This window comes from Paenibacillus sp. FSL R7-0302, assembly GCF_038006885.1.
Lineage (GTDB): Bacteria > Bacillota > Bacilli > Paenibacillales > Paenibacillaceae > Paenibacillus_AQ.
The window spans coordinates 1-56,908 of the sequence record NZ_JBBOWB010000001.1 but is presented as its reverse complement, the minus strand read 5'-3'; the positions used below and the strand labels follow the sequence as shown (position 1 = coordinate 56,908).

The following is a 56,908-nucleotide window of genomic DNA, read 5'->3' as shown; positions in this document are numbered from 1 at the left end:
CGAAGTTCCACCATATCTTTGTCCTGCTCGTTAGAGTGAAGAATTTTATTTGAGATTTCCTGAGCTATATTAGAATCCACTCCAAAATCAATAGCTGTTTTAACGAGTTCAAGATATTTGTCCTCTTCACGCTCTACATTCTCATCACGCAACATTTTACTTCTAACTTCACCTTGAACATTTACCTTCTCAGCAGAATTTCGTAGATATAGATCTAACTCGTCCCATTTAGGATATAAATCATCTATTAAATTCCAGGCATTAGGATCATTTCGTTTTAGTATTTTCAGCAAAGGCTGAACAAGCTGCATATGCTGCTTAGCAACTGTATCCAATAGAGCAACTGTAATTTTCTCCTTGTCCTCTCCATCCTCAATAGCCTGCCACTGAGCTAACATATATAATTTAACTGCTATATCTATTATCCCCTGTGAAAGTTCATACATCTTGTTCTTAAGGTTCTGCTTAAGTGGTGTTTCTGTTGCGGTCCATTGATAGTTCCAAAGGCTTTCTAAAAAAAAGTCCCACTCTTCTCCCTCTTCCAGTCGGTCCATTATCATGTCCCCTTGTCCAGTACTTCTTCGAGCTTGACTAAAGGAGCTTGATAGGAGTTTCATCGCTTTAAATGTTCCCACTAGTACGACCGGTACTCCTATTGTATTAATTAGCTGCGTAAAGTAATTAAGCATCTTAGCTGCTCCACCGCTTTTCATAAAGCTCAAGTTTTGGATCTCATCAATTACTAATACTCCTAAACCATGTAGTGAGGCGAGGTGGGCCATAATTGGAATCAGCATGTCTACTGAAGCCCCACGAGATGCAAACTTTCGAAAGTAGTTTGTACCCAATATTGAATCGACGGATTGCAAAAAGTTGAAGCATAAACCTTTTAATGAACCATCAAAAGGGCAATTTAATTTAAGCCAAACAATTTGCTTACGAATAAAAGGCTTTCCGTTGTATGTCGAATGATGAATTACCTGGGGATACATTAGCAAAGAGCTCTCTATTGTCGTCGTCTTTCCTTGCCCACTTACACCCAATATAGAAAAGGCTGCAGCGGTAGATCTTATGCCAGCAATATTTTTTCCTGTCTGGTCAATTCCACTATCAAGAATTTCCTTGAAGCCGATATTAAACTGTCTAATATATTCTGGAAGGAATGGATTTCGGGCTTTATAAGCATGGCGCATTTGCCTTGAAAGCCTCTGAGCTGCAAGAAAATGTGAAGGCAATGGCTCAACATAGTCTGAAATCTGTTGAATAAGGTGTAACCTCGTCTCTTTTCCAAGCTTACGTTGGTTAACATCATAATCAGGATATTTCCTGATATGTAATGCTACATCCTCCTCCTCAAAAATGGGTGGTAATGCTTCAATAAAAGGATTTCCTTTATAGCCTGAGATGTACTGTTCTGAGTATTTCGCTTCTTCTTGTCTACCAATAAGGCTGGGAGAATACTGATAAGTAGTAAAACTTTTCGTATTTCTCTTATCCATGATTTTGAGCTCCCTCGGCTTTTAATTTTGCAAGAAGGCTTAATTTGGACTTAGGCTTATATATTTCAATTGGAGTTACTTTATCAACTGTACCTTCTTCATCATCTGTCTTTCCCAATTCATAAGCTTGATTCTTGCGCAGTTTATCTCTTTCATTCATTTTATTTTCCCGAAGATTAGCTTTCCGCTCAGTTTTAGTTAAACTACTGTCCTCATTCGCTTCGCTTCGATCAATTGCTTTTTGTGCTATTGTCTCAAGTTTTGTATTCAAAGCTACTTCTTCCTTGAGTTCTGGTGACTTGTACAAATCTCTATTGAGCTTTTCCTCGTACTTTATAGACTTGACTTCTTCAAGACTTAGGTTCATAAAGCGCGATGATTTAGGCAATAAATTACACTTAATCATTCCTTTTCCTTTATCCGTTTTCACATAAATATGATTCATACATCTTCTATCATAAGCAATTACAACCTTAGGCGATTTCCCCTTTATAAACCCACCTTCCAACAGTAATTTCTCAGACCCATAATACATTCCCTCAAAATATATCCCCTCTCGACTTGCCGTTACGGTTGCTTCAGGCAAAACATTTAAACGGACAATGTCCGGATCAAGAATCTTTAAATAATGATTATGGGCTACTCCCCAATTCCACAAATCTCTAGCAACGGGACGAACTTTATCCTGCGCTTGGTCTTTATCTAACGGGTAATACTCCATGTATAGATGGTTATTTCTGTGAAGGATCATTTCAATCATCATTTCTATAAAATCATTTAGCGTGAGCTTTGCGTCCAGTACATATTCAGGACCGCCACGCTTCTTATATTCGTGTTTAACTGCACCCGGCATCCATGGCTGAAGAGTGAGATTTAAAGTGCGAAATTGTTGTTCTACTATTCCCTTTAAATCCGCTCTATATGGCGGTGTATTCTTTAACTTAATTCCTAACGCATTGCCAAGGGAGTCTGCCTTTTTACTTTCCATTTCTCCTCGGTCCGCGTAAAAGTGTTGCGGCATATGATGACAAGGCCATTCGTCTTCAGTGATTGTAATACCAAACTGCTCACAAAATTCGACCTTATTCTCAACAGTATTCTCAATAGCCATCATTAACCCGAGCCATGAGGGGCCTTCAAAACCGACATAGAATCCAACAATCATATGACTGTATACATCAACAACAATATAAACAACCGGTCTGCCAACAATTAGGTTTGAATCCTCGGAACTGACTAAATATACATCAGCAACTGTCGCATCAACTTCAAAGATCTGTCCCGGTCCGGTAGCCTTTCTTGTTTCCGATCCTAACAAAGGCCTAAAGTCACGATTAAAAGTAACTTCTCCTTCTCTTTCTATTAATTGCTTACGCTTGTTAAAATTTTTTCGAATATGGTACCGCAACTGGGCCATACTTGGTAGTTCGTGTTCAGGCGGTATAATCGGTATTTCATATTTCCCCTTTTTTTCAGTACCGATCTGATAATACTTCTTTAGCATTTCAATATATGTAAACCTTACAGAGTCTCTTCTATTCACTTTTAAATAAACATCTCTGATAATTGCATCAAAAATCTTCCGTGTGCCCGTGGTTACTATTACGCCGTTGTAGTTAGCATCAACAGATTTACTGGTTTCCCTTGGTCTTCCCATCTTTTCTCTTGGATTTTTCTTTATACCAACTCCTCCACATTTCCTAAACCTCGGAAGTAAGGCATTTACTATTTTCCCACCGGCCCAATAAAAGCGTAAATACTTGTAATATAGCCTTTTGCTTTTCTTTGTCTTCTCTATTTCCTTTTTGATCATTTGATAACGCTCTTTTGGATCAAATATATTGGGCTCCAGTTCAACAAGCTCTCTTATTAACTTCCACGCCTCATCTCTAATTGAAATTTCTTTTTCATTAAGCTTTTCATCTGGAATCATAAATCTCACGTATGGGTCAACTTCACGCTTGATCAGAGTTCCGTCGACGACTTCTTGCTCAATAGAGGAAATTAGCTTGTACTCCGGGAATGCATTTTCATTAATGATTGAGAAGGTGACGATGCAATCCTTGGAATGGTCTATATATAACACTCTTACGCAATCTATCAGCTTCGACTCCGCATCTCTCATATCAAACAGAGTATTTATAAAGATGTTCATTTGACTTTCTCCTTAATTGCAAGAAAGTTTACCTGGAGTCTTACAATTCCTTTAGACTCATCAAGAACTATTACATCAATAAGCATGCTGTCAAGTTCCACTTCAAACGGTAGTGCTTGATTTGTTTGAATTTCCTTATTCCAATCTTCTGATGCAAGAATAGAGCCTAACGTCTCTTCAACAGACCCATTAATAAAATTCATCATGATTTGACCTCCAATTTTTAAAATGATTTGTTTGAATGATTAATCGCTTTTGTGTAGGAAGGATACGTTGGCTCATATTAACTTCCCACAAACGATTCGCAATTAGATATCGAACAGCATTCATGCTTGTCCCCATTGGTAAGTCTTTTTTCTGGTCAATGTCTAAAGTGATTTTTGCTAACGGTTTGTTTTGATTATTAATACATTCGTAGAGTACAGGCTCCAACTCATACACCAGCTCATTACTTAGATAGGTTGTCTCTTCCAAGGTTTTAGAGGAATGCAACCACTCTACATTTTTCACTAAATCGTAGTTAATTTGCTTCTCCGTGATTAATCTCCATTGAATGCCCAAATCTTTAAAGAAGCTTTTTTCGATCTGAAGTTTTTCTAATACTCTACGACTTAATTTGTTGGAGGGCTTAATGGAATGAGCCATAAATCGAACGTCATCTGCTGACTTTATCGTCAGCATCATGTCAGTAGTCATAACAATTGGATACTTCGTTTTAGGATCAATAGGATATCTTATGCCTAGTTTCTCTGCAATAAAAAGCGTTCTTTCTAACGGGAGCAGCGGGTATTGTTCCCTGATGTCGATAACATCTAACGCCCATTCCATCTGATAATGATGTGCTAGCTCATAATGTTCAGAAAGATAATGATGCAAACGCCCGCTCTTCCAACCTGGAACCCTTGTTACAACTCCTAGCGAAGGAACATCGTGGATGGTTAACCACGGTTTATACTCCTTAAAGTGTCCTTGGCCTCTCCCTTCTTTGATCCGTCTAGCAATGGTTGCTGCTGTGGTTTGATAGCTTCTTTTGGCCATACATATTCCTCCCAATTTTAAGTTGAATATAAATCAATAAAACAAAACAATAATTCAATTTATGTTTGAATAAAATAATAAATGATGGCTGTATTTTTTGTCAACAAATAAATTCAATTATTTTGCAATTTTAATCCGTGTATGTTATATTAATATCAACAAAGAAGCATGTTTTGACTTGCAAAATATTTTTCGACAAATATCTATAGGAGGAATTTTCTTGTTAATATTAGGTGACCGAATTAAGCAAACAAGGATATCAAGAGATTGGACTCAAGAAGATTTAGCCAATAAGATACCTACATCTAAATTTGTAATCTCAAATTGGGAACGTGGAAAAGCAAATCCTGACCCAACACAAATTGTTGCTTTATCCAACGCACTAGAAGTTTCGTCAGACTACTTACTTGGCTTATCCAATTTCCCAGAGCCACACTTTCGAGATCCATTTGGCCAATTATCAATTTTCCCACAAATTGATTATGCTTTTGTCAAAGGAACCTCATGGGAATTATCGAAATTAATCAATTCTGGCATTTCACTTGTTGTAGAAGATAAGGAAGTAAGTTATAAAGATAAGCAAATGCTCACTACAGTTATTGAAACTATTATGAGAAGAGTGAAAGAAGTTGAGGATGAAATCAAAGATGAACTGCTTAATGTTATTCCTATCTTGGATGAGGATTCTTCGGTTCTCTAGAAGCTTTGAGTTAGATCAAAAAATCTTCTGTCAGGTCTAATGTTCGTTTACATATATCGCACTTCACCTGGATAACCAATCCCAGCCCAGTAGGAATGAAAGTGTAGGAAAAATTAGCTCCTGTAACATCAACAGGCTTACATGAATCCCACTTTTTGATCTTCTGCTGCATATCTTCTGTGATCTCAAATATCATGTTAACTCTCCTTGGGATATGGACTCGTTATTTAAAGGTATTATTGTTCTTTATACCTCTTAATTACAGCTGTTTATATTTATATCCGAAATTAGATAATTTATACTAAAATCAATAATCAAATATTATAGAACAAAAAAAACCACAGATGATAGGCTAATTACTAGCCTCACTCTGTGAGTCTTTTTGGTTTTCTATTCATTATTTCGAACACCACTTAATCATGTTCTCCCGCTCTTTCTCATGAATCTTTACTAATAAATTTAAATCAAATTTTTTTGCACTGTAGAGTTTCCTTTAACTGTCTACTCCTGAATTTTAGCGATACTCATTGAAAAGAAAATAGAAGTATCCTGATTTATTGCTGTAAAGATAAACTTTATAGTCTCCTCTTCCCCTGCATAAACATCTGCTTGGCTATGCATCTCATTTAGAGGTTTATCTTAGTATATTGTGCTCACAAAAGTCGTTCTATGGATCTATTTGAGCTTCCTGATTGTGATTATGTAACTGTATTTGATTGTGAAGGCTACGTATGTCCCCGATAAGCTCAGAATCTCCCAGTTCGCACAAGCGATCGATAGCTTGGGAAAACTTATGCTCAGGAGTTCCGCTGCTAGTATATATTTGGGTCAATGCCTGAAGAACGAAATTGTACATCGTATTATGCATATAACTGAGGATAATAAGATAACGGTTACTGCTCTTCGTGAATTCCTGATTCATATCCTTGTTTGAAGTAATATGCTCCAGGCCCGATAGTCCTTTATTGATCACAGATATAGGAACGTACTCCAGAACATTCACATAAGCATCAAGAAGTTTAATATCCTCTATTACTAAATCAGTCATTAAAAATCTTATTATAGCATCTAGTCCGTATTGAGTAGATATAGCCCTTAGTTGCTTACATTTCTCGTCTTCTTGAGCCGTCTCCGACCAAGCCCTGAATATTCTACGGATATCCTCCTCATGATGTTCCCTTAAAAGCGGGTAAGTAAAATGCACGGATAAATAGCTTTGGATATCTTGCTTCAGGCCTTCTATGCTATTGTGTTGTTCATACACCCTGCCCAGTAGAGCAAGATTTGTTGGTTTTTTATAAAATAAAACATTAAAATTCGATTGATTTCCGGTATTTATGTATAAAAATTTGAATAAAGAGATTAATGTCTGACCTTCAGAATAGTTTGAGTAAGACCCTTTGTCGTACCTGCTGTTGAATTTCTCTGTAAAAAAAATGTACAACAGCTGATTCCTGCTTACCTTAGAAGCGGCAATCTTCTCTTGCAGCTTTTTATGTAGAATATGTGATGAGGTCTTGTTGATTAAGTGGGCTTCCTGTAATTCAGCCTCTGAGCCCCCCTCTTCCAATGCTGCATAAAATGTGTCCAAATCAGATTCAGATAACTTATTGGATGGTGTGGAGTACATGAAATATGTCCAGAAGTGCTCGGGCGTCCCGATCCTCTTCTGCAGCTCCCATTCCTTTTTGAGCTCATTGTTATCCATTAGAGGGAACATCTTATCTAAGATTTTGTAATATGATGCATATAATGATCTGACCTTTTTCCTGAAATCCGCTTGACTTTCCATATTCCTTACTTTACCTAGAAAATAATCGCTGTGCTTTAATATAAATTCGAACAAGCCCGGTTTGGCGACTTTAATCGCTAACAAACTGATCAGATCCATCGCGTATATTTCCTTCTTCAACAAAGGCAGATAGACCTGTAATAGATTGCTTAGACGCTGCAAATTGCGGGGCGAAATCTCCATCTGCATTAGAATATCCCTGACATGTATCTGGTTAAGCGCAATTTTCTCCGCCACCAGAATAGGCTCTATCAGTTCCCAACCAAGGACGCTGAGCAGCTCCATATCGCAAGCAGGTATGTATAACGGAACTTGGATGAATTTTTCGAGATAATCCTTGCCTACATCTTTTGCAAATTCTTTGGAGTACATCTGCGCCAATGAATTGACGATGATCTCCTCATCCATTGCAATAATGTAAGTGGTGTTCGGGAAATCCGCGACCATGCGCACCAGCTTAAACACCATCTGGATTTCTTTATTATCTAACCGGTCCAGATCATCAATAAAAACTAGAAGCTTAATCTTCGCAAACTTGAGTCGCTCCACAATTTGCACCCTCATGGCATCCGCATCTGTATAATCTTTGCTGAATTCAGCATCTTGAGGCAAGTCCTTGAGGCTAATGATCATCCCTGGAGGACGCAGGCTGAGTGGAGTTAGCAGCTTCCGATAAGATTTCAAGTCACGGATTAGTCCCGGATCATAACCTTTGGAATGAACTTTCACCGAATCTATTAGCTTGTTCAAAAACTCGGGAATCAGATTCATGTAATCCTTGCCGAAAAACCATGGCTGAAAGCGGACAATTACTGTGCTGCTTCTACTTTCTTCCTCCAACTTTTTCTCCATCAAATCAAATATGGATGTTTTTCCTGAGCCCCACGGGCCAAACAAACCAATGGTCAAAGCCCCTTCGTTGGCTGAACTTGCGTGCTTTTCAATAGTCCGGGCTATGTGTTCTGCAAATCCTTCTCTGTTCAGCTTATCCTTTCCCTGTTTTCCGAGGGAGGGTTCTGTGCTAAAACGGACTGCTTTTGGTTGCTCGCTCACGGGAGAAGTCTTTCCGCTCCAATATTTAACGATCAGAGAGATCAGAATCGCCGCGGCAAAAAATAATAACAATACTACACTCAGTCCGAAAGTTATATCATATAAAACTGAGAAAAGTGGTCTGCCCCAGCCAGAGTACTGATCGTTTAATAGGTGATCAGCCACAATTGCTGCAGCCCCCCCGTTGTAGAACAGAAATTTTCGCATTAACAACGGATTTCTGCTCCACGATACCCAACCGGTAAGCACCTGCTGATAACCCCATGCGGCTAACAGCATAGCCAGAACATAGGCAAGTATGACGATTTGCTGAGCAGGGCCTACATAGGTTCTAGCGAACAGCGCTGTCCCATAAACCCTGAGTATAAGCAATCCAAGATATATCATGCTTCCAAACAGAAGCGGCGGCCCCAGCTTACCAGCCAACCATCTGCCTGTATTAAATTGTTCCTTACTAATTTTCACCATTAACTCACCTTCACAATAATAAATTTCTCATCAAATGAAAAAAACAGTTCTCCTATTATAGGGTGATCTTTAAAAAATGGCTATGTATTTTCCCTTTAGCCTAATAACTCGTATATTTTTAGTCCCGGCTTTAATTCTCGTCCTAATAAGACCTGTATAAAAGTCCTTGTCTTCCAACACCTAACTAAAATAAAAACTCAATATTACTTGTCATACCCGCTTACATGCACAATATTATTTGAATTTACAATCGTTATCAGTTGTATTCATTATTATGCTCTCAATATTTTTAATTCTGTTGCCTATCTCATATAATTTATAATGATGGGGGTAGTTTTTATAAAACCGTGAACGATCCCAAGTTTCTAAAACTTCTTCCGATAGTTCCTGTAAGTATTCCAACTCTTTATAATAATCCTCATCAAACTTTTCAGGATATTTTACAGTTGCACCTACAGTAATTTCAAATAGATTAGTTATATAATCATTTAATCTAGAACTTGAACTAGCACTTTTATCCTTTTCATATGCAGATTTTATAGATAGCCAACTATAAGGATTATCATTTGATAAGCCAAATAGTTGGTCTTTATATGCTACATTTATGATTAAATCATAATACGGGTTACTCGTTTTTAGTTGTATTGTGCCATTAACACTATCATAATATATATTAGCATGATCTTTTAAAGAAGACCTAAATTGCCAACTAAAAAAATTACTTATTGGGATTGCTATGTCAATGTTTTCATTACCATATTCATCAAAAATAAATGAATCATTCACAAATTTAACTTCAGGTAATAAATGTGAATTTGTATTGGTATCATAATGACCTAATCGTTCTCCAAGTACAGTTATTAAAGAATAAAAAAATAACTCAATCATTAATCGTATCCTTTCATTATTTGAAAGTGCATTTATTTTATTTGGATCTAAAAGTAAATATACTGAAGTTATTTTGTTAGAAATATTCGGAGCTAATTGAAGTTCTTCAGGAATACCTATAAGGTTCGTATATGTTGGATTAAAATGTATATCAGTAATTATCTCTGATATACATTTAACATTAAATTTCGGCAATGTCGTGTTATGGAATAGCCAAGTAAGATGTTCATCATCCACCAATTCATTACCGTGGTTTGTTCTTATATAATAAACCCTTCCTTTTATCCTCCCACTATCCCTACCACTAACCACTGCATGAGGAATACTTCTTCTCCTAGGTACTTCAATAAGAAAAAGTTCATTTTCTTCAATTTTAAAATAATTTGCAGTAATATTAATAGAAGGACTAATTTTGTCCTTCACAGTCTGTTGAAAATATTGACCAAGCATATCATTTCCTTTTTTACCATTCGATTCAAACTTCTCGAATATTCCGTTACCTTCATAAGTACCATCATCATTAATTCCAATGACTATATTTCCTCCCTCCCTATTTGAAAATGCAACTATAAGTTTGGCAAAGTCATCACCATTAAATTTATCATTATCATTCAAACATTTTCTTGAATTTTTAAATTCCCAGTGTATGTCCTCAAAACTTCCACTATCTAATTGTTTCAGAAGTTCTTTCTTAATCCCCATATGTATGATCCCCCTTAATTTTAAGCTATTCAATTATCCTAAACAGGACGCTTTTATATACCTCCGTTAAACATAATTTTGTCTTGAAAGTTCTTCAGCATCGGTATGGAGTAATAGTTTGATTCGTCTTGGAAATAATATCTATTCGCCTCGTCCCCCATGTATAGATACATATTCTATTTACAATTTCAATTTATTCAATATGATAACTACTCTTAGTTTAACAACGTACAATCATTTTAGACCGTCACTAATTTAAGCTAAAATAACTTGTGCTAAAGTTCTCTACGGAGCAGAGCATATATCTGTATCTGTACGTTTGATGCCTTCCCATAACACAATATATATAATGAATGAAAATTAAGGGTACAGCGTTATCTAGTGTCTAATAAGCATGTTTATCAAGAATTCATTCTTAATTTTTTCTTCAGTTCTAATATTCCAATAATTTCATTCCTATCGTGGTCATTGAGTTCCCTATAAATATTCACCAATTTTTTCTCATCCTGATCTTCGTATATAACTCCATTTTCTATCTCCAAACCAGTTAACAACCAATTTAGATTAACAATATAATTGAGCCTAATAGCTATTAGTGTTTCAGCTGAAGGATTGCTATTCCCCATTTCGATTTCACTCAGATTTCCTTGAGATATCCCAATGCTTTTCGCAAATTGCGATTGGTTTAACTTCATTTCTTTTCGGATGCATTTAATTCTATATCCAATATCATTCATCATTCTCACCGCCATTGTTTATAGTTCATGAAAAAATAAAATTCCTCTTATAAAAAGAGAGCAGCCTGAAAAATTTCTTTCAGACTGCTCTCTAGGTGTACTAACATTTATATAGTGGTTCACGACTTTTGATATTGGTTCACGACTTTTGACATTGGTTCACGACATTTATTACTGGTTCACGACTTTTATTTCATTGGACAAAAATGTATCCAATTCCCCTAACCCTACTCCACAGTAACACTTTTCGCAAGATTTCTTGGCTTATCAACATCATGACCCAGAGCCAGAGATGCATAGTACGCCAGCAACTGCAGCGTAACTACAGACAGTGCAGCGGTTAGCAGCGGCAGGGTCTGCGGGATCACGAAGACCTGGTCAACGGAGCGGAGCAGGTCTTGTTTGTGCTCTTCGTGGGTGATGGCCATGACATGGGCGCCACGGGCCTTCACTTCTTTGATGTTGCTGACGGTCTTCTCCAGCACGGATTCCTGAGTCGCCAGAGCAATGACAGGAACGCCTTCTTCGATCAATGCCAGAGTACCATGCTTCAGTTCACCCGCAGCATAGGCTTCAGAGTGAATGTAGGAGATTTCTTTGAGCTTCAACGAACCTTCCTGAGCTACAGCGTAATCTACGCCGCGGCCGATGAAGAACAGGTGCTTGTGCTCAGCGATCTGCTCAGCGTAGGCTTTGATCGCGTCTTTTTGACCCAGAATGACTTCTACTTGCTCCGGCAGAGACTGCATAGCGGCCAGAATCTTGGTAACCTCAGCCTCAGTCTGTGTGCCGCGAACTTCAGCCAGATACAGACCCAGCAAAGTGAATGCAATCAGTTGGGAAGTATAAGCTTTGGTCGAGGCTACAGCGATCTCTGGGCCAGCCAGCGTAACCAATACACTGTCGGCTTCCCGGGCAATAGAGCTGCCTACTACGTTAGTGATTGCCAGCACATGAGCTCCGTTCGCTTGACCTTCACGAAGAGCAGCCAGTGTATCTGCAGTTTCACCCGATTGGCTCACTACGATCACCAGTGTCTCCGGAGTTACGATTGGCGAACGGTAACGGTATTCAGAAGCGATATCGTTCTCTACAGGAATACGTACCAAGGACTCAATCAGGTTACGTCCAACCAGACCGGCATTATATGCAGTACCGCAAGCTACCACTTGGATATTGCGGATGTTCTTGATTTGTTCTTCTGTCAGGTTAAGCTCAGGCAGAATAACCTTGTTGCCTTCAGCGTTCATGCGGCCGCGCATCGTATCACGGTAAGCCTTAGGCTGCTCATGGATTTCTTTAAGCATGAAGTGCTCATAACCGCCCTTTTCTGCGGTAACGGCATCCCAATCGACAGTAATCATTTCCCGAGAAATAAAGTTGCCTTCAATCGTCATCAGTTCGACAGCATCCCGTGTCAATACAGCCATTTCGCCGTCGTTCAGAATATATACGTTGCGGGTGTATTCCAGCAGTGCAGGAATATCGGACCCGATAAAGTTCTCGCCATCACCCAGACCAATAATTAGCGGGCTTGCTTGACGTACTGCTACCAATTTATCCGGTTCATATTCAGTCAGAACCCCCAGTGCGAAAGCTCCGCGCATGTAAGAGATCGCCTGTTGTACAGCCTTAACGATATCTCCCTTGTATTCACGGGCAATCAGGTGGGAGATGACTTCTGTATCTGTCTCCGAGGTGAAGTGGCATCCTCCGGCAATCAGCTCTTCCTTGAGATCCAGGTAATTCTCGACAATCCCGTTGTGTACTACCGAGAATTTGTGACTGTTGTCCGTGTGAGGATGAGAGTTCTCATCGGACGGCTTGCCGTGTGTTGCCCAGCGGGTGTGGCCGATGCCGGCACTTCCTGTCAGTGGAGTCGCATCCAGACGGGATTCCAGGTTCGCCATACGTCCCTGTGCTTTTACAACCTGCAGACCATCCTTCGTGAATACCGCAATCCCTGCGGAATCGTACCCGCGATATTCCAGCTTCTTCAGACCCTCTACCAAGATTCCCTGCGAATTCTGACTACCAATATATCCCACAATACCACACATTATATTTTCCTCCGTCCAATTTATCGTAATTAGGCGCGCATGAGGAAAGAAACGTGCCGTGCGGCATGTTTTGAAGAAAAGCAAATATGATGTTGTCCATTACACCCAACATGATAACCTGTCAATTACATCGTTAGTCACGATTATGCACAGTCTTCTCCTCTGCCGTGGCAGAACCGTCTGCGTTCCTGCAAATGCGCATACCCATGATTTGTACATCTTTAAGTTAGCACCCACAAAAGCGTTGTGTGCAAGGTCGCCCTCGCATTTTCCGCTTCCATTTACGGCTCTGGTGCATCACCGGGAGGTCCCCGCCGAACATTTCGAACACCTCCACCTCGTCAGCTTACATCTGCCGTGATCCGTTCAGACCGTCCTGCACTGCTTACACAGCCACCGGTCCTCCCTTCTCTCCCGCGCAAGATCAAGCTCTGGCGCTTGTGTTGCAATAACCTTACGATCCCCGCTTTCCTTCTGGAATGACACTTAGTCTATTATATGCACCTCAACCCGTTTTTGCAACGATGTGGCGAAGAAAACCTTTTTCATCCATTTCACACTTTTTCCAAACAGCCATGACCCCATTAATCATTCAGCCGGTGAACGAATCGGATTGATCCATCCACCGGCTACCCGTTCCTGCTACTTCAGTGAGTGATTACACCAGCTCGCGCTGAACCACTTCAACAATCTGCCCTACAAAAAGATCCAGCTCCGCCTTATCCGGCCCTTCGGCCATTACACGGATCAGCGGCTCGGTTCCCGAAGGACGCACCAGGACACGCCCGTTGTCGCCCAGCTTGCTTTCCACTTCTATGATCGCGGCCTCAATGGCCGGATTGTTCGGATAATTGGTTTTGTCCTGAACACGCACATTGACCAGCACCTGCGGATACTTAGTCATCATGGACTTCAGTGTGCTTAGTTTTTTGCCGGAAGACTTCATGGTATTCACCAGTTGAATCGCAGTCAGAATGCCGTCACCTGTAGTATTATAGTCCAGGAAAATCACATGGCCGGATTGTTCCCCGCCCAGATTATAGCCGCCGCGGCGCATCTCTTCCATCACATAACGGTCACCGACCGCAGTCTTTGCCGTATTCAGCGACAGCTTCTCCGTTGCCTTGTAGAAACCGATGTTGCTCATTACTGTAGATACAATGGTGCCATCCTTCAGCTTCCCTGCACGGTTCATCGCATCCCCGCAAATACAGAGAATGAAGTCGCCGTCCACCTCGTCGCCGTTCTCATCGATAGCGATCAGGCGGTCCGCATCCCCGTCAAAAGCAAGTCCCAGATCCGCACCATGGCGCAGCACCTCTGCACGCAGAGTCTCCGGGTGTGTGGAGCCGAAGCCGTCATTGATATTAAGCCCGTCCGGCTCTGCCCCAATGGCAATCACTTCCGCGCCCAGTTCCTTGAACAATCGTGGTGCCAGCTCATAAGCTGAGCCGTGTGCACAGTCGAGCACCACCTTCGTGCCCTTGAAGCTCTGGTCGATGGTAGTCTTCAGATACTCCAGGTAAAGGTATTTCGCTTGATCATCGACCCGCAGCGTGCCCAGACCCGATCCTACCGGACGCGGCAGCTCATCGTGCTCGGCATCCATCAGCTCCTCGATGCGCAGCTCCGTTTCGTCTGTCAGCTTGAAGCCGTCTCCGCCGAAGAACTTAATTCCGTTATCCTCCACCGGATTATGCGAAGCAGAGATCATCACTCCCGCATCCGCCTTCAGCAATCTGGTGATATAAGCTACAGCAGGTGTAGAAACTACACCCAGACGGATCACATCTGCCCCAATGGACAACAAACCCGCTATGAGTGACGATTCCAGCATCGGACCCGAGATCCGCGTATCCATCCCGATGACCACTTTAGGCTTTTCCACATTTCCTGCCAGCACATATCCCCCGCAGCGTCCAATACTGTAGGCCATTTCTGCTGTTAATTCACGGTTAGCCACCCCGCGTACGCCATCTGTTCCGAAATACTTACCCATCTTTTTTTCTCCTTTTGAATACGCTGCTTCAGCTTAATAAATTATAGTATGAATGATTCGATAATTCGTGTATGTCAGGTACATACAAATAGACTCTTTCGTGACCGGAAAGTTATGTTCCGCCCGTACTCTCGGCATTATTGCCGCTTGCGGGCGGCGTTGGTTCAGCAGTCTCCGGCGGAACATGTGTCGGCGTCGGGGTCTCCTCTATAATCTCACCGGTATGCTCCGGGGTTGGCTCTACGAGCGTCTCGTTCCCGGATGCAGGCTCAGCACTGGGCTCCGGCGTAGGCGTCGTCGGGACAGGGCTACTGTCCGGCGCGGCAGTCGCGGCCGGAGCAGCAGGCGCTACCAGCTCCACCTTCGCAACAAGCTGCGAGGCGGTATTCTGCAGGGTAATGAACCGGGGGAGCGACACCTGCAGCGTAACATCATAAACACCGGCCGTAAGCCCCCCGGCATCTGCAACCACACTGATGCTATCCTGGTCGAGCTGGTCCAGCAGTGTTGGCGCACCTGATAAGGTCAGATCCATAGTGGCGCTTCCAGGGTCTAGGATACGGGCTGTCAGCCCGCTGCTGACGCCCTCCAGCTTAATGGGGATAGCAGAGAGGGTCCGCTGGGTAATCTCCGCCGCAGAGACCGCTACGGTCATGGCGGCAGGCTCAATCTTGCCGGTGCCCTCCGGCGGCTTAAGCTCCAGCTTCATCTGCTCTGTGCCCGCATTCTTGATAGCGCTCAAATCCAGGACAGCCTCATACGAGGATAAGGTCTTAAGGGTCTCTGCACTGCCATATACCGTTACCATATCCTGTTCCGGCGTTACCCTGGACAGCACCAGTGAACCGGGCAGACTGCCGGTGAAGCTGATGTCCAGCGGCAAGGTTTTGGACGGGAGGGTAACAGGCACTTCTACCGCTACTGTAGAGGGTTCAATGACCGCATCCTCCAGCTCGTTCCCCTTACTGTCCAGAGCGAAGAGCTTCAGCCGCTTCTCGCTAAAAGTCTCATTCTGCCCCTCCAGCTCCACCTTCCCCTGCACCTTCGCTACCCGTCCAAGATCACTTGCCGGAAGGGTAACCTCTACGGATACAGGGTCAATCACAGGGCTGCCTACTTCATAGCCTGCTGCCGGCTCTCCCGTAATATTCAGCGAGACGGGAAAAGACTTCGTCGTCCGCGCCTCGATATGCACATTCACCTGATTCGGGACCATAGCTTCCAGGGTTACACCACTCGGAGTCGAATACATCAGCGGAAGCGTGTTATCACCGGGCTTCACATCCTTCAGATCCAGCCATACCCGATAAGCATCGGAGAATTTATAGGTCAGATCGGACTTTTTGCCCATTACCTCCATCCTGACGCTGTCCACATCCTTGGTCAGTACATAATTCTCACTGTCAAAGCCTTCAATCTCCACTTTGACATTCTCAATCGTCTTCGATTCGTTATTAACCGTAGTCTGGTACGTTGGCGCTGTATCCACATGCACAATAGTCCACAGAATAATCCCCAGAGCCAGGGCAAGGATCTTGTTGAAGTTGTTGTTCTTCATCCATTTATCCATTGTCTTTATTCCCCCTCCGTTTCCAGAAAGCGGAGCTCTTCTCCATCAGGGGCGAGCTGCTTGCGCTCAGCTCTTGGTGCAGCTTCGAGATCAGGGACTCTTCCTTGATATCCCGGACAATTTGTCCATTGATGGCCAGCGAGATCAGGCCGGTCTCCTCAGAGACGACCACAGACACTGAGTCTGCCACCTCACTGATACCGATTGCGGCCCGGTGCCGGGTTCCCAGCTCCTTGCTGATGAACGGATTCTCCGAGAGCGGCAGGTAACAGGCTGCCGCAGCGATCTGGCCTCCCTGCATAATCAGCGCTCCGTCATGCAGCGGCGTATTGGGGATGAAGATATTAATCAGCAGCTCGGAGCTGACCTCAGAGCGCATGGCGATCCCGGATTCCGTATATTCATTAAGCCCAGTGGCCCGTTCGAATACGATCAATGCCCCGATTTTGCGGACAGCCAGATAATTCACGGCTTTAATCACTTCACCGATTAATTTACTGATCTCCTCATCATTCTCCGCATTCCGCCCGAAGAACTTGCCCCGGCCGAGCTGTTCCAGCCCCCGCCGCAGCTCCGGCTGAAAAATAATAAAAATCGCGAGTATCCCAAAAGTAAACACCTGGTTCATCAGCCACCTCAGGGTATACAGATCCAGTAGAGTACTGCCGCCCCAGATGACGACCAGGACCATAATCCCCTTCAGCAGCTGAACCGCCCGCGTCCCGCGCACCATGTTGAGCACTTTATAGATAATGTAGCTGACAATTAGAATATCAATTATATCTTTAATGGATTCTTTCCATGTAAGGTCGGTAAAGTAGCTCATGGCCGAAAACCCCCGTGATTTCAAATTAACTGGGTTTATGTAAATTGTCTGTTAAGCTTGAATCTTATTCTAGGTTATAACGTTACGCCTCCGGTTGCAAGTTTGGCGGCTGGTAAATTGATGAACCTGTCATTTCAGGCAACAAAAAAGCGCCATCTTTCCGGAAAAAGAGGCGCAAATGAGTTATCTGCTACAAGCGACCAACATTTAGCTATCGGTAGGCAACTTCAGAGAACATGTTCGTCACTTTATACCAGATCCAGCTTACGGCTTGGTCTATACTTTTGACTTGCCCGGAGATATGGGCGGTTGAAGCCTGATACAGCGAGCCGTCGATTACCGTTACGTTCCCGTTGACTTCCCCGTAGACTTGAGTCTTACCGTTCTCCACCGTCAGATCGCCGGAGATAATTTTGCCGGAGGGTACAATCACCGTATTCCCCTTGATCACAACCTGGTCGAGGTCTGCCCCTCTAACCACAAGCTGCCGATCCTGATTCCAAAAGGTTACGGAGCTCATCAGCATCACAAGAATGAACATCGACGCCGCCGTCAGGGCCGGATGTCGCTTGATCCAGGTGATGAAGGCTCTTTCCTTCTTGGGTTTCGGTAATGAATCCATGATCCGGCCAACCAAATCCTCCGAGGCCACAGGTGTCTGGTGCATCAGGGAAAACATCAGCATATCGGTCTGTTCCAGTTCTTTGAACCTCGCACGGCACTCCGTACAGGATAAAAGATGCTCCTTCAATTCCCTCTGCTGCAGGTCGGGCAAGTCGTCATCCAGGTAGTCGTGCATCATAGAGACGGCCAGTTTGCATTCCATAGGAGCCAATCCTTTCATACGTGCTAATTTAGTGCATAAGACTTGCTTAACTTACATACGTCCCTGCAATGCAGGAGTTTCATAAAAAATAATCTATTTTTACAATTTGGGTCCTAACTTCTTACGTAAAAACTCACGGCCACGATGCACCCGGGTCTTGATCGTCGTTACAGGCATATCCAGCACATCGCCGATCTCCTGAAGCGACAAATCCTGCAGATAGCGCAGAATCATAACCGACCTGTACTTCACGGGCAGGCTGTCGATGGCTTCATAGATGAGTCTCTGTGTCTCCGAGAGCAGCAGCTCCGTCTCCGGGGTCACATTATCGCTCGGAATCATCGAATACCCGTCAATCCCCTCTTGGTCGTTCATCTCGGCATCCAGGGAATAGGTCGGGCGACGCTTGCGCAGCCGGTCAATGCAGAGGTTCGTGCCAATCCGGTAGATCCATGTCGAGAACTTCTGCTTATCATCATACCTGTCCAAATTTCTGTAGACGCGCAAAAAAGTCTCCTGAACAACATCCTCCGCCTCATGGCGGTTATTCAGCATACGGTAAGCCAAATGATAAATTTTGTCTTTATATAGTTCCACAAGCTCGGCAAATGCCCTTTGGTCACCCTTCAGGGCGAGCTTTGTCAGTCTGCCTTCCAGATTCTCCACCTGTTAACTCCCCCAGACTTGCCGCCCTTGGACTTTCAGCTCTTCGAAGACCACGGTACAAGCATTTAAATCGTAAATCATGTGCTTGCAAAAATCAAGGTTTGTATTGTTACCTTCTATATAATGTGCTGGAAAAGCTTGCTGCGGGACGCTGGCGGCTGATCGCTGAAGGAACCCCCTCGCCCCCTGGCGGCTGATTAGTCGGGGGCTGCGCAGAACATTTGGACTTCCGGTCGCTGTTATTGGCAGATTTCCTGATTAGAACCGCAGGCCGCGGTTGAAATCTGCCAATAAAGGCGAACGCTATCGCTCCTACAGTTCCAAATTTCCGCTCCGCCCCCTCCATCAGCCTGGTTCCCCCCTACTACTGCTACCGCTTTTCTTGTTGCCCAAAGTATATCTCAGGCAACAATGGGGTGGGGCATGGGCTCGGCCGGGTCCCTGGCCCCCGGCCTCCCTGGAACGGCAAAACCTCCTATCAGATGAAGCATGCCCGTGCCGTATGCCACTCTTAGGGCGGCACCTCACTTGTTTGCATCCACCTGTTTCATCCTCATTCTATTTCTATTCGGTTTTCCGCATACAATTGCCTATAACCCTCATGACCACCCAATGTATTCGGTTTTTGGCATACATTGCGCCGGACGAGTGCTGTGCGGTCCAAATGTAATCGAAAAACCGACTACATTGCGCCGGACGGTACTGTGCGGACCCAATGTAATCGAAAAACCGACTACATTGCGCCGGATGGTGCTGTGCGGACCCAATGTAATCGAAAAACCGACTACATTGCGCCGGATGGTGCTGTGCGGTCCAAATGTAGTAGAAAAACCGATTACATTGCGCCAGGTGGCGGTATGCGGACCCACTGTATTTGGCCCATGCGCCTTCACGACCTTTTAATGTGTTCGTTTTTTCGCATACATTGACCCATATGCCATCGTGACCGCCCATTGTGTTCGGTTTTCCGCATACAATGGGCCCGTGCGCCTTCGTGACCGCCAATTTCCTATAAAAAAAGCCCACCTCCGGCTAGGAGGTGGGCGGGAACTTCTGAAGCGCCTTAGGGCCGGCTTCAAAGATTCAAGACCGAGAGATCAAGACCTGAGACCGGAAAATCAAAACCTTAAAGCGGCTTCGCCGACTTTTAGACCCAAAACCTTAAAGCGGCTTCGCCGACTTTTAGACCCAAAACCTTAAAGCGGCTTCGCCGACTTTTAGACCCAAAACCCTAAAGCGGCTTCGCCGACTTTGAAGAACAAGATCGGTAGAGTAAAGTGCAGCTACGGTGATCAACGCAAACCATCAGCCGGTATTCCGAAGACCAGCGGCAATACCATTGATCGTGAGCAGTACCTCACGAAGCAGCTCAGCGTCATCCCCCTCAGCCTCACGCAACGCGCGAAGCTCGGAGAGGAGCTGAACCTGCAGGTAGCTGAGCGGATCAACGTACGGATTACGCAGGCGGATGGATTCCTGAATGACCGGAACATTATCCAGAATGTCCTGCTGGCCGGTGATCTGGAGAATCAGCTCGGAGGTCAGCTTGAACTCAGCCTCGATCTGGCCGAAGATTCGCGCACGTGCTTCCTCGTTCTTGCCCATCCCGGCGTATTCCTTGGCGATGACAAGATCCGCCTTCGCAATAGCCATCTGCAGCGTATCGATCAGGGTCGTGAAGAATGAGAAGTTCGCATACATATGCTGCATGATCTTCATATTCTCTTCCTTGCCCTCATAGAAGCTCTGCAGACCGGTTCCGGCGGCATACCATGCTGGAAGCAGATAACGGCTCTGCGTCCAAGCGAATACCCAAGGAATCGCACGCAGGTCCTCGAAGCGCTCGCTATTCTTCCGCTTCGAAGGGCGTGAGCCGATATTCAGCTCCCCTACCTCAGGCAGCGGGGTTGATTCTTTGAAGTACGTCAGGAAATCCGGATCACGGAAGATCAGATCCTGATATTTGTTCAGCGAGACTTCAGAGATACGGGCAATAATCTCATCCCACTTGGCTTCGTACAGATCCGCTTGCGGCGATCTGGCATGAATAGCGGCCGTAATCAGAGCGGATGTCGCCTGCTCCAGACTGCGGTAAGCAATGCCTTTCATCGAATACCGGGAGGAGATAACCTCGCCCTGCTCGGTAATCTTAATTCCGCCGCCGATGGTGGAAGCCGGCTGGGCCAGAATGCTCCGGTTGAGCGGCATACCGCCGCGTCCGAGGGCACCGCCCCGTCCATGGAAGAATTTCAGCTTAATGCCGAACTCATCGGCAGTCGCTGTGATCTGCTTCAGGGCCACACGCAGCTCCCAGTTCGCTGTAACCACGCCGCCGTCTTTATTACTGTCGGAATATCCCAGCATGATCTCCTGCAGATCATTCATCGCACGGACCGCATCGCGGTAGATCGGCATGTTCAGCAGCGTACGCATAATCTGCGGCGCATCATGCAGGTCGTCAATCGTCTCGAACAGCGGCACAGCCTGCAGAGTACAGACTACCGTACCGTCGTTGTCTTTGCGGAACAAGCCGACTTCTTTGGAGAAGACCATAACCTCCAGAATATCGCTTGCCGCCTCTGCCATACTGATCAGATAGCTTGTAATACACTGCTTGCCGTATTCCTCCTGCGCCTCATAGATCGCACGGTATACCGCCAGGCACTCCTCTGTCCCTTCACTATAAGACTGGTAAGGGGAAGTCAGCGGACGCGGATCATTCAGCAGCTTCTCCAGCAGCACAATCTTCTCTTGCTCCGACAGCTTGGAGTAATCCGGTGTAACATTCATCTTGGCCAGAACCTCTGTCATTGCATTCTCATGCTCCTGGCTGTGCTGGCGGACATCCAGCGTAGAGGTGTGGAAGCCGAACAGCTCCACCTGACGAATCAGCTTCTTAATGTAGGTATCTGCTACATAATCGGCGTAGTGATGCCGCAGGCTGCGGTCAATCACGTTCAGGTCGTCGATGAATTGCGCCGGGGATGAGTAGCGCTCTGGTGTTCCTTTTTTCTCATCGTCCAGCACATTCTGTGTCTTGGAGATCATATAGCTAAGTTTAATCCGGTAAGGCTCGTTATCATTACGCCAGGCATCGACCCGGTTAAGATTGATAATATTCCGGTCTGCCTCAATGGATTCCAGCAGCTCCGGCGTCACATTCACAATGCTTGTACTAAAGCTCAGGTACTGCATCAGCTCGCGCATAATACGCTGGTATTCACGAATAGCCAGCTTGCGCTGCAGACGTAGGGTCTGCAAGGTTACCTTCGCCTTCACGGAAGGGTTGCCGTCGCGGTCTCCTCCGATCCATGAACCGAAACGCAGATAGGTCGGCACATGCCAGTTCTGGCCCGGATAATACTTGCTCAGACAGCGCTCAAGCTCCTGGTATACATCCGGCAGTACTTCAAAAATCGTCTCATGGAAGTAATACATCCCGTTACGCACTTCATCCAGCACCGTAGGCTTGCGGTCACGCAGTTCATCGGTCTGCCACAAGGTAATAACCTCATTCAGCAGCTTCTCCCGGAGCTGTTCGCGTTCGCGGAAGGTTAACGTCGGATTATCCAAGCCCATGACGTCGTCGGAGATCCGTTTGTGGATATCGAGAATCGCACGGCGCATAGCTTCAGTAGGGTGAGCGGTCATAACCAGCTCGAGTGACATGCCGCTCATGATCTCAAGAACCTCTTCGTGGGAGAAATCCCGTTCGCGAAGCTCCTGAACCGCGCTCTCAATCGACCCCGGCTGTACCGTCTCCCCGGCAGAACGTTCATAGTCGCGTTTGCGCCGAATCCGGTGGTTCTGCTCGGCGATGTTCACCAGCTGGAAATAAATTGCGAAGGCACGGATCACCTGATGGCGATTCTCCGGGTCCAGTGAGCTAATCAGCTCTTTAAATTCGTTGTGCAGTTCAGGCAAAAACAATGAGCGCAGCGATTTGCTGGTCTCCCGGATTTTCTCCACAATATCCAGCAATTCGTTACCGCCTTGGTGTACCAAGACTTCGCCCAGTATGTTCCCCAGGAACCGTACGTCTCGCCGCAGCAGATTGTTGGAGTTGCTTTTGCTAACGGTAGTCGTAAGTTCGGTCATGCTGCTCCCCCCATCCTCTTCCGGATCAATGCTCTTAACATTGTCTATTTGAAAAGCTTCCTCATATCATACAATAAAAACGCCCGGAAATCTTCAACTTTATTGCGCGGTAAAGCAGTGCAGTGATTTCGATTATACACCAAACCGGCCATTTATGCAGTCCCAAAAAATTATGTATTTCTTTCTGGTATATTCTCTCTTTGATATGTGCTGTATGCAGTGTTCATGTGAAGTTATGTGACGTATAACGACAAAAACAGCCAGCTCCGCAGAGCCGGCCGTTCATCACAGGTTAACTTTTATTTCATCGTGTGCCCTGAGCGGTTGTTGAATGCCAATTCGAATAATCCGGTAGCCGATAACCCGGCCAATCCGCCTGCCCATAGACGCAAGGTCAACTCCAGCTCTGTAAAAGGATACGCCGCCGCTCCAACCAGCAGCCCGATGCCCAGTCCGATAAAAGGGATGCTGTTACGCGGCAAATGGGTATTATTTTTGATCAGCTGCACCAAGGCAAGAATAAATACGGCCAGGATGGAGGCAAAAGCCAATACGTTATCCAGCAGTTCGCTGTTCATCATGAGATTGCTCCTTTCTGCGGGATGGTGGTGATTTCAACGGTGTTGGCAGCCGGATGGTAGGCAATCTGAGCGCCCAGTGCCTCCGCAATTTTACGTGCAGGAACATAGGTAACCCCATTCTCCAGCCACCCGTCCGCAATCTTCCTGCCATTCACCTGTACTGCAACTTTCATCTGAGTCTTCATCTCTTGCTCCTCCTTGGGCTTGATGCGTTCTATCGCCGCCTCCACGGCCGCAGCCGCAGGCTTTTGGCCGGTTCGCAGATCCGCCAGACTTAATCCGAAGCTCATCTGCAGATGCGGGTAATCCTTGAAGCTAGTCCAGTCGCCGCCCCATTCGAACCCGATGGTCTTCGCGTGTTGCACCACCTCCAGCCAATCCCGGGCCCCATTCTGATTCCCGTCCCTGCTCATATCCCAGGAGACGCTGGAGCCATCCGGAAGCAGCAGCGCAAAATCCACCGCCAGCCCATAATTGTGATAACTGTACCCACCGCGCGCATTGGTCACGATTGCTCCCGGCCGGGTTCGCCCCTGGGCATAGAGCGCATCCTGTTCGGCAATCGTCCGCAGGCCTTGCGTGATCAGGATGGGAACCCCGCCAGCATAACTGCGTTCAATCAGTGCAGTCGCTGCGGCAAGGACGGCGGGATGAAGTCCTTTTAACCGGGCAGCAGATTTATTCAGGAGTTGAGTTAGCGTCAGCATGCGATTCCTCCCCTTTCCTGATTTCAGAGAGGACCACGAACAGATCCTGGCGTCTGGTGTACATCAAGAGGGTTAGAATGACTAGCCCTAGGGTCGTTCCCGTCTGGGCAATAGCCCAGGCATCCGATTGCAGCGAGCTTCGTATAGCTTCCGGGGCGGGAGCGGAGCTGAATCTGATCCAGAAGGCCACCGCCATTTTTACCGTATATGCCCCGAGGAAAAAGAACGCCGCCAGCATAAACAGACTGACCACGCGCACCCGGAATCTCCGGCGGAAATACAAAAAAAGCGCAGCCATCAGCAGCAGCGCACAGATAAAAGATATAGAATAGGCCAGTAACAACACAATATCAATGCTGCTCATCTTCTGCCCCCCGATCATAGATTAGGAACTGGGCAAACCCGTTGTTCCTGATTTCATCCTGAATGTCCTGAGAGACATTCTTGTACCTGCGGATAGAGAGCGACACCTTATGTCCTGCCAGCGCCAGCCGCCGCTCTCTGTCCCGGTGCAGGGGCGATAGACGCTTGATCCACGCACTCAGCACGTTATCCCCCCCTGTCTTCTTCATTAGTGCTACTGGTGTGGCTGTTTGCGGAATGGTCTATTTTCAAGCGCTGCAAGACTTCAAGCGTGGGTGCCATGAAGTCTGACCGCTCTTTGTCGAGGATATTCTGCAGCCTGTCCCGGTCCTCCTCAGCACGCTCCAGCAGTTCACGCGGCACCAGATTCCCCTTCACAATTGACCGCAAAAGCACAAGCATAATCATGAGCAGAATCAGAGCGATGATATAAGCCAGTCCATACTTATCCGCAAGCGGCAGCAGCTTCTCCAGACTCGCTACATCGTTGCTGTCCATTGCTTCACTCCCTTCTGTGTGGTTATTAAAATAGTTATTAAAGTAGTTATATAAGACACACTTAAGATTTAAACTTTAAGCTTCATCGTCACTGCGGTGAACATTTGGACTTCCGGCCGCTGTTGTCCGCAGATTTCATGATTTTATACCGTTTCTAACGGTTGAAATCCGCAGACAAAGGCGGTCGCTACCGCTCCTACAGTTCCAAATTTCCCCTCCGCTTCTTTTGCTTTTTGTTTATTTCTTCAGTGCTTCTCATATAGCCCCCGGACGGGTCCGAGGGCAAAATAAAAACGCCCTGAGCGGCGCCTCTGGCAATCTACTCTTCAGTTATAAGGAACGAAAGTCCATTCTCTACCAGAATCTCCTTAACGGCAGGCTTCAGCGTAGAGGGGACCTGGCTATACTTCGTCTTCCCCAGCGTGACGCGTTGTGCAAAAAATAATGCCATTGCTCTCACCACCTTTCTATTAATATGTGAACAGCTTAAGCAAACCAGCCGAACGTTTAAGAATAGACTTGGGCTGCCATTTCAGCAATAATATCCTCAATAAAATCCGCACGCTCGGTGAGTGCTTGATTCTGCGCTCTCAGCATCACATTCTCTTGCTGCAGTTGCTCCATATCCGTCAGCACCGGCGGCTTGTTCGCCTCAGCGTCCTGGTACGCTTCCCAGGCTGCCTGCAATTCCTCCTCTGTCGGCTGCGGCACATCCAGCTTCCAGACCGCAATATACGGCCCGCGTTCCACCAGATCATAATCCTCGCCTTCGGTCAGCAGGTTATAGTTGATGCCGTTACGGTAGTGGACGCCCTCTACGGGTTGTTCGCCTGTATCTGGCGGCTTGATCTCGTAGCGGACCCGCCCCTTAGTTTCGGCTCCCGGCCGCAGGACGGGTTCCGGGCCATTGTCCCATACTTCGAAGTCTTTTAACATGTCCACATTTGGATACATAAAATTAATTACCGCAGGGATATTCATTCTTAATCCTCCTTTTATGCTACTCTGACCACTTCTAATCTGGTTACATCATTTCCTCCTGAGAAGTTCTGCCCTTGGCTGGCCCAAGTCTGAATATAAAAGTATTCTCCTTGAGGAAGATAAAGCATCACCTCTCCTGCTAGAAGTACATGCATATTGACAGAGCCAGCATTTCTCACATCAACTACATAACCCGTAGAGCCATTTTGAACAACTCTTAACTGACATTGAACTGTTGCTGGAACACTTGTCACTAAACCAGAAACTTTAATTTTGTACCACCCTGTTTGTGGGGAGGTAAATACGCCTGTCGTTCCGTTATAAGCTCCAAGTTGGTTTGTAGAAACACCAGCATATTTTATAAGTGTCCAAGTATTAGCAGCCATAGGATGATCGGTAGCTACTCCAGCCCATACGATGGGTCTTGAGATATGAGTGTTATCCCCCCAAGGATTAACAACACCACCACCGCTTGTTACGATTGTACTCCCACTAGAAGCCCATTGATCAACTACACCAGTAGGATGCGTGGCTGTTTCAGCACCAATATGAGAAGACCTTATCGCTAGAAGTCCGTAACCTGCATTTCCCGTCCCCCCCACTTCGTTAACGTATATGTTGCTACCCCAGGCAGCAACAATTGCGTTTGCTCTATTCGAGTAAGATCCGCCCTGAACACGCCCCGAACTAAAGGTAAACTCAACGGCATTTTGCGATGCACCTGCTGTTGTCCAGCATGTTGTGAATATAACCTGTTGAGAGTAAAGAGCAGCAAAAGCACTGACAGTGTTTGAAGTACCTGTAAATCCGTTAGCTTCCAGTCTTCCTAAACATCTTGAGAATGTGATAGATTGAACATTCGTTTCACCTACAGCTGTATTCCCTGCCTGTAAAGAAATTCTGCCTTTAAAATTATCTATAGATACGTTCTCGGCATAGGTTCCAGCAGCAACATTTATTAAGATTTGATGATTGCATAGTTGCGGCAACATACTAATCGCCTTCTGTATCGTCCGAAACGCCCCACCCGCCGTATTCGCAAGCCCCGTATTCCCATCATTTCCATCCGTCCGGACGTAATAGGTAATATCCGCCGTAGTCTGCTGCGGTGTGGTCACTAGATTCGCCTTGCCATTCCAGGCCGTCTTCTCTGCATCGGTTACGAAGCGGTTGGACGAGTCCTGGACGATGACCGATGGCGAGTGCGTGGAAGGATGCACATAATTATTAGCCCCCTGCGCCACGCTATCCAGCTTCGACTTGTCTGCTCCAGCCATCAGCCCCGCAGCAGTCGTGGTCGCAACCGACGTAGACGCCTTGGCGTTCCATGCCGTACGCTCCGCGGCTGTGATGTGCTTGACCGCATCCGCGGCGTGATCCTGCGCGGTCTTGACGGCGGTGTCCAGAATATCCATATTGCCGTTCAGGTCGGTGATATCTACAATGTCTGTACCATCGGGCTTTTTCAGCCCCAGATTACCCGTTGTTTTCATCGCTCACACTCCTATTCATATACTCTTAGTTCGTTCCAGGTCTTGCCGTGCGCACCGTTCCAGGTGAGGGACTTCAAGGAATCCCACCAGGTGTAGCTGTACACGAAGCTATAGTCCAGATGGGCCGGTTTAATCTCTTCCATGATCTGAATCAGACCCGCCATATTGGCCGGGATGCCCAGCGTGCCGACGAAGCGGACCTCGAAGCTATACGCTCCGGGCACCTCCACGACCTCCACATCTCCCCCGGAAAAAGCAGACGCCGTCCGCCGGATCATCTCCGGCGTAGTTGTTCCACTGCCCCGCAGCTTGGCCTTGATCATCTCCCGCCGGGTGGCGTAGGACTTGTTCGTATCCGAGGCCAGCCCCAGCATCCGCTCCCAGCGGGACAGTCCCCAGGTAGCCGACTCCAGCGTCTTCTGATCGTCACTGTCGGCCATGGCGTAAGCCACTTCACCGCAGGCTCTACCTGCGCTGGCCTGCACAGCCTCCATCTCAGGCACGCCCTGATAATAATCGGGCAGGTACTTCATCAGATCAGGGGCGATAATCTCCGGCCCCTCCCCCGTCACTCCATCTGCCGAATAAGCCAAAAGGCCATATATACTGTCTCCATAAGCCACAGCTACACCCCCTTCAGCTGATTCCAGGTCAGCGGACCTTTGGACAGATAATCATGGGTATGTGCAGCCGGAGCGAATACAGCAGGCTTGCCGTCCACACCTGACCACGGAACTGTATCCGCGGCCTGGGCATAATCGACCTTGCCGTTGTTATTCGTGTCGTAGATGCTTTTCAGCATATCGCCTGTGCTTTGGCCTGCCGCCAGCAGCATATTGCTGCTGCCGCTGCCGATGAACAGCTTGCCGCTATCTGTGCAGTAGCCCAGCTCGCCTGCGGCCAGCGTACCCAGCGCACTCTCCAGGCCGCGGCGGATTTGAATCAAAGTCTTCCGTGCCATGGTCACCGCCTCCTAGAATGTTCCGCCGTCGATAGTGCTTACCGTGAGCTGGTTGCCATTGGCCGGATCGTAGACGATACTCGAACCGTCGATGTTGACCTCGATGCCAGTCGAGTTGACCAGAATTCCCTTACCCGGCTTGGCCGCAACACTGGTTGAGCCGACAGTGATCCCATTGCCTGCCCCGACGGTCAGTGTGACACTATCCGCCTGCCCGCCGCCGGTAAGACCATTTCCAGCCGTGATCGTCTGTAGCGCGCCGCCCGTCCGCACCCAGGCGCTCCCGTTCCAGCTGTAGATTTTCTGCTCATCGTCCACATAAGCCGTCCAGCCGACAGCCGGAACATAATAAGTCCAGCTACCTGCGGCATATTCTGCAATCTGATTGGTTTTACCCGCCCAGACACCGGTAGCACCGGAAGGAATAATATACCGGTCTGCTTCCACAGGACTTCCTGGCGGAGCCGTCAGGTGCTGATCCTTCACCGAAGCCTGCGGCTCAATATTATGCTTGGCCAGCTCGATTTCGTTTTTGATTTTTTGCGCGGACCACAGGTCTGTAATCGTCGAACCGCCATCGTTGATCACCCTATGCTTCGCGACATCGTTAAGATGCGTTGCAATTTCTGCGGCGGTCTTCGAATTCGTGCCGTCCGACACTTTATTGGGATGCCCTGCTGTAAGATCCGCCTTAAGCACCTTGGCATACGTGGAGCCGTCAGCGATATCGTCCACCGTTCCGCTCACATCTGTTAATTTCTGCGCGTTAACCCGCCGCCAGGCGGTCCCGTCATCGAAATACAAATACCCGTTGTTACTCCCGCTGCTCACAAGGTACAGACGCCCCACCGAGGCTGCCGCAGGACGCGAAGCTTCGGGACCGGACAAGGCCCGGCCCACCATGGAGTTGGAGCTACCGTCTCCGATATAGACCTCCTTCGTATCTGTACAGAAGCCCATTTCACCCGCCTTCAGCATCCCGTAAGTGGACAGCTCGGCCCGGGTACCGCGTTTGACCTGAATAGTCTGTGCCATATTACACCTCTCTTCTAAAAGATCCGCCGTCAATCAGACCGGCCTGTTTATACCGCTCCAGTTCAAGCTGCGTAGCCGTAAGCCCGCCCTGTAACTGGTTCACATCATCCGCTTCCACAGTGTCTCCCGGTGTCTCGTAAGTCACATAGACTTCGGGCACATCCGCATAGATGTTAATGAGCCGCCGCCAAGGGGCCTCGTCCGGGAAAGAGACCGAATAATTCCGCACCTCTGTCCCGCTGAAGCGTGAGCCTGTGTACACGGCCAGCGTCTGATTGTTAATATTGTCGTGGGCCAACAGTCCGCTGAATACACCACCTGTGAGCCGAAGCTGCTCCTCTACAACATGACTGCCGCCATTTGCCTTTTTGTTCAGCTTATCCTGAAAAACATCGATCTGCTCCGGATATCCCATACCTACACCTCCAGAACGACATTGCCGAACAGCGGCACTTCTGTCTCCAGCAGCGGGATATTTGCCGTTCCGCCGTTCAGCTTCAGCCCGCTATAGTCCACTACGCCCTCCGTATTCAGCAGCAATGCGCCAATGACCGATTGACTGATATAGGTAGCGGCAAAAGCCTTCTCCTTACGATACTTCTCCAGGAGCGCCGTAAAAGCTTGAATAACCGGCTGCAACGCATAGCCGGCTGCCAGCGTAACCTTAGCTGAGACATCAACCACCTTGCCTGTGGCCGATTCCACCGTCACCACCGCGCCCACCGGAGCCTGGCCCTCGCCAAGGCCCGGCGCAGGATCAATAAACTGCTGCACCTGGGAGACCAGCAGCGGGGAGGCGGGCTGATGCTCCGCGTTCACAATGACCACCTTGACCGTCTTCGGTCCGGCCCACAGCGGGAAGACCCGCGCTCCCCCTACACCCTGGATCTGCTGTGCCCACTCCATGTAATGATATTTATTGCCGCTCGTTGCAGGCCGCCGGGCCGAATCGAAGTACCGCTGCCGCAGCGCTTCATCCGTCTCCGCATCCGTGCCGGGAACCAGCAGGCCCGTAACCTCCCCCCGCGCAAGTCCAGGGATATAATCAATCGGCAACAGCACGCCTGAATACTGATTCCCCTCAGCCCCGGCAGTCTCGCTCTCCAGGCGGTACGTCCCGGGAGCAAGCTTCTCCGCAGCACTATAATGGAGCAGTCCCAGGGAGAAACGGCTGCCCAGCGGAATGTCCAGAGGCTGTTCGCCGCCGGTATAGAACCTCGCGCCAAGCTGCGCTTTGCCTGCGGGCTGACGCTTCAGTCCTGTCCAGGCAATGGTTCGTTCCAGATATTCACCGTCCGCCGTATCCGGGAAAAACAGATTATTGCTGACCTCAATCTCCAGATACATCTGGGCCATTTCGGCAGCTGCCGGCGCAAGCGCATCATAGATAATACTTCCCTCGCGCTTGTCCAGCCCCTCTGGAACCCGATCCAGCATGCGTTCCAGCAGAGCCTCGTACGTCTGATCCTCATACATTGCCAATCCCCTCCTTTCTCAGCTCCACATCGCCATATACAGTTACAGCCGTACAGCTGAAGCTAACCGTATCCCCTTCAAAAAGAATCTGTACCTCCTCAAGCGCCTGAATCCGCTCATCCTGGAGCAGCGCATCGCTGATCAGGCGGCGCAGCTCCGGCCGGGCCAGCAGCCTGTCCTGACCCAGCACCAGCTTCCACTCCGTTCCGTAGTCCGCGCTATAGATCAGGTGCTCATAACGGCTGGTTTGCAGCACCTTGATTGCTGCCTGCTTCACCGCTTCGAGCCCGTCTACCCGCCCGCCGATCCGCCCCCGCTCCCAGTCCATCCGGTACGTCAGGCTCGGAGCATTCCCCGCAGCGGTCACATTCCCTTCCAGCGCTCCCGTCACCGGACCGGATCTGCCTATTGCCGGAATCATAAATCCACCAGCCGATCGAGGACAATATAGCTCTGTCCGCCTTGCATCCGCACGAGCAGCACGCGGTCTCCCGCTTCAAGTCCACGCCGCAGCAGGATCTCCCGGCCTTCGATCACAGCCTTGCTCTCCATCACGGATTCAACCACAACCAGTGCGGCTCCTGTCAGCAGCAGCCGCTGCTCCACCTGAATCTGCAGCGGCTGTGCCAGAACCACCGTCCCATAAGACAAAGCCACCGGATTCGTATTGGATACGGCCCCGAGGCTTGCCTGTTTAATAATATCGAGCATGTTGTCTACACCACCTTAATGTCTAGGGACATCGTATGCTCCCCTCCGGAAATTTTATGGCTACATTGATCCACCAGGAACAGCTGCGTCTGGAATTCATCCAGCAGCACATAGATGAAGTTCCCCGCCCTCACCCGTATATCGCCAATAGCCTGTACCGAGAGGCTGACTTTCTCGCGGTTATGCTGCTTGAGCAGATTGCCTGCCTTTTCCTGAATCTGCGCAGCATTCGCATTATCGTCCGCCTTCTGGTAGAGATGCAGGATACCCCAGCGCTTTACATTTTCTTTATCTGTGACCGGATAGAACTCGCGTTTGCCGGTCTTTTCGTTGTCCTGATAGAGCAGAATCGTATTGTACGTATTATCGTCGATGCTTTTTTTCAGCGAATAATCATACAGGTAATGGCCTGCCCCCAGAATCACCTTCAGCAGCATGGACTGCGGACTGCGCAGCGTCAGCTTGCCGAAATCATCATAGAACGCCATCAGCTGGCCCTTATACTGCAGCTCACTTCCGACCGCACCCATAATAATATCGAGCAGCTTCTTGCCGTCTTCGATCAGCGAGGGGATCTTGTACTCCGCCGGTTCCAGTAATCCAAGCCGCAAGCCGCGGTCTTTGGCAATGGTGCTGATCACCTCAGCCGCAGTAACGTCCTGAAGCACATAACTGCCATTGCCCAGCAGATAGCGGATCTGATCGTACGCCGTCAGCTTGATCTCCTGATTCGCTCCCGTGTCGATGCTGAAGACGAAGCCGTAGAATACATCGACTCCGTCTCTGCGGAACTGCACAATATCCCCATTGCTGATCGCGAACTTCTTATGCTGATACATCCCGCTGTCCACCAGCGTAAGCTCAAGCGTCGCAGGCTTGCCGGTCCGGGTCGTTTTCCACGTGATATCCGTAACGATCCCGGCAATATTCCAGATGGCGCCTTCCTTATTAATTACGATTAATTCCATCGCCACGGCCTCCTAAGACAGCTTGATCACTCTGCCGACTTTGAGCTTCTTCAGTTCGCTGTCAGAGATATTGTTAAGCTTTTGCAGCGTTTTGAATTTACTGCCGTCACCGAGGAGCTTTTGGGCCACCGACCACAGCGTATCCCCGGCTTTGAGCGTATAGGTAGCAGGTGCTGCCTTCTCACTTGCCCTTTTCTGCTGCTTCTTCACTTCACCGGTACTGCCCACCTTGACAGCTAACGCCTGATAGAACACATACTTTTTGAGTCCAAGTGTATAATCGATATCCCCCGAGGACCCCGCACTCAGCTTCCAGGAGAAATTCTCGATACTGACCGCCATATTAATGCCAATATCCCCGGTAAAAGTCTGCTGTGCCTGCGCCCTGGCCTGCTTCAGCCAATCTGGGGTCTGCGTATTCTGCACGTTCGCCGATTTCAGCCCTGAGAAAACAAACCGGACCGGCCTGCGGCTGAGCATCCATTTGCGGATCAGCTCCACGTATTCGTAGGGCTTCAGCAGCTTGCCTGCATTCTCGCCGGTGTACACCACGAACGGATAATACTGTGCCGGGAACATACTCTCAATCGTAATCTCCGTCAGCTTCGGATATGCAATCGCGTTGATTTCACCAAAATCCACAATCGTATAGCTTTTGCCATCGCTGTTCTCCTTGATCTCCAGCGTCTCAGGGTTCACCGGAAGCCGGATCACCTCTTCATAATTATTGAAGCTCAGATAGAATCCATACTCCTCCATGTTACGTGTACACCCCCTGCGCCGTAGAGACGAACTCCTCTTTCAGCTTTTGCCCGATCTTCGTGATGATGGAGTCAATATCACCGGAATTATTAATATTCCCGGTTGTTACCTGCACCGTTGGCGTCAGCTCGACAAAATTCTGAATCGACTGAATCTCCGCCAGCTCCCGCAGCATATCCAGATCATCGCTGGAGATATCGACCTTATCTCTGATTTTGCCTACCTCGCCTACCTTGTTGACGTTGTTCAGGCTGCCAGTTTGATTGGCTAGAATTCCAGTAGAACCTCCCGGAATATTCTTAGGAGACTTAGGGGTAGTAAGCTCAGTGGCTTTATCCACCATTTGTTGTCCCTTATCCATGAATTTGTTCATGCCATTGATTCCTATTTGGTTACCCTTATCATAAGCCGCACTGATATCCTTATAATCTTTCTGCTTGGACATTTCAAAGACAACTTTGTCTGCCGGTTTATACACCTCAAGGCCTTGGCGGTATTTAGCAATAATATCACTGGCACCATGAGGAGTCTCGGGTTCCTCTACATCAATTTTGACCTTGCTGATCCCTAATGTGTCGAAGAATGGAATGCTGCTCAGCATATCAACCAGTGAGTTGAATTTGTCGAGCACCCACTGAATAGCCTTAGCCATTACCTTCATGAATCCTCCGGCAAATCCTTCTGCGCCTACAGCAATACTATACATAACATCCAGCGCACCAGCGGCAAGACCATAAAAGAATCCCTGCACTTTATTGACAGCCGAATTAAATATATAAATTAATACATCGCCTGCCAAAGTGAAAAAATTCTGGATACCAATGGCTATATTCTGCACAACTGCAACCAGATAGTAGAACGATCCCACGATAAACCCAACCACCTCGCCCGCTGATACGCCAAGATGCTGCAGAATCATCAATAGTACTGCTATCACGGCAATGACTATTAAGATAGGCCAGTTCGCCGCCAGCCAGGCGGCAGCTAGCATGTAGACCTGAACGATCATGGCTGCCAGGAAGACAATGGCTATCGCTTCAAGGATAGGCTTAATAAACGCCCAGTTATCCTGAACCACCTGAGCCAGCCATAATAGCCCGTCAACGACCATTGAGATCACATTCGCTATGAAAAGAAACCCGTTAGCCATCGCATCAATAAGCGGCGCTAGTTGTCCAGAAGTTAACGCCGTATTAATGGTGTCCATTACAGGCCGCAGAGCGCCGAGCGCTTTAGCGCCAATCTGGCCAAGTACAAGATCAATATTCTTGTTCATCTGGTTCCATTTTTCAATATCCTCAGGCTGTGCGGCCTCCTTCACCGCCTTCTCTCCGAAGGATTTAATCGCATTAAAAGGCTTTACCACATCAGCTGTTTTTAGGAACTTCATGATCTTAGAATCGCCGCTTGGCGTCGGTGGGACCGGTGGTGGTGGCGGCACTGGCGGCGGTACCGGATCTTTCTTCAAATTGATTTTCGGCTTAGGTAAAACCTCTGGTTCTGGTACCGGCGGTTTTACCTCCTCTTTCTTCGCCTCAGGCTTTTTTTCTTCCTTTTTCTTTTTTTCTTTAAGCCCTTTCCACCAGTTCACCTTTTTGGCCTCTTCTTCCTTCGCCTTCTCTACAGCAGGCGAGGCCTCAAGCATACGGACCCCCAACTGCTGGGATTGCGCAGCCCTTTGGCTTTGCTGCATCACCACTGTTCTGGACACATCCACTTTGACAGGCAGCCGTTTGAAGCCTTCCAGCAGCGTGTCATTAATCTGTTGCAAGGATTGAATGATCCGATCCTCTGAACGGATGATTTGTTCACTGGAACGTTTCACCGCCGCCTGAAAACCTTTTACCGACCGGTTAACCATGTCGAGATTAATATTCATCCGCAGGCTTTGTTTGTGGACGGCTTTCCAGATCGTAACCGACCTGCGCGAGATAATGACTGCTTTGGAGCTATCGATTTCCATTCATTCACCCCCTTCATCTCTTTTTCCCCTTGCTCCGTGCGCGCTCCCGCTTCTCCTTGTCCACGCGTACGGAGATCATGGCATAGATCGCCGCGCGTTCGCGGACGGAGAGCTTCATCAGCTCATGCGGGAGAATATGCAGCTCATGGAGGGCGTAATAGGCCAGATTGGCCTCACCATCGCCCTCGTTGATTAGTTTTTTACGTCATCCACCAGCTCGTTCATATCGGTGGCGAAGCCGTTCAGGGCCTGTACCCGTTCCCCAAGCGCAGCGAATTCTCCGGGCAGCAGCATTTTTCGCAGCAGCGATTCGGCGCCCATCACCCCGTAGGAGCGTTGAAGCTCTGTATTTTTCAGATCCGGATGCACAATGCTTGCCGTCATCAGCTTCGCCATATATTCATTGGGATCAATGTCCGTAGTGTAGGTGCCATTCTTTCCTTTGACCTTGCGGGTAGCCGCCTTACGGCATTCCTGGTTCTCTTCCTCATTCATACTGCGCAGCTTCCAGACGGCAGGGTTACCTTCCTTGTCCTTGAACCGCAGCGAGACCGCAAATTCCTCAGTTGTATCACAAGCCGCATTTTGCGCAAAAAATAAACTTAATTCACTCATGTCGTTCCTCCCGGATTCTTATTTTGTTAGGGCAACGAAGAGGCCCGTCGCAGAATACCGCCGCACAGCGGCTATGGCTCCAATGATTATCCGGATACTTTGCGGGGCCTCCCGAACCTATTCATTCAATTACTCTTTTACAACCTGCGAATAACCCTCTTAAGCTTTATTGGCCGGAATTAGCCGGAGCCGCGAAGGGCTGAACCAATTCCACATCCTCGAAGGTAAAAGCAACCTCTTCCTCCAGCGCATCGGACTCCGTATCCAGCGAAGCCATAATGACACTGTCCAGGTTGACATCCTTCAGCATGATGCGCTGGGCGCCCACGGTTGAGGACGGATCTTCATTGGTTACGATAATGCTGAAGTATTGGTCAATCCCGGTCTTCATGTACTCCAGCATCATCTGGCGGAAACGGCTCGTCATATAGAAAATCGTCATCGTACCGCTGCCCGACCAGCCGGTCGCCTTATGCTGCACCCCGCGGCGTCCAAGCGTCTTCACTTCCGCCTTCTGCTTCTCTACAGTGGCTTCCAGGGTTTTAACATAGAACATTTCTTCTGTCTGTCCGTTAATCGTGGCATACGCCCGGCCCTCCTGGCCGGACAGCGTATCGCTGGCTCTCAAGAATGTCATCTTAGACCACCTTCACTTTCATATATACTTTTTCTACGGAATCCACCGGCTTCACCGCTACCTCCAGCACTACGCTGTCGCTGTCCGCTCCAGGAGTCACTACAATGTCGCTCTGCGCATTGAAGTTCTCAATCGCCCCGAGGTTCTGCAGATCATTCATATAAGTGACGCACTGCGACCAGAAGAGCGCGCGCCCGTCCTCGTTATTCGGCAATTTTCCAATGAAGTAGCTCTCAAAAATCCGCTTCAAATCACCAGCGATCCCATCCAGCACACGCAGCACGCGGTTCTTGGAGAAGGCCTTGCCTTTGTCTGTTGAGAAGGAGGTGAACGTGTTAATGTCCTGCTCCACTACTGCCCGGCCTCCGCTATAGGTAAATAGCAGCTCTCCGTCTGTAAGCGCCTCTACGGTCTCGGAATGGCTGAAACGCACATCTGCATCTACAGCATCGTCATAGGCCTGATAAGTCAGGGATTCATTCACCGCAGCAGCGGCAGTAGCACCAGCAACCCAAGCCACGGCATGAGCTTTATCCACTACCGTTCCATCACTCAAAACAACACCGTTCGCCACACTGATAATGCCTTCATGGTCAGCCGTAGCGTAATCGGACAAGACTGCCTGCACCTTCTTGCCTTCCGTATTACGCAGACGCTTCACATAGGCGCTATACAGGGACTTCAGCGTGTTATCCTGTGACACGAGACCCACAGTCTGGAAATCCTGAACCTCCAGCGCCGACAAGAACGCACTATGCTCCGCATTCGTGACCGTTCCATTTGCACCTCCCGAGAGCGGCAACCCGGCTGTCACCGTCAGTGCACCGGATTCACTAGGCTTAAATTCTACATAAGCATTCGCAGCCAAGCTGGAAGCAGAGCTTACCGTCTGCTTGTCCACCTCGGCCCCATCAAGCAGCGTCCGGACATCGAACTGGTTAGTGTCATCGATATTTTTCTCGATCACTACCTTAAGCGCATTCCCGCGTTCTCCGCCATACAGCGCAGTCGCCTGAACTCCGTTATTGGTCACAGCAGCCTTCACACCTTGATTCAGACGGTAGAGCAACAGTGTGCCTGCCCGCTTCAACACCTCTCTCACCGGCAGCAGCTCTGCAGCCGTCAGATCGTAGCCCAGCTTGTGCTGGAAATCATCCTGAGCCGTAAGCTTTACAATGACGCCCGCTGGTCCCCAAGGCAGTGCAAGCGCCAAAGCAGCCGTACCGCGTTCCCCCATTTTACCTGCCACAATGCCGTTCGAGGCTACATTTACGTATACCCCCGGACGTACCTTGTTTTGTGTTGTCCATGTTCCTCCAGCCATTAGATAACCTCCTTATTTAGATACAGCTCCATTAAATGCTTAGCCTCTTCCAAGGTGTAGCTCCCGTCCTCTTGCAGAACTACCTCCAGTACATCCTTTTCCCGCGGCGCAAATAGAGCGGACTTCATCATCTGCTTCTTTCCAAAAGCATCCGGTCCCCCGCAGCCGCGTTCCCGTTCACTTACCTTCATTTCCATAGAACTCATTTCAGCCGCGCCCCTTCTGTGAAGTGTCCCATCAGCTCTGCCTCTTCCTCCGGCTGCTTCTGCTTCTGGAGATAGAGCATATAGTCCACGGTGAACAGCGCTCCCCGTTCCTCTGCTCCGGCCACCCAGGACTGGCGCACCACCCGATAAGCGGGGTTTACACTTTCTCTTGCATCCAGCGCCTCACAGAGCCCGTCAGCTATAGCCTCTGCATCCAGCAGACTGCCTTGCTCATAGCGGATACCGAAGCGGTAGACCGCCATGTATCTGCCTTCACGCTGCCTGTCGTAGGTTGCCGAGAGCAGCTCCAGCCTGAAGTAGGCTGACTGCGGCTTATCCCCTTCCACATAGACAGGAATATCCGGGAAAAACTGCCCCAGCGCAGCAGTGATATTTCCCCGTAGATGTTGTACCGTCATGATTTCATTCCTCTCATGATTAGATGTGGTAATCCCTCCTGCCTTTCTTGAAGTCACCCACGGATTCGATTCAGGAAGAATAGGACCCGTCTTGTATCCGGCAATGACCGAAGGAGCTTTCACCGCGCTTGTCTGCCAGCCTGTTGTAGGCTTCGATGAGGTGGAGCATTCATGCTCCTGCGGTGTCCTTCTGCTTCATTTGCCATGTTATAATCATAGACCCCCTGAGACCTTGCGCAGGCGCTTTTACAGAGGAGTTAACGATAACTTCCGGTGGAAAAAGGGATGGTTCACGACGTTCCCCGCTCTTAGCCCCGTCTCTCCTGCACGTCCTGCTTAAATGGAAGGGTTCAATATACGGCGAGGCCGCCAGAACATATAAGCTCATGCAAAAAGACCGTATCACCCCGGCGGGCAATACGGCCATCTGATTACATATGGAGTCTGCATTTTGTGTCCAAAACATTTCTACCCCTTCGGCAGGTTCCCTCCAGCCGGGGTCTTCGTGAGCGTGGCCAGAGACAGCAGCTGCAGATCAGCGAGCGCCAGCGCCATCTTATAGAACGCCTTCGACCTTATCTTCACATAAGTATCCTTGCTCACCGGGGGATCGAACACATGATTATAGATAGTGTAATCGTAGCTCTCCTCCCTGCGCATGTATCTCTCCCGCACCAGTTGCTGTTCCCTCTGGGTAAGCCGCTCTACAACCGAATCGATCACAGCACAGTATGCCCGTCTTGCAGCAGGCACATCTACATTATGCGTGGCAATTGCTGCTGTCTGATCAGTAACCGTATGGGTTGCGCCATGGAACCGTTCCGTATAGGAGTACGTAATCCCGGCCTCTTTAGCCTCAAACGTTACAGATTTGAAAATCCGGTACTTCTCCAGCATATTCTCTATAGTGACCTGAGTCCGGCGGCGGTCAAGCTCGGGCAGCGAAGATAGAATCATCATCATTTATACCACTCCTTAGATGTTATACAGATTTAAGAACTTTGTTGCGGACCTTTCCGGTCAAATGTGTTAAAATTCTACTTGTTCGTATAGTGTTCGCCTTTTTTCATAATATACCACTTATCTACCAATTCAGTAAAACCTCATTTTCGCCCGTTTTGCAGCATAAACAAGCTAAATGCATGCCCATTCTTACCTTTTGGCAATAATAGACTCTTTATTGTTTACCTATTGGCATAAATAGCTTATAGTAAGTACAACAGCTTTTTAGGTGATTAGGGATAAGGAGTGGTTATCGATGGCAGAGGAATTCGGATACTATCTGAGACAGCTTCGGGAAGGAAAGGGATTGACCATTAATCAGCTGGCAGCGCTTGCCGGTATCAGTGGAGCCCAAATCTCACGAATCGAGAATGGATTACGGGGTGTCCCCAAGCCGGCTACCCTGCGTAAGATTGCTGAAGCGACCGATGTGTCTTACGAGGAGCTGATGGGCCATGCCGGTTATTTAACCGAGACTGAGAGCAGTACAGAGGGCACTGTGCCTGCCTGGGCCACCAGCAAGGATAAGCGGGACTTCCGCCAAATGCTGGAGGATGACGGTGAGCTGATGTTTGACGGAATTCCCCTGAACAAGGAGGATAAGCAGCGAATCAAGGACGTACTAACCGGCCTGTTCTGGGAGGCTAAGCAGATGAACAAGCGGACCAAGCCCAAGCACCCTCCAGGTAAAGAGTAAATACCAGGCAATCCAACTACTATTAACATGCTGCGGGTGAAGAATATGGATGAACTAATCAAGCGTTTGGTCAAAAAATACAATAGCAGCAGCCCCTTCGAGCTGGCTGAAGCACTGGGGATTCACATCCGGTTCATGCATCTGGGTGACGGCACCAAGGGCCTCTACTACCGCAAGCTAAGAAGAAGGTTCATCGTCATTCATAACCAGCTGCCGCTGGAGTGGCAACGATTCGTATGCGCCCATGAACTCGCGCATGACCGTCTGCACAAAGGGGTCAACCGTTTTTTTCTGGAGGAGAATTCCTATTTCTCGCCAGGCAAGCTGGAGCGGCAGGCTAACCTGTTCGCGGTCAAGCTGCTATCGGTCGGCACTGCCATTGAGCAGGATGAGTCCCTACAGAGCTATTATGCAAGGATCGGCATCCCGGCTGAGGTTGTCTTTTTTTTAGACGATTAAAGGAACGTATGTTCCTTTAATGACGCAACAAAAAACTCTTACCGCAGTAAGAGTTCATTGGCCAGCCATAAGCTGTTCGATCGGGATGACACGATTTGAACATGCGACCCCCTGGTCCCAAACCAGGTGCTCTACCAAGCTGAGCTACATCCCGAAACTATGAGATTATTATGGAGCGGGTGATGGGAATCGAACCCACGCTATCAGCTTGGAAGGCTGAAGTTCTACCATTGAACTACACCCGCACAGGTGAAATGAAATATCGGGATGACACGATTTGAACATGCGACCCCCTGGTCCCAAACCAGGTGCTCTACCAAGCTGAGCTACATCCCGTTAATATAAATGGCGCGCCCTGAGAGATACGGATGCTACGCATCCGATTGCGAAGTAATCCTATCGAAGCATATGCTCCAACGAACTCGTTCGAATCTGAAGGACACTTAGATAATTCAATGAAGCAAATATGGCGCGCCCTGAGAGATTCGAACTCCCGACCTTTTGATTCGTAGTCAAACGCTCTATCCAGCTGAGCTAAGGGCGCAAATTATGGAGCGGACGACGGGAATCGAACCCGCGACCCTCGCCTTGGCAAGGCGATGCTCTACCGCTGAGCCACGTCCGCAAATAAGTGGTGCGCGTGAAGGGACTTGAACCCCCACGTCTTACGACGCCAGATCCTAAGTCTGGTGCGTCTGCCATTCCGCCACACGCGCATGAATCAAATAAAAGTGAGCCATGAAGGACTCGAACCTTCGACACCCTGATTAAAAGTCAGGTGCTCTACCAACTGAGCTAATGGCTCATATTTGGCAGGGGATATAGGATTCGAACCTATGATGACGGAGTCAGAGTCCGTTGCCTTACCACTTGGCGAATCCCCTACAATAGATACCTATATAATGCCCACAATCTCCCTCAAATATCAAGAACATTATGGTGGAGGCTGAGGGGTTCGAACCCCCGACCCTCTGCTTGTAAGGCAGATGCTCTCCCAGCTGAGCTAAGCCTCCATATGTATGGTGACTAATAAGGGTACTGATTAAAAATGGTGACCCGTATGGGATACTCTTCACTCCGTTACGAGATTGCGAAGTATTCCTTACGATGCCTATGCTTCAACGAACCCAGGGAATTCTCATCCCATAAAAAATGGTGACCCGTATGGGATTCGAACCCATGTTACCTCCGTGAAAGGGAGGTGTCTTAACCCCTTGACCAACGGGCCTTAAAAAATTTGTGGAGCTCTCAACCGGATTCGAACCGGTGACCTCTTCCTTACCATGGAAGCACTCTACCTGCTGAGCTATGAGAGCATGGCTCCCCGAACAGGACTCGAACCTGTGACAACTCGATTAACAGTCGAGTGCTCTACCAACTGAGCTATCAGGGAATATTGTCCGCTTGGCAACGTCCTACTCTCCCAGGACCCTTCGGTCCAAGTACCATCGGCGCTGGAGGGCTTAACGGTCGTGTTCGGGATGGGTACGTGTGGAACCCCTCCGCTATCGCCACCAAACGGGCATTTACAGCGTAAATGCTTCAGGAATTTGATTCCTGAAAACTGAATCCGAAACGAATCTGCGAATTATTTTTTGGATAAGCCCTCGACCGATTAGTATTGGTCAGCTCCATGCATTACTGCACTTCCACCTCCAACCTATCTACCTCGTCGTCTTCAAGGGGTCTTACTAATTGGGAAATCTCATCTTGAGGGGGGCTTCACGCTTAGATGCTTTCAGCGCTTATCCCGTCCGTACGTAGCTACTCAGCCATGCTCCTGGCGGAACAACTGATGCACCAGCGGTACGTCCATCCCGGTCCTCTCGTACTAAGGACAGCTCCTCTCAAATTTCCTGCGCCCACGACAGATAGGGACCGAACTGTCTCACGACGTTCTGAACCCAGCTCGCGTACCGCTTTAATGGGCGAACAGCCCAACCCTTGGGACCTACTTCAGCCCCAGGATGCGATGAGCCGACATCGAGGTGCCAAACCTCCCCGTCGATGTGGACTCTTGGGGGAGATAAGCCTGTTATCCCCAGGGTAGCTTTTATCCGTTGAGCGATGGCCCTTCCATGCGGTACCACCGGATCACTAAGTCCGACTTTCGTCCCTGCTCGACTTGTAGGTCTCGCAGTCAAGCTCCCTTATGCCTTTGCACTCTGCGAATGATTTCCAACCATTCTGAGGGAACCTTTGAACGCCTCCGTTACTCTTTAGGAGGCGACCGCCCCAGTCAAACTGCCCGCCTGACACGGTCCCCGTACCCGCTAAGGGCACTAGGTTAGAACCTAGATACGATCAGGGTGGTATCCCAACGGCGCCTCCGCAGAAGCTTGCGCTCCTGCCTCACCGGCTCCCACCTATCCTGTACAGATCGTACCCAAATTCAATATCAAGCTGCAGTAAAGCTCCATGGGGTCTTTCCGTCTTGTCGCGGGTAACCTGCATCTTCACAGGTATTAAAATTTCACCGGATCTCTCGTTGAGACAGCGCCCAAGTCGTTACGCCATTCGTGCGGGTCAGAATTTACCTGACAAGGAATTTCGCTACCTTAGGACCGTTATAGTTACGGCCGCCGTTTACTGGGGCTTCGGTTCACAGCTTCGGGTTACCCCTAACCGCTCCCCTTAACCTTCCAGCACCGGGCAGGCGTCAGCCCGTATACTTCGCCTTGCGGCTTCGCACAGACCTGTGTTTTTGCTAAACAGTCGCTTGGGCCTTTTCACTGCGGCCCCCTCGGGCTATTCACCCTACCGAGGCACCCCTTCTCCCGAAGTTACGGGGTCATTTTGCCGAGTTCCTTAACGAGAGTTCTTCCGCGCGCCTTAGAATTCTCTTCTCGCCTACCTGTGTCGGTTTGCGGTACGGGCACCTTCTCCTGACTAGAGGCTTTTCTTGGCAGTGTGAGATCATGACCTTCGCTACTATAATTTTCGCTCCCCATCACAGCCCAGCCTTACGATGTGCGGATTTGCCTGCACACCAGCCTCACTGCTTAGACGGACATCCATCAGTCCGCGTCACTACCCTCCTGCGTCACCCCATCGCTCATAGCGGATTACGGTGGTACAGTAATTTCAAACTGTTGTCCTTCGACTACGCCTGTCGGCCTCGCCTTAGGTCCCGACTTACCCTGAGCGGACGAGCCTTCCTCAGGAAACCTTGGGCTTTCGGCGGATCAGATTCTCACTGATCTTTTCGTTACTCATACCGGCATTCTCACTTGTATGCTGTCCAGCGCTCCTTACGGTACACCTTCAACCCACATACAACGCTCCCCTACCCCAGATACATACGTATCTAGCCATAGCTTCGGTGGTGTGTTTAGCCCCGTTACATTTTCGGCGCAGAGTCACTCGACCAGTGAGCTATTACGCACTCTTTCAATGGTGGCTGCTTCTAAGCCAACATCCTGGTTGTCTGTGCAACTCCACATCCTTTCCCACTTAACACACACTTGGGGACCTTAGCTGATGGTCTGGGCTGTTTCCCTTTTGACAATGGATCTTAGCACTCACTGTCTGACTCCCGGCAAGAAGTAAATGGCATTCGGAGTTTGACTGAGCTTGGTAACCCTTGCGGGCCCCGCACCCAATCAGTGCTCTACCTCCACCACTCCATTCACCGAGGCTAGCCCTAAAGCTATTTCGGGGAGAACCAGCTATCTCCGAGTTCGATTGGAATTTCTCCGCTACCCCCACCTCATCCCCGCATTTTTCAACATGCGTGGGTTCGGGCCTCCAGTGCGTGTTACCGCACCTTCACCCTGGACAGGGGTAGATCACACGGTTTCGGGTCTACGTCCACATACTCAGTCGCCCTATTCAGACTCGCTTTCGCTGCGGCTCCGGCTTCTCACCTTAACCTTGCATGTTAAACGTAACTCGCCGGTTCATTCTACAAAAGGCACGCCATCACCCATAAAGAGGGCTCTGACTTTTTGTAAGCACACGGTTTCAGGTTCTATTTCACTCCCCTTCCGGGGTGCTTTTCACCTTTCCCTCACGGTACTGTTTCACTATCGGTCGCCAGGTAGTATTTAGCCTTAGCAGATGGTCCTGCTGGATTCATACGGGGTTTCACGTGCCCCGCACTACTCGGGATCCGTCTCGGAGGGAACACAGTTTGGGCTACAGGGCTTTTACCTCTATCGCGGGCCTTTCCAGACCTCTTCGCCTACTGAATTCCTTTGTAACTCCATGTGAGACGTCCCACAACCCCAAGAGGCAAGCCCCTTGGTTTAGGCTGTTCCGCGTTCGCTCGCCGCTACTGACGGAATCACTATTGTTTTCTCTTCCTCAGGGTACTTAGATGTTTCAGTTCCCCTGGTCTGCCTCTGCGTATCCTATGTATTCAGATACGAGTAACTGCGAATTACCACAGCTGGGTTTCCCCATTCGGACACCCCCGGATCAAAGCTTGCTTACAGCTCCCCGAGGCAGTTTCGTTGTTCGCCACGTCCTTCGTCGGCTCCTGGCGCCTAGGCATCCTCCGTGTGCTCTTAGTAGCTTAACCAATGCGTTTTCCCTAAGGAAAACCGCTTAGCATCGCCATTAATTCAAAACTTGTTTACACAAGTTCAGCTTAAAGGAATGTTCTAAAACGCAAATTCGTTTCGGTATCCAGTTTTCAAGGATCAAGTTGCTGTTATTATGAAACAATCACGACTGTGATGTTCGGAATAACAGACGATGTGCATATACTGTTGTAAAGAAGTTTTGGTGGAGCCAAGCGGGATCGAACCGCTGACCTCCTGCTTGCAAGGCAGGCGCTCTCCCAGCTGAGCTATGGCCCCATATAATCACCCCAAAAAGTGAGGTGTAGCTTCGAGGTTAATTCCGATTACTTTTCGGGGACCCCGGTACTTACTATTCAATTTCAGATTGTTATATGGTGGGCCTTGGTGGACTCGAACCACCGACCTCACCCTTATCAGAGGTGCGCTCTAACCAACTGAGCTAAAAGCCCATATAACAAAACTTACAGTAGTGAAGCAATCAATGAATTGATTGTTCGCTTGGCGGCGTCCTACTCTCCCAGGACCCTTCGGTCCAAGTACCATCGGCGCTGGAGGGCTTAACGGTCGTGTTCGGGATGGGTACGTGTGGAACCCCTCCGCTATCGCCACCAAACGCATACGAAAGAGACTTGCTCTTTCAAAACTGAACACGAGTGAGTGTCCGAACCCGAAGGTTCTATTGTGGAAGCGAAGCTTCCGATTTGAATGTCTTCATTGCAGAAGACGATTCTCCATAGAAAGGAGGTGATCCAGCCGCACCTTCCGATACGGCTACCTTGTTACGACTTCACCCCAATCATCTACCCCACCTTCGGCGGCTGGCTCCCTTGCGGGTTACCCCACCGACTTCGGGTGTTGTAAACTCTCGTGGTGTGACGGGCGGTGTGTACAAGACCCGGGAACGTATTCACCGCGGCATGCTGATCCGCGATTACTAGCAATTCCGACTTCATGCAGGCGAGTTGCAGCCTGCAATCCGAACTGAGACCGGCTTTGCTGGGATTGGCTCCACCTCGCGGCTTCGCTTCCCGTTGTACCGGCCATTGTAGTACGTGTGTAGCCCAGGTCATAAGGGGCATGATGATTTGACGTCATCCCCACCTTCCTCCGGTTTGTCACCGGCAGTCACTCTAGAGTGCCCAGCTTCACCTGCTGGCAACTAAAGTCAAGGGTTGCGCTCGTTGCGGGACTTAACCCAACATCTCACGACACGAGCTGACGACAACCATGCACCACCTGTCTCAACTTTCCCCGAAGGGCACCTGATGCATCTCTGCTTCGTTAGTTGGATGTCAAGACCTGGTAAGGTTCTTCGCGTTGCTTCGAATTAAACCACATACTCCACTGCTTGTGCGGGTCCCCGTCAATTCCTTTGAGTTTCAGTCTTGCGACCGTACTCCCCAGGCGGAGTGCTTACTGTGTTAACTTCGGCACCAAGGGTATCGAAACCCCTAACACCTAGCACTCATCGTTTACGGCGTGGACTACCAGGGTATCTAATCCTGTTTGCTCCCCACGCTTTCGCGCCTCAGCGTCAGTTACAGCCCAGAAAGTCGCCTTCGCCACTGGTGTTCCTCCACATATCTACGCATTTCACCGCTACACGTGGAATTCCACTTTCCTCTTCTGTACTCAAGTCACCCAGTTTCCAGTGCGACCTCAGGTTGAGCCCAAGGTTTAAACACCAGACTTAAATAACCGCCTGCGCGCGCTTTACGCCCAATAATTCCGGACAACGCTTGCCCCCTACGTATTACCGCGGCTGCTGGCACGTAGTTAGCCGGGGCTTTCTTCTCAGGTACCGTCACTCCGGTAGCAGTTACTCTACCGGACGTTCTTCCCTGGCAACAGAGCTTTACGATCCGAAAACCTTCATCACTCACGCGGCGTTGCTCCGTCAGGCTTGCGCCCATTGCGGAAGATTCCCTACTGCTGCCTCCCGTAGGAGTCTGGGCCGTGTCTCAGTCCCAGTGTGGCCGTTCACCCTCTCAGGTCGGCTACGCATCGTCGCCTTGGTGGGCCGTTACCCCACCAACTAGCTAATGCGCCGCAGGCCCATCCCCAAGCAGCAGATTGCTCCGCCTTTCATTCTCTCCTCAGGAGAAAAAAGAAATTATCCGGTATTAGCTACCGTTTCCGGTAGTTATCCCAGGCTTGAGGGCAGGTTGCCTACGTGTTACTCACCCGTCCGCCGCTAAGTCTGAAAGAAAGCAAGCTTCCTTTCAAACTCCGCTCGACTTGCATGTATTAGGCACGCCGCCAGCGTTCGTCCTGAGCCAGGATCAAACTCTCCAAATTGGTATTTAGAAAGAGCGATTGCTCATTTTGAAACATCTGACGAGAATTTACATTCTCACGATGAATTTCTAAAGCGTACAATACGCTGTGAAACTCATCACTGCTTGGATCTCACCGAAGTGATTCCCCACTCACTCGTTGTTCAGTTTTCAAAGATCAATGTCTCATTTTAGCTCTTCACCGCATCTCAGCGGCGACCTTCATAATATATCATAGTGTTTCGTTGTTTGGCAAGCTTTTTTTTGAAAAAGTTATTTTTCATTATTTCCTGCCTGCGTCTTCTCTTTAAACATTCAAAAGGAGCGCGAGATATAATGTATCATGTCGGCTCCCTTTTCGTCAAGCTATTCCATTCATTTTATTTATTCCGGTTATCAGCCCGCTTCGAAACTAGTGCTTGAACTGAGAAGAACGTCCACCCCACGCATACTTAGACAGCTCTTTCTGTGGAGCAAATCGTGCATACATACGGAAAACTGTTTTATATCGATTGGCAATCGCATGCCTAATGTTCTGATCTAAACGTTGGTCACTCATATCCAGCAGCATCTCATCCAGCTCTTTACGCAAAACATAGTCCAGCTCCTTGCATTCCTTCTCATTGAATAACATCCCCAACATATGCTTGGCCTCCTTCATGAAATTCATAGTTATCCAAAATCATCAAACGCCGTTTCATCTCAATCAAAAAGCCATTTGATGTGGGAAGCTCTATTGAAGTGCTTACACTAAATTAACCGGAGTATTGAACCTATAACCAATATCATAAGAAAATTCCATTTTGGGACTCTCTTTATTCAACCTGGCAGGAGATCCAAATGTTCCGGCTTTACTGTTATGCACAATTCCCCGGAATTTTATGATAAAAGCCAAAATGTAATTGTGCTCTCGATGATTGCTGCAACAAATAACAGAATCACAATCCAGACTGAAGCGGTGAAGGTCTGCCGCATAAAGCCCTGCCAGTTCACTGGCTCTTCCCCGCTCCGCTTCATCGCTCCAAAGAGTGCAGAGAGCACCTTACTGCCGAACTTCAGCCCAAAGGCGCAGGCAATGATGATGGCCGGAATCTCAATGATGCCATGCGGCAGCAGTCCTTTTACAATCAGCGTGAACAGATCCTGTCCCTGTATCGCGGACAAATGAATCAGATAGCCGATAACCGCACCGTTGATGAGCAGGAAGAACGCCGGCAAGAGGCCGAATAAGGTGCCCAGATAAATGATGACTACGCTTTTGATACTATTGTTCAGAAAAATGAATACAAAAAAGCTCCACTGCGGATTGGACGACTCTCTAAGGTTTCCGCTAATCTTACTGATCCCCTTCAATTGCTCATTCAGCAGCTGCTGAAGACTATCTGTGCCGAGCCAGCCCAAGATTCCCCCCGCTATGAACAGGATTGTGGCCATTAGGAGTGCGGTGCGAATCGTCCTTAGATCCTTGATAAATGTATTAAAAGATAACATGCGTACCTCCTGATTTGGATTCTGCCGAATTGCAATTCGTATAGATTGATTCATATCTGAGGTCATAAGCGCCCTGTACGAGCATACATTTAGAACAAACAAGCATTTCGCATGGGAGAGGAGCGCTGACATTATGAATTCTTTTTATGTATTTAGCGGCAAAAAGATCAAACGGTTCCTGTACATTTTTGCTGCTGCGCTTCTTACCGCCGGCGTTGTCTATGTGGAGAGGGGCAATATCACCGTATTCTCTGAAGCTGCCCCTTCTGCCATTTACAGTGTGCCGACGGAAAAGAAGCTGATCGCCTTGACCTTCGATATCAGTTGGGGAGAGAAACGGCCTGAGCCGATTCTGAAGGTGCTGGAAGACAAGAAGGTGGATAAAGCGACATTCTTCCTGTCCTCACCTTGGAGCAAAACCCATCCTGAAATCGTAACAAGCATCAAAGACGCCGGGTTCGAGATTGGCAGCCACGGTCACAAGCATGTGAACTACAGTACGCTAAGCAATGATGAAATCCGCACGCAGATCAGTACGGCCCATACAGTATTGACGGAGCTGACCGGTTCTCAGCCCAACCTGATCAGAATGCCTAATGGTGATTTTGACAAAAGAGTCCTGCAGGTGGCGACCGATCTGGGCTATAAAGTCATTCAATGGGACACGGACTCACTGGACTGGAAGAACATCGGTGTGGACAACATCGTTAACCGTGTAACGAGCAAAGCCCATCCCGGAGATATTGTGCTGCTGCATGCCAGCGACTCCTGTAAACAAACGCATGAAGCCCTGCCTCAGATTATTGATAAGCTGCGCAGCCAGGGGTATGAGTTCGTAACCGTCTCGGAACTAATCAGCCAAAGCAGTGCAAACGGCAAGGAAGTCCGCGATTCCGCCTTGCTGGATAATGGCCTGGAAGACGCTGCAGGAATGTAACTCCCTTACCTGTGTATGGCATTAGTGGCGCGGTGAGATGAGCTGTGAGATATCAGGCGTCGGTGTATTCAGCTTCGGGTAGCTCAGGTCAAGCCCCTCCAGGGTTTTGACTACAATCTTGAGGGCCAGATAGTTACGGTACCAGCGGTGATTCGCCGGAATCCAATACCACGGAGCCTTATCTATACTGCTCTCCTGGAAAACATCCTCATACGCCTTTTGATAATCGTCCCAGTATTCGCGTTCCTGCAGATCACTGGCATCGAATTTCCAGTGCTTCGCCGGATCTTCAAGCCGCTCCTTAATCTTCTCCAGCTGCTTCTCCTTGGAGATATGCAGAAAGAGCTTAATGACCGTCGTTCCCTCTTCCGCCAGCATTTCCTCGAACTGGCGGATGTAGCGGAACCGCCGCTTGGCATCCTCCTTGCTAAGACTGCCATGCACGCGGGGCACCAGTACATCCTCATAATGCGAACGGTTGAATGCGGAGATATAGCCTTTGGGCGGAGTCTTCATATGAACTCTCCACAGGAAATCGTGCGCTTCTTCCTCCAGTGAAGGCTTCTTGAAGCTGGTTACGATGAACCCCTGCGGATTAATGCCGGAGAATATATGTTTGACGGTTCCGTCCTTACCGCTTGAATCCATTCCTTGCAGGATGACCAGCAGCGAATGCTTTTTCTGTGCAAAAAGGATATCCTGCAGCTTAACCAGCCGTTCCTTCAGCTTCTCCATTTTGGCTTCGGCTTCTTCTTTGGATTTGAAGTCTCCCCGTTCATCAGGATCGAGGTCCTTCAGGCGTGTTTCACTGGTGTCTTTTATCATATAGCGCTTGATGTTCATATATTCCCTCCTCCACTCTGTTCTTTAAGATTAACCTCTTCATCTTCATTCTAACCGCTCCCCACAGGCAATGCCAAAACCCCGCCTCCCTGGTTGTATACAGAGGGGCGGGGTTTGGAGCATGATTGCTATGGTCAGATTGTGGCCGGCTTCAATACACGGTGCAGCATCAGAATCTGGAAGGCATTACAGGCGATAAGCGGTACAAGAATAAAGATGGTGGCGCTGTCCACGCCGATCCGCAGCACACCGATAATCTCCACTATAGTGATTGCTGTCATGAAGAAAAAGGTCGGGACCCAGGCCGATGAGTTCGTGCTGCGCATTTTGAGCCAAGATACAATAAGTGCAATGAACAGAATAGCCACGCCTAGCGTCAAATCCGTCCGGGCGCTCTGGTCTCCGCTGACAAAGGTGCGCAGGAACATCAGCTCAAACAACGCCAGCACGGCCAGCACCAGCTGTATGTAACGCCACGCCTTGCGCGGGAACACCCCGATGCCCGAATAGTTGAGGATCAGATATGCAAAAAATCCGAGCTGGGCGTATACGCTTACAAGCACTCCGTAGCCCAAAAGAATCAGGGAGTACAGGAGAAGATCGGCAGTGCCTTTAAACTCTATACCGCCATTCACTATCTGCAGAGCAAGTCCGGCAATGACAGCCCCGCCTGCACCGATCAAAAGCGTGGTCCAGAACAAATAAAACCATTTTCTTAAGCTCAGCGCTTCCACCTCCCCGTTTCAGATTTATTTTACCAAGGTTACCGTCAAAAAACCATTCCGCTTCAACATAAATGTTCCCTCGCGCGGCATACTACAAGCAGTAATTCTATAAAGGAGGGCAGCGCCAATGAAATGGAGGGCTATCTGGTCTGGAGGCTTGGCACTTGGCTTGATAATCACCTTGACGGCCTGCGGGGGCGAACAGAGCAGTTCTTCTTCGGGACAAGGCGGATATAAGGAAATGAAGACGATGGTTGTCGATATATTGAAAAGTGATGAAGGGAAAAAGGCTGTAGAGGAAGCTTTGTCGACTCCAAGCTCAGAAGAGGGCAGCGCCGTCAGCGGCTTAAGCATGAAAATGATGCCTATGCAAACGACGGAACAGATTCGGATCGCGGTTAAGGATACCCTCACTGCACCCGAGTATCAGAAGGAAATCGAAAAAATCATGACCGACCCGCAATTTGCCGGGGATTTTGCCAAAGCGATTAATAAAGAGAGCAAGGAACTTCATCTTCAATTGATCAAGGACCCCACTTATCAGAAGTCGGTTGGCGAAATTATGAAGTCGCCGGAAATGACGAAAATGTTCCTCGATCTTACGAAGACTCCGGATTACCGCAAGCAGTCCATGACGATTATGCAGGAGGCTATGCAGAACCCGCTATTCCGTATGGAAGTACTTACGCTTCTCAAATCCGTGGTCCAGGATGAACTGCAGCCTAAGGTTGAGAAAAAGGATGGTGGTAAAGGCGAAGGCAGCGGCGGAGAGGACAAGCAGGGCGGTGACAGCCAGAAGCAGGAAGGCGGAGACGATTCCGGTTCGGGTTCTTAATTAAAATAAGGCCTTGCCCCGTGGATGGGACATGGCCTTATTTGTTTATGTGTGTGCAAGGTTAAGGGGTGATTATTGCTCGTACTTGGCAATCAGCTTGTCTGCAATGTCTGCGAACAATACTCCGGTAGCCGTATCGGCCTTATATACTGACGGTGAGAAGTCCGGCTCGGAAATATGGTTGTCCGGGGCACCCAGCGGCACCTGGGCCAGCAGCTCTGTATGCAGCGTTTCCGCCAGACGGGCTCCGCCCCCTCTGCCGAAGATGTAATCCTTTTTGCCGCAGGAGGAGCATTCGTAGTACGCCATATTCTCAATGACGCCAAGAATCTCATGCTCGGTCTGCAGAGCCATAGAGCCCGCTCTCGCCGCCACAAAGGCAGCCGTAGCATGAGGGGTAGTGACAATGATCTCCTTGCTGTGCGGCAGCATCTGGTGGACATCAAGAGCCACATCGCCCGTACCTGGAGGCAGATCCAGCAGCAGGTAATCCAGTTCCCCCCAGCCGACATCGGCGAAGAACTGGCGCAGCATTTTGCCAAGCATCGGTCCTCTCCAGATTACCGGACTATTCTCCCGGATGAAGAAGCCCATCGACATGACCTTGACGCCGAAGCGTTCTACCGGAATAATCGTACCTTCTTCCACGATCGGCCCTTCTTCAATACCCATCATGTCCGGGATACTGAAGCCGTAAATATCTGCATCGATCAGGCCGACTCTCTTGCCCTTACGGGCCAGTGCCACCGCCAGATTCACGGTTACTGTTGATTTCCCGACCCCGCCCTTGCCGCTGGCGATCGCGATGAAGTTCACCCCTGAGTTCTCATTGATCAGCTCATGTCCCTCAAGACCCGCTGCGTGTCCTTTGAGCTTCCCCTCTTGATCTGTATCCGGCTCGTCCCCGCCGCCTTCTCCGCGAAGCGTAGCCCGTTCATAATCGGTGGCATCACGCAGGCGGATATGAATCTGTTCTGCCCCGCCCTCCGTAAGCAGGTCGCGTACCTGCTGCTCCAGCTCCATCCGCTTCTTCTCATCCGAATCCAAACATACGATGGATAATGAAATACGGTCTTCCTTGATCATGATATCGCGGATTAACTGTAGTTCGATCAGGCTTTTTCCGGATTCCGGGTCTGTAAGCGGCTGTAAAAGTTCCTGAATTTGTTCCCTGGTCTGCATGGAAAGCACCTCTGTTCCTATCCGGCGGTAAGCCCCGGTATTTGTACCCATTATAGCATTACCCCCGGAGGGAAGAGTAGTCCCACCCTTTGCCGCTATCGCTGCTCGGAGCTGTACCGCAGGATGCCCCGGTAGATGCTGGTTGCCACCTTCCGCTGGTACAGATCATCCCCAAGAAGCAAGGACTCCTGAGGATGTGACAGGAAGCCTACCTCAACGAGCACGGACGGCATCTTTAACATTTTTAACAAATAAATGGTATTCGCTGTCTTCGCCACGCGGTCCGTATTCTCAAGTGTAGCTCTCAGCTCATCCTGAACCAGCCCGGCCAAGGCCTTATTCCTCTCGCTGCTTGGATAATAGAAGGTCTGCGCCCCGCTCCAGCGGTTGGAGGGAATACTGTTCATATGTACGCTGACAAACAGATCGGCGCCCTTCTCTTCAATGCTCCGTACCCGCTGCTTCAAATCCTCCGTCTTGCGTCTTGCGTACCCCTTGGTGCTGCCCTGGGCCAGATCATAGTCCCCTTCACGGGTCATCACCACAATCGCCCCAGCCTGCTGCAGATAATCGCGCAAGTACAGCGACACGGAGAGATTGATATCCTTCTCAATCAAGCCTGAGCGGCTCACCGCTCCCCCGTCCGCCCCCCCGTGACCTGCATCAATGGCAATCACCTTGCCGGAGAGCGGCAGGCTCCAATAATTGACCGTCTTGGCAGTCGGCATGTCATAGGCGATGATTCCGATCATTATAGTGAGCAGCACAGCGCCCAGGATACCTTTTTTGATGCCGCGCCAAGAGATCCAGACCGAGACTTTATGCTTCTGCCCTCCAGACATAACAAAGACCCCCTCGTCCCGATAGATTCTACTCATCTATATGGGACAAGAGGGCCAAATAGTACTGGCTATGCTCCCTATTCGATTAGGACTTCACAGCGGCTTCCGGTGACATACCTTCAATCAGGATCTGCGCCACCTCAGGGCGTGTGAATTCAGGAGGCGGACACTGTCCGTCACGCAGCAGCGCCCGTACCTTCGTACCGGAGAGCGTCAAGTGCTGGTCAGACGGATGCGGGCAGGTTTTGCTGGAAGCCATATTGCCGCACTTCACGCAGAAGAAGCTGTGCTCGAAGAACAGAGGCGTGATGCCCAGCTCCTCGGCGGTGAAGTTAGCGAAGATCTCCTGCGCTTCATACGTACCATAGTAATCACCCACACCCGCGTGATCACGACCCACAATAAAATGGGTACAGCCGTAATTCTTGCGCACCATAGCATGAAAGATGGCTTCACGAGGGCCTGCATAGCGCATTGCTGCCGGGAAGACGCCAAGGAAGGTACGGTTCTCCGGATAATAATTCTCCAGTAAAGCCAGATAACTCTTCATCCGCACATTGGCCGGAACATCATCCGACTTGGTCTCACCAACCAAAGGATTGAGGAACAGAGCGTCCACAACCTCCATAGCGCATTTCTGGATATACTCATGGGCACGATGTACCGGGTTACGCGTCTGGAAGCCTACAACCGTTCTCCAGCCCTTATCGGCGAAGATCCGGCGGGTTTCGGCGGGGTCAAAATAGAATTCAGCGAACTTCTCCGGCTGCGGACGGTTGAGTACCGTTATTGGTCCGCCTACATAGGTTGCCGGCCGGGACAATAGTTTGCTGACTCCAGGATGCTGAGGATCAGTGGTTTTGAATACATTGTGCGCCTCGACCTGCTGATCTACTGCGTAGATGCTCTCGATATCCAGTAGACCGTAGACAACACCGTCGTCTTCACCGATTAGTGAAACCCTGTCGCCTGTCTTAAGAGTTGCTGCAAGCTCGTCACCTACAGCCAGCGTAACCGGTATACTCCATACGGTTCCGTTAGCCAGGCGCATATTGCTTACTACCGAGTGATAATCCTCTTCGTTCAGGAATCCGGTGAGCGGCGAGAAGGCGCCTACACCAATTAGATCCAAGTCAGATAAGGTCCATGTATTGAGGGCAATCGATTGATGGCCTGAAGCTTGCTTCAGCAGTTCTTCTCTCTCTGCTCCGTCTGCGATGCGCCGGATCAGTGTTCCTCCGTGAGGAAGTATTGAAGTCATCCCTGTTCTCTCCTCCTGTGCAATGCCTGTGCAGTGCCTGTGTAGTGCGGTATAGAGTGCTGATAGCTTAGTGCGTGCGGGTAAATTAATGATTAAGTGATTATATCTGAGCGATACTTATTTAGGCGTATCTTATTTGTGTTTATTTATGCAGTCCGCACTCTGTCTTGTCCGAACCGGACCATCTGCCGGCACGCGGATCTTCACCAGGCATTACAGCCCGGGTGCATTGCTCACAGCCGATACTCGGGAAATTGCGGTCATGCAGCGGATTGTAGACTACATCATTCTCGCGGATATAATTCCACACATCCTCCGTAGTCCAGTTGGCAATTGGATTGAACTTGACCAGCCCGAACTTATTATCATATTCTATCTTCTTCGCATTGGCCCGGGTAGGTGCTTGGTCCCGGCGAATCCCGGTAATCCAGGCGTCGTATTGCGAGAGAATACGGGTCAACGGTTCTACCTTACGGATCGCGCAGCACTGGTTAGGGTCAGTATTCCATAGCGCCTCCCCATACTGCAAGGCCTGCTCCTCTACCGTAATCTGCGGAGACACCCGGACGAACTCCATCCCGTACTTGTCAGCCATAATATCTCTAGTCTCATAGGTTTCCTTGAAATGATAATCCGTATCTAAATAGAACACATCTGTCGAGGGACTCACCTTCTGGATCATATCCACCAGTACTACATCCTCCGCCCCGAAGCTGCAGGCAAAGGTTATATTCGGAAAGGTCTCCACCGCCCAGCGGATAATCTCCTCCGGAGCTGCATGCTCCAGCTCTTCCGCTTTCACTTTGATTAAATCCTCTTTCTCGAGCAGGTTCATCTTAGTTTCCTCCATCCGGATATCGTCAAGATCGAAACCTACGAGGTTAATCCCGACTAATTCTATAAGATATAGTATATCCGTTTATCCGGCGAAGTCAATGGGTTTTGTTCAATTTGGAATAAAGTATTGTGAACATTAGTATTCTGGAGAAAAACAAAAAAGCTCCCAGCCATAAAGGCCAGGAGCTTCCATTCCTTGATAACAAGGGAATCTTAAC

General features: G+C 48.9%; 53 protein-coding genes, 14 tRNA genes and 4 rRNA genes (1 of these 71 cut by a window edge). 6 read left to right on the top strand and 65 right to left on the bottom strand.

The annotated features are described in order from the left end of the window. The 4 genes in view from MKY96_RS00355 to MKY96_RS00340 are tightly spaced (each overlapping or abutting the next) and all read right to left on the bottom strand, a layout consistent with a single transcriptional unit that may run on beyond the window. Nucleotides 1-1,499, bottom strand: partial view of an ATP-binding protein gene (locus tag MKY96_RS00355; RefSeq protein WP_340937815.1) — the 5' portion only. The gene continues 229 nt to the left of window position 1, outside the view; the window shows 1,499 of its 1,728 coding nt (coding positions 1-1,499); the start codon lies at nt 1,497-1,499; its stop codon lies beyond the left edge, outside the window. Next, nucleotides 1,492-3,654 carry a Mu transposase C-terminal domain-containing protein gene (locus tag MKY96_RS00350; protein WP_340937813.1) on the bottom strand — a complete coding sequence of 721 codons (2,163 nt, stop codon included), beginning with the start codon at nt 3,652-3,654 and terminating at the stop codon, nt 1,492-1,494. Before MKY96_RS00350 ends, MKY96_RS00355 begins: the two co-directional genes overlap by 8 nt. Further along, nucleotides 3,651-3,860 (bottom strand): hypothetical protein, encoded by a 210-nt coding sequence (locus MKY96_RS00345; RefSeq protein WP_340937812.1) that lies wholly within the window; start codon nt 3,858-3,860, stop codon nt 3,651-3,653. The genes MKY96_RS00350 and MKY96_RS00345 overlap by 4 nt, the downstream gene beginning before the upstream one ends. Then, nucleotides 3,844-4,692 carry a TnsA endonuclease N-terminal domain-containing protein gene (locus tag MKY96_RS00340; RefSeq protein WP_340937808.1) on the bottom strand — a complete coding sequence of 283 codons (849 nt, stop codon included), beginning with the start codon at nt 4,690-4,692 and terminating at the stop codon, nt 3,844-3,846. Before MKY96_RS00340 ends, MKY96_RS00345 begins: the two co-directional genes overlap by 17 nt. Nucleotides 4,693-4,789: 97 nt before the next feature. Here MKY96_RS00340 and MKY96_RS00335 point away from each other — a divergent pair, with 97 nt between their 5' ends. Next, nucleotides 4,790-5,392 carry a helix-turn-helix domain-containing protein gene (locus tag MKY96_RS00335; RefSeq protein WP_340937806.1) on the top strand — a complete coding sequence of 201 codons (603 nt, stop codon included), beginning with the start codon at nt 4,790-4,792 and terminating at the stop codon, nt 5,390-5,392. 10 nt (nt 5,393-5,402) lie between these two features. Here MKY96_RS00335 and MKY96_RS00330 read toward each other — a convergent pair whose 3' ends face one another. The 10 genes from MKY96_RS00330 to sigW form a co-directional block, all read right to left on the bottom strand. Then, on the bottom strand, nt 5,403-5,588 hold the full coding sequence (locus MKY96_RS00330) for a hypothetical protein (protein ID WP_340937804.1): 186 nt from the start codon (nt 5,586-5,588) through the stop codon (nt 5,403-5,405). A gap of 471 nt (nt 5,589-6,059) precedes the next feature. Continuing rightward, entirely contained in the window at nt 6,060-8,705 is a 2,646-nt protein-coding gene (locus MKY96_RS00325; RefSeq protein WP_340937803.1) for a KAP family P-loop NTPase fold protein, read from the bottom strand. Between the two features lie 234 nt (nt 8,706-8,939). Further along, nucleotides 8,940-10,295, bottom strand: a complete 1,356-nt coding sequence (locus MKY96_RS00320) for an AlbA family DNA-binding domain-containing protein (protein ID WP_340937802.1) — start codon at nt 10,293-10,295, stop codon at nt 8,940-8,942. A 401-nt stretch (nt 10,296-10,696) separates the two neighbouring features. Further along, a complete protein-coding gene (locus MKY96_RS00315; RefSeq protein ID WP_340937801.1) occupies nt 10,697-11,032 on the bottom strand; it encodes a helix-turn-helix domain-containing protein in 336 nt (111 codons plus the stop codon). A gap of 227 nt (nt 11,033-11,259) precedes the next feature. Next, nucleotides 11,260-13,092 (bottom strand): glutamine--fructose-6-phosphate transaminase (isomerizing), encoded by a 1,833-nt coding sequence (glmS, locus tag MKY96_RS00310; protein ID WP_340937799.1) that lies wholly within the window; start codon nt 13,090-13,092, stop codon nt 11,260-11,262. A gap of 658 nt (nt 13,093-13,750) precedes the next feature. After that, the gene (gene glmM, locus MKY96_RS00305) at nt 13,751-15,091 is read right to left on the bottom strand and encodes a phosphoglucosamine mutase (protein WP_340937797.1); all 1,341 of its coding nucleotides are present in this window, start codon (nt 15,089-15,091) and stop codon (nt 13,751-13,753) included. Between the two features lie 112 nt (nt 15,092-15,203). Next, nucleotides 15,204-16,661 carry a CdaR family protein gene (locus MKY96_RS00300; protein WP_340937795.1) on the bottom strand — a complete coding sequence of 486 codons (1,458 nt, stop codon included), beginning with the start codon at nt 16,659-16,661 and terminating at the stop codon, nt 15,204-15,206. Continuing rightward, entirely contained in the window at nt 16,654-17,487 is an 834-nt protein-coding gene (gene cdaA / locus MKY96_RS00295; protein WP_076081805.1) for a diadenylate cyclase CdaA, read from the bottom strand. The genes MKY96_RS00300 and cdaA overlap by 8 nt, the downstream gene beginning before the upstream one ends. A 211-nt stretch (nt 17,488-17,698) precedes the next feature. Then, nucleotides 17,699-18,313 (bottom strand): anti-sigma factor family protein, encoded by a 615-nt coding sequence (locus MKY96_RS00290; protein WP_036724508.1) that lies wholly within the window; start codon nt 18,311-18,313, stop codon nt 17,699-17,701. A gap of 99 nt (nt 18,314-18,412) precedes the next feature. Next, on the bottom strand, nt 18,413-18,979 hold the full coding sequence (sigW, locus tag MKY96_RS00285) for an RNA polymerase sigma factor SigW (RefSeq protein ID WP_036696241.1): 567 nt from the start codon (nt 18,977-18,979) through the stop codon (nt 18,413-18,415). A gap of 612 nt (nt 18,980-19,591) precedes the next feature. Here sigW and MKY96_RS00280 point away from each other — a divergent pair. Continuing rightward, nucleotides 19,592-19,882 (top strand): hypothetical protein, encoded by a 291-nt coding sequence (locus MKY96_RS00280; RefSeq protein ID WP_340937792.1) that lies wholly within the window; start codon nt 19,592-19,594, stop codon nt 19,880-19,882. A gap of 402 nt (nt 19,883-20,284) precedes the next feature. Here MKY96_RS00280 and ppc read toward each other — a convergent pair whose 3' ends face one another. The 25 genes from ppc to MKY96_RS00155 all read right to left on the bottom strand — a co-directional run bounded on the left by ppc (nt 20,285) and on the right by MKY96_RS00155 (nt 39,734). Then, entirely contained in the window at nt 20,285-23,077 is a 2,793-nt protein-coding gene (gene ppc / locus MKY96_RS00275; protein ID WP_340937791.1) for a phosphoenolpyruvate carboxylase, read from the bottom strand. 299 nt (nt 23,078-23,376) lie between these two features. Further along, a complete protein-coding gene (locus tag MKY96_RS00270; RefSeq protein ID WP_340944405.1) occupies nt 23,377-23,655 on the bottom strand; it encodes a holin in 279 nt (92 codons plus the stop codon). Further along, nucleotides 23,655-24,365 carry a M15 family metallopeptidase gene (locus MKY96_RS00265; RefSeq protein WP_340937789.1) on the bottom strand — a complete coding sequence of 237 codons (711 nt, stop codon included), beginning with the start codon at nt 24,363-24,365 and terminating at the stop codon, nt 23,655-23,657. The genes MKY96_RS00270 and MKY96_RS00265 overlap by 1 nt, the downstream gene beginning before the upstream one ends. Next, the gene (locus MKY96_RS00260) at nt 24,337-24,729 is read right to left on the bottom strand and encodes a hypothetical protein (protein ID WP_340937788.1); all 393 of its coding nucleotides are present in this window, start codon (nt 24,727-24,729) and stop codon (nt 24,337-24,339) included. Before MKY96_RS00260 ends, MKY96_RS00265 begins: the two co-directional genes overlap by 29 nt. Then, nucleotides 24,716-24,913: a hypothetical protein gene (locus tag MKY96_RS00255; RefSeq protein WP_076081810.1), complete on the bottom strand. Its 198-nt coding sequence runs from the start codon at nt 24,911-24,913 to the stop codon at nt 24,716-24,718. The genes MKY96_RS00260 and MKY96_RS00255 overlap by 14 nt, the downstream gene beginning before the upstream one ends. Before the next feature lies 1 nt (nt 24,914). After that, complete coding sequence (locus MKY96_RS00250) at nt 24,915-25,226, bottom strand: hypothetical protein (RefSeq protein WP_340937787.1); 312 nt, start codon at nt 25,224-25,226, stop codon at nt 24,915-24,917. A gap of 319 nt (nt 25,227-25,545) precedes the next feature. Further along, nucleotides 25,546-25,677, bottom strand: coding sequence for a hypothetical protein (locus tag MKY96_RS00245; RefSeq protein ID WP_340937785.1), 132 nt, complete (start codon nt 25,675-25,677; stop codon nt 25,546-25,548). A gap of 56 nt (nt 25,678-25,733) precedes the next feature. Then, nucleotides 25,734-26,207, bottom strand: coding sequence for an XkdW family protein (locus MKY96_RS00240; protein ID WP_340937782.1), 474 nt, complete (start codon nt 26,205-26,207; stop codon nt 25,734-25,736). Nucleotides 26,208-26,221: 14 nt separating this feature from the next. Further along, nucleotides 26,222-27,700 carry a C1q-like domain-containing protein gene (locus MKY96_RS00235; protein ID WP_340937781.1) on the bottom strand — a complete coding sequence of 493 codons (1,479 nt, stop codon included), beginning with the start codon at nt 27,698-27,700 and terminating at the stop codon, nt 26,222-26,224. A gap of 11 nt (nt 27,701-27,711) precedes the next feature. Then, on the bottom strand, nt 27,712-28,323 hold the full coding sequence (locus tag MKY96_RS00230) for a putative phage tail protein (RefSeq protein ID WP_340937778.1): 612 nt from the start codon (nt 28,321-28,323) through the stop codon (nt 27,712-27,714). Between the two features lie 2 nt (nt 28,324-28,325). Next, nucleotides 28,326-28,661, bottom strand: coding sequence for a hyaluronate lyase N-terminal domain-containing protein (locus MKY96_RS00225; RefSeq protein WP_340937775.1), 336 nt, complete (start codon nt 28,659-28,661; stop codon nt 28,326-28,328). Nucleotides 28,662-28,673: 12 nt separating this feature from the next. Then, nucleotides 28,674-29,696, bottom strand: a complete 1,023-nt coding sequence (locus tag MKY96_RS00220; protein WP_340937773.1) for a DUF2793 domain-containing protein — start codon at nt 29,694-29,696, stop codon at nt 28,674-28,676. A gap of 1 nt (nt 29,697) precedes the next feature. Continuing rightward, nucleotides 29,698-30,111, bottom strand: coding sequence for a phosphoglucomutase (locus MKY96_RS00215; RefSeq protein WP_340937771.1), 414 nt, complete (start codon nt 30,109-30,111; stop codon nt 29,698-29,700). 2 nt (nt 30,112-30,113) lie between these two features. Next, the gene (locus tag MKY96_RS00210) at nt 30,114-31,172 is read right to left on the bottom strand and encodes a baseplate J/gp47 family protein (protein ID WP_340937770.1); all 1,059 of its coding nucleotides are present in this window, start codon (nt 31,170-31,172) and stop codon (nt 30,114-30,116) included. Further along, entirely contained in the window at nt 31,165-31,593 is a 429-nt protein-coding gene (locus MKY96_RS00205) for a DUF2634 domain-containing protein (protein WP_340937768.1), read from the bottom strand. Before MKY96_RS00205 ends, MKY96_RS00210 begins: the two co-directional genes overlap by 8 nt. Next, the gene (locus MKY96_RS00200; RefSeq protein ID WP_209879675.1) at nt 31,590-31,883 is read right to left on the bottom strand and encodes a DUF2577 domain-containing protein; all 294 of its coding nucleotides are present in this window, start codon (nt 31,881-31,883) and stop codon (nt 31,590-31,592) included. The genes MKY96_RS00205 and MKY96_RS00200 overlap by 4 nt, the downstream gene beginning before the upstream one ends. 5 nt (nt 31,884-31,888) lie before the next feature. Next, nucleotides 31,889-32,851, bottom strand: coding sequence for an XkdQ/YqbQ family protein (locus MKY96_RS00195; RefSeq protein ID WP_340937765.1), 963 nt, complete (start codon nt 32,849-32,851; stop codon nt 31,889-31,891). Nucleotides 32,852-32,863: 12 nt separating this feature from the next. Continuing rightward, the gene (locus MKY96_RS00190) at nt 32,864-33,610 is read right to left on the bottom strand and encodes a LysM peptidoglycan-binding domain-containing protein (protein WP_340937763.1); all 747 of its coding nucleotides are present in this window, start codon (nt 33,608-33,610) and stop codon (nt 32,864-32,866) included. A 1-nt stretch (nt 33,611) separates the two neighbouring features. Further along, nucleotides 33,612-35,492, bottom strand: a complete 1,881-nt coding sequence (locus MKY96_RS00185; RefSeq protein ID WP_340937762.1) for a hypothetical protein — start codon at nt 35,490-35,492, stop codon at nt 33,612-33,614. Between the two features lie 276 nt (nt 35,493-35,768). Beyond that, on the bottom strand, nt 35,769-36,191 hold the full coding sequence (locus MKY96_RS00180; RefSeq protein WP_036696211.1) for a phage tail assembly chaperone: 423 nt from the start codon (nt 36,189-36,191) through the stop codon (nt 35,769-35,771). Nucleotides 36,192-36,357: 166 nt separating this feature from the next. Then, entirely contained in the window at nt 36,358-36,828 is a 471-nt protein-coding gene (locus MKY96_RS00175) for a phage tail tube protein (protein ID WP_340937760.1), read from the bottom strand. Between the two features lies 1 nt (nt 36,829). After that, the gene (locus MKY96_RS00170) at nt 36,830-38,152 is read right to left on the bottom strand and encodes a phage tail sheath family protein (RefSeq protein WP_340937758.1); all 1,323 of its coding nucleotides are present in this window, start codon (nt 38,150-38,152) and stop codon (nt 36,830-36,832) included. Continuing rightward, nucleotides 38,152-38,358, bottom strand: a complete 207-nt coding sequence (locus tag MKY96_RS00165) for a hypothetical protein (RefSeq protein ID WP_340937757.1) — start codon at nt 38,356-38,358, stop codon at nt 38,152-38,154. The genes MKY96_RS00170 and MKY96_RS00165 overlap by 1 nt, the downstream gene beginning before the upstream one ends. Continuing rightward, nucleotides 38,355-38,777: a phage tail terminator family protein gene (locus MKY96_RS00160; RefSeq protein WP_076081827.1), complete on the bottom strand. Its 423-nt coding sequence runs from the start codon at nt 38,775-38,777 to the stop codon at nt 38,355-38,357. The genes MKY96_RS00165 and MKY96_RS00160 overlap by 4 nt, the downstream gene beginning before the upstream one ends. A 468-nt stretch (nt 38,778-39,245) precedes the next feature. Beyond that, nucleotides 39,246-39,734, bottom strand: coding sequence for an ArpU family phage packaging/lysis transcriptional regulator (locus MKY96_RS00155; RefSeq protein WP_445671458.1), 489 nt, complete (start codon nt 39,732-39,734; stop codon nt 39,246-39,248). 301 nt (nt 39,735-40,035) lie between these two features. On the opposite strand from MKY96_RS00155, the gene MKY96_RS00150 reads away from it, so the two are divergent. Beyond that, the gene (locus tag MKY96_RS00150; RefSeq protein ID WP_340937756.1) at nt 40,036-40,476 is read left to right on the top strand and encodes a helix-turn-helix domain-containing protein; all 441 of its coding nucleotides are present in this window, start codon (nt 40,036-40,038) and stop codon (nt 40,474-40,476) included. 45 nt (nt 40,477-40,521) lie between these two features. Next, nucleotides 40,522-40,935 (top strand): ImmA/IrrE family metallo-endopeptidase, encoded by a 414-nt coding sequence (locus MKY96_RS00145; protein WP_340937755.1) that lies wholly within the window; start codon nt 40,522-40,524, stop codon nt 40,933-40,935. 80 nt (nt 40,936-41,015) lie between these two features. Here the strand turns inward: MKY96_RS00145 and MKY96_RS00140 are convergent. The 20 genes from MKY96_RS00140 to MKY96_RS00045 all read right to left on the bottom strand — a co-directional run bounded on the left by MKY96_RS00140 (nt 41,016) and on the right by MKY96_RS00045 (nt 49,228). Further along, nucleotides 41,016-41,089, bottom strand: a tRNA-Pro gene (locus MKY96_RS00140). A gap of 17 nt (nt 41,090-41,106) precedes the next feature. Continuing rightward, a tRNA-Gly gene (locus MKY96_RS00135) sits at nt 41,107-41,180 on the bottom strand. Nucleotides 41,181-41,197: 17 nt separating this feature from the next. Beyond that, nucleotides 41,198-41,271 (bottom strand) — tRNA-Pro (locus MKY96_RS00130). A gap of 131 nt (nt 41,272-41,402) precedes the next feature. Continuing rightward, nucleotides 41,403-41,479 (bottom strand) — tRNA-Arg (locus MKY96_RS00125). 6 nt (nt 41,480-41,485) lie between these two features. Next, nucleotides 41,486-41,560: transfer RNA gene (locus MKY96_RS00120), tRNA-Gly, on the bottom strand. Nucleotides 41,561-41,567: 7 nt separating this feature from the next. Next, nucleotides 41,568-41,651: transfer RNA gene (locus MKY96_RS00115), tRNA-Leu, on the bottom strand. 16 nt (nt 41,652-41,667) lie between these two features. Continuing rightward, nucleotides 41,668-41,740 (bottom strand) — tRNA-Lys (locus tag MKY96_RS00110). Nucleotides 41,741-41,745: 5 nt separating this feature from the next. Then, a tRNA-Gln gene (locus MKY96_RS00105) sits at nt 41,746-41,819 on the bottom strand. A 53-nt stretch (nt 41,820-41,872) separates the two neighbouring features. Then, nucleotides 41,873-41,948 (bottom strand) — tRNA-Val (locus MKY96_RS00100). A 140-nt stretch (nt 41,949-42,088) separates the two neighbouring features. Next, nucleotides 42,089-42,163 (bottom strand) — tRNA-Glu (locus MKY96_RS00095). Between the two features lie 12 nt (nt 42,164-42,175). Continuing rightward, a tRNA-Thr gene (locus tag MKY96_RS00090) sits at nt 42,176-42,251 on the bottom strand. Nucleotide 42,252: 1 nt separating this feature from the next. Beyond that, nucleotides 42,253-42,328: transfer RNA gene (locus tag MKY96_RS00085), tRNA-Asn, on the bottom strand. A 9-nt stretch (nt 42,329-42,337) separates the two neighbouring features. After that, nucleotides 42,338-42,454, bottom strand: a 5S ribosomal RNA gene (gene rrf / locus MKY96_RS00080). A 76-nt stretch (nt 42,455-42,530) separates the two neighbouring features. Then, nucleotides 42,531-45,457, bottom strand: a 23S ribosomal RNA gene (locus MKY96_RS00075). A 204-nt stretch (nt 45,458-45,661) separates the two neighbouring features. After that, nucleotides 45,662-45,737, bottom strand: a tRNA-Ala gene (locus MKY96_RS00070). 96 nt (nt 45,738-45,833) lie between these two features. After that, a tRNA-Ile gene (locus MKY96_RS00065) sits at nt 45,834-45,910 on the bottom strand. Between the two features lie 47 nt (nt 45,911-45,957). Next, nucleotides 45,958-46,074: ribosomal RNA gene (gene rrf / locus MKY96_RS00060) — 5S ribosomal RNA — on the bottom strand. Between the two features lie 124 nt (nt 46,075-46,198). Continuing rightward, nucleotides 46,199-47,759, bottom strand: a 16S ribosomal RNA gene (locus MKY96_RS00055). Together the 16S, 23S and 5S rRNA genes with 14 tRNA genes alongside form the textbook arrangement of a ribosomal RNA operon. A 390-nt stretch (nt 47,760-48,149) precedes the next feature. After that, entirely contained in the window at nt 48,150-48,380 is a 231-nt protein-coding gene (locus MKY96_RS00050; RefSeq protein WP_036692450.1) for a hypothetical protein, read from the bottom strand. Nucleotides 48,381-48,616: 236 nt separating this feature from the next. Beyond that, complete coding sequence (locus tag MKY96_RS00045) at nt 48,617-49,228, bottom strand: stage II sporulation protein M (protein ID WP_340937754.1); 612 nt, start codon at nt 49,226-49,228, stop codon at nt 48,617-48,619. A 133-nt stretch (nt 49,229-49,361) separates the two neighbouring features. On the opposite strand from MKY96_RS00045, the gene pdaB reads away from it, so the two are divergent. Then, complete coding sequence (gene pdaB / locus MKY96_RS00040; RefSeq protein WP_036692446.1) at nt 49,362-50,165, top strand: polysaccharide deacetylase family sporulation protein PdaB; 804 nt, start codon at nt 49,362-49,364, stop codon at nt 50,163-50,165. Between the two features lie 21 nt (nt 50,166-50,186). Here the strand turns inward: pdaB and MKY96_RS00035 are convergent, their stop codons facing one another. Then, the gene (locus MKY96_RS00035; protein WP_340937753.1) at nt 50,187-51,008 is read right to left on the bottom strand and encodes a PPK2 family polyphosphate kinase; all 822 of its coding nucleotides are present in this window, start codon (nt 51,006-51,008) and stop codon (nt 50,187-50,189) included. Between the two features lie 134 nt (nt 51,009-51,142). Continuing rightward, nucleotides 51,143-51,733 (bottom strand): KinB-signaling pathway activation protein, encoded by a 591-nt coding sequence (locus tag MKY96_RS00030; RefSeq protein ID WP_340944402.1) that lies wholly within the window; start codon nt 51,731-51,733, stop codon nt 51,143-51,145. A 127-nt stretch (nt 51,734-51,860) separates the two neighbouring features. Between MKY96_RS00030 and gerD the strand changes: the two genes are divergently transcribed. Beyond that, nucleotides 51,861-52,568: a spore germination lipoprotein GerD gene (gerD, locus tag MKY96_RS00025; protein WP_340937752.1), complete on the top strand. Its 708-nt coding sequence runs from the start codon at nt 51,861-51,863 to the stop codon at nt 52,566-52,568. A gap of 72 nt (nt 52,569-52,640) precedes the next feature. Here the strand turns inward: gerD and MKY96_RS00020 are convergent, their stop codons facing one another. The 4 genes from MKY96_RS00020 to MKY96_RS00005 all read right to left on the bottom strand — a co-directional run bounded on the left by MKY96_RS00020 (nt 52,641) and on the right by MKY96_RS00005 (nt 56,688). Next, nucleotides 52,641-53,750: an Mrp/NBP35 family ATP-binding protein gene (locus MKY96_RS00020; protein ID WP_340944401.1), complete on the bottom strand. Its 1,110-nt coding sequence runs from the start codon at nt 53,748-53,750 to the stop codon at nt 52,641-52,643. Between the two features lie 95 nt (nt 53,751-53,845). Continuing rightward, on the bottom strand, nt 53,846-54,592 hold the full coding sequence (gene cwlD, locus MKY96_RS00015; protein WP_340937750.1) for an N-acetylmuramoyl-L-alanine amidase CwlD: 747 nt from the start codon (nt 54,590-54,592) through the stop codon (nt 53,846-53,848). Between the two features lie 85 nt (nt 54,593-54,677). Continuing rightward, nucleotides 54,678-55,853 (bottom strand): sulfate adenylyltransferase, encoded by a 1,176-nt coding sequence (sat, locus tag MKY96_RS00010; RefSeq protein ID WP_340937749.1) that lies wholly within the window; start codon nt 55,851-55,853, stop codon nt 54,678-54,680. Between the two features lie 142 nt (nt 55,854-55,995). Next, nucleotides 55,996-56,688: a phosphoadenylyl-sulfate reductase gene (locus MKY96_RS00005; protein ID WP_340937748.1), complete on the bottom strand. Its 693-nt coding sequence runs from the start codon at nt 56,686-56,688 to the stop codon at nt 55,996-55,998. Between the last annotated feature and the right edge of the window lie 220 nt (nt 56,689-56,908).

What these genes read in the sequence shown, in the direction of transcription:
- MKY96_RS00350 (WP_340937813.1), bottom strand. Translation starts at nt 3,654, where the DNA reads ATGAACATCTTTATAAATACTCTGTTTGATATGAGAGATGCGGAGTCG.
- MKY96_RS00345 (WP_340937812.1), bottom strand. Translation starts at nt 3,860, where the DNA reads ATGATGAATTTTATTAATGGGTCTGTTGAAGAGACGTTAGGCTCTATT.
- MKY96_RS00340 (WP_340937808.1), bottom strand. Translation starts at nt 4,692, where the DNA reads ATGGCCAAAAGAAGCTATCAAACCACAGCAGCAACCATTGCTAGACGG.
- MKY96_RS00330 (WP_340937804.1), bottom strand. Translation starts at nt 5,588, where the DNA reads ATGATATTTGAGATCACAGAAGATATGCAGCAGAAGATCAAAAAGTGG.
- MKY96_RS00325 (WP_340937803.1), bottom strand. Translation starts at nt 8,705, where the DNA reads ATGGTGAAAATTAGTAAGGAACAATTTAATACAGGCAGATGGTTGGCT.
- MKY96_RS00320 (WP_340937802.1), bottom strand. Translation starts at nt 10,295, where the DNA reads ATGGGGATTAAGAAAGAACTTCTGAAACAATTAGATAGTGGAAGTTTT.
- MKY96_RS00315 (WP_340937801.1), bottom strand. Translation starts at nt 11,032, where the DNA reads ATGAATGATATTGGATATAGAATTAAATGCATCCGAAAAGAAATGAAG.
- glmS (WP_340937799.1), bottom strand. Translation starts at nt 13,092, where the DNA reads ATGTGTGGTATTGTGGGATATATTGGTAGTCAGAATTCGCAGGGAATC.
- glmM (WP_340937797.1), bottom strand. Translation starts at nt 15,091, where the DNA reads ATGGGTAAGTATTTCGGAACAGATGGCGTACGCGGGGTGGCTAACCGT.
- MKY96_RS00300 (WP_340937795.1), bottom strand. Translation starts at nt 16,661, where the DNA reads ATGGATAAATGGATGAAGAACAACAACTTCAACAAGATCCTTGCCCTG.
- cdaA (WP_076081805.1), bottom strand. Translation starts at nt 17,487, where the DNA reads ATGAGCTACTTTACCGACCTTACATGGAAAGAATCCATTAAAGATATA.
- MKY96_RS00290 (WP_036724508.1), bottom strand. Translation starts at nt 18,313, where the DNA reads ATGGAATGCAAACTGGCCGTCTCTATGATGCACGACTACCTGGATGAC.
- MKY96_RS00280 (WP_340937792.1), top strand. Translation starts at nt 19,592, where the DNA reads ATGTATTCGGTTTTTGGCATACATTGCGCCGGACGAGTGCTGTGCGGT.
- ppc (WP_340937791.1), bottom strand. Translation starts at nt 23,077, where the DNA reads ATGACCGAACTTACGACTACCGTTAGCAAAAGCAACTCCAACAATCTG.
- MKY96_RS00270 (WP_340944405.1), bottom strand. Translation starts at nt 23,655, where the DNA reads ATGAACAGCGAACTGCTGGATAACGTATTGGCTTTTGCCTCCATCCTG.
- MKY96_RS00265 (WP_340937789.1), bottom strand. Translation starts at nt 24,365, where the DNA reads ATGCTGACGCTAACTCAACTCCTGAATAAATCTGCTGCCCGGTTAAAA.
- MKY96_RS00260 (WP_340937788.1), bottom strand. Translation starts at nt 24,729, where the DNA reads ATGAGCAGCATTGATATTGTGTTGTTACTGGCCTATTCTATATCTTTT.
- MKY96_RS00250 (WP_340937787.1), bottom strand. Translation starts at nt 25,226, where the DNA reads ATGGACAGCAACGATGTAGCGAGTCTGGAGAAGCTGCTGCCGCTTGCG.
- MKY96_RS00245 (WP_340937785.1), bottom strand. Translation starts at nt 25,677, where the DNA reads ATGGCATTATTTTTTGCACAACGCGTCACGCTGGGGAAGACGAAGTAT.
- MKY96_RS00240 (WP_340937782.1), bottom strand. Translation starts at nt 26,207, where the DNA reads ATGAATATCCCTGCGGTAATTAATTTTATGTATCCAAATGTGGACATG.
- MKY96_RS00235 (WP_340937781.1), bottom strand. Translation starts at nt 27,700, where the DNA reads ATGAAAACAACGGGTAATCTGGGGCTGAAAAAGCCCGATGGTACAGAC.
- MKY96_RS00225 (WP_340937775.1), bottom strand. Translation starts at nt 28,661, where the DNA reads ATGGCACGGAAGACTTTGATTCAAATCCGCCGCGGCCTGGAGAGTGCG.
- MKY96_RS00220 (WP_340937773.1), bottom strand. Translation starts at nt 29,696, where the DNA reads ATGGCACAGACTATTCAGGTCAAACGCGGTACCCGGGCCGAGCTGTCC.
- MKY96_RS00215 (WP_340937771.1), bottom strand. Translation starts at nt 30,111, where the DNA reads ATGGGATATCCGGAGCAGATCGATGTTTTTCAGGATAAGCTGAACAAA.
- MKY96_RS00210 (WP_340937770.1), bottom strand. Translation starts at nt 31,172, where the DNA reads ATGTATGAGGATCAGACGTACGAGGCTCTGCTGGAACGCATGCTGGAT.
- MKY96_RS00205 (WP_340937768.1), bottom strand. Translation starts at nt 31,593, where the DNA reads ATGATTCCGGCAATAGGCAGATCCGGTCCGGTGACGGGAGCGCTGGAA.
- MKY96_RS00200 (WP_209879675.1), bottom strand. Translation starts at nt 31,883, where the DNA reads ATGCTCGATATTATTAAACAGGCAAGCCTCGGGGCCGTATCCAATACG.
- MKY96_RS00195 (WP_340937765.1), bottom strand. Translation starts at nt 32,851, where the DNA reads ATGGAATTAATCGTAATTAATAAGGAAGGCGCCATCTGGAATATTGCC.
- MKY96_RS00190 (WP_340937763.1), bottom strand. Translation starts at nt 33,610, where the DNA reads ATGGAGGAGTATGGATTCTATCTGAGCTTCAATAATTATGAAGAGGTG.
- MKY96_RS00185 (WP_340937762.1), bottom strand. Translation starts at nt 35,492, where the DNA reads ATGAATATTAATCTCGACATGGTTAACCGGTCGGTAAAAGGTTTTCAG.
- MKY96_RS00180 (WP_036696211.1), bottom strand. Translation starts at nt 36,191, where the DNA reads ATGAGTGAATTAAGTTTATTTTTTGCGCAAAATGCGGCTTGTGATACA.
- MKY96_RS00175 (WP_340937760.1), bottom strand. Translation starts at nt 36,828, where the DNA reads ATGACATTCTTGAGAGCCAGCGATACGCTGTCCGGCCAGGAGGGCCGG.
- MKY96_RS00170 (WP_340937758.1), bottom strand. Translation starts at nt 38,152, where the DNA reads ATGGCTGGAGGAACATGGACAACACAAAACAAGGTACGTCCGGGGGTA.
- MKY96_RS00165 (WP_340937757.1), bottom strand. Translation starts at nt 38,358, where the DNA reads ATGAGTTCTATGGAAATGAAGGTAAGTGAACGGGAACGCGGCTGCGGG.
- MKY96_RS00160 (WP_076081827.1), bottom strand. Translation starts at nt 38,777, where the DNA reads ATGACGGTACAACATCTACGGGGAAATATCACTGCTGCGCTGGGGCAG.
- MKY96_RS00155 (WP_445671458.1), bottom strand. Translation starts at nt 39,734, where the DNA reads ATGATTCTATCTTCGCTGCCCGAGCTTGACCGCCGCCGGACTCAGGTC.
- MKY96_RS00150 (WP_340937756.1), top strand. Translation starts at nt 40,036, where the DNA reads ATGGCAGAGGAATTCGGATACTATCTGAGACAGCTTCGGGAAGGAAAG.
- MKY96_RS00145 (WP_340937755.1), top strand. Translation starts at nt 40,522, where the DNA reads ATGGATGAACTAATCAAGCGTTTGGTCAAAAAATACAATAGCAGCAGC.
- MKY96_RS00050 (WP_036692450.1), bottom strand. Translation starts at nt 48,380, where the DNA reads ATGTTGGGGATGTTATTCAATGAGAAGGAATGCAAGGAGCTGGACTAT.
- MKY96_RS00045 (WP_340937754.1), bottom strand. Translation starts at nt 49,228, where the DNA reads ATGTTATCTTTTAATACATTTATCAAGGATCTAAGGACGATTCGCACC.
- pdaB (WP_036692446.1), top strand. Translation starts at nt 49,362, where the DNA reads ATGAATTCTTTTTATGTATTTAGCGGCAAAAAGATCAAACGGTTCCTG.
- MKY96_RS00035 (WP_340937753.1), bottom strand. Translation starts at nt 51,008, where the DNA reads ATGAACATCAAGCGCTATATGATAAAAGACACCAGTGAAACACGCCTG.
- gerD (WP_340937752.1), top strand. Translation starts at nt 51,861, where the DNA reads ATGAAATGGAGGGCTATCTGGTCTGGAGGCTTGGCACTTGGCTTGATA.
- MKY96_RS00020 (WP_340944401.1), bottom strand. Translation starts at nt 53,750, where the DNA reads ATGCAGACCAGGGAACAAATTCAGGAACTTTTACAGCCGCTTACAGAC.
- cwlD (WP_340937750.1), bottom strand. Translation starts at nt 54,592, where the DNA reads ATGTCTGGAGGGCAGAAGCATAAAGTCTCGGTCTGGATCTCTTGGCGC.
- sat (WP_340937749.1), bottom strand. Translation starts at nt 55,853, where the DNA reads ATGACTTCAATACTTCCTCACGGAGGAACACTGATCCGGCGCATCGCA.
- MKY96_RS00005 (WP_340937748.1), bottom strand. Translation starts at nt 56,688, where the DNA reads ATGAACCTGCTCGAGAAAGAGGATTTAATCAAAGTGAAAGCGGAAGAG.